Annotated in this window: 51 protein-coding genes, 1 tRNA gene and 1 pseudogene (1 of these 53 cut by a window edge); 29 read left to right on the forward strand and 24 right to left on the reverse strand. The window is 67.1% G+C overall.

Annotation, left to right across the window (positions count from 1 at the left end):
• Both HNQ67_RS11930 and HNQ67_RS11935 read right to left on the reverse strand, forming a co-directional pair.
• Positions 1–152, reverse strand: partial view of an SdpI family protein gene (locus HNQ67_RS11930; RefSeq protein WP_183255745.1) — the 5' portion only. 526 nt of this gene lie to the left of the window's left edge; the window shows 152 of its 678 coding nt (coding positions 1–152); it begins with the start codon at positions 150–152; the stop codon falls past the left edge of the window.
• Positions 149–433 carry a metalloregulator ArsR/SmtB family transcription factor gene (locus HNQ67_RS11935; RefSeq protein WP_183255747.1) on the reverse strand — a complete coding sequence of 95 codons (285 nt, stop codon included), beginning with the start codon at positions 431–433 and terminating at the stop codon, positions 149–151. The genes HNQ67_RS11930 and HNQ67_RS11935 overlap by 4 nt, the downstream gene beginning before the upstream one ends.
• A 644-nt stretch (positions 434–1,077) precedes the next feature.
• On the opposite strand from HNQ67_RS11935, the gene HNQ67_RS11940 reads away from it, so the two are divergent.
• Entirely contained in the window at positions 1,078–1,419 is a 342-nt protein-coding gene (locus HNQ67_RS11940) for a hypothetical protein (protein ID WP_183255749.1), read from the forward strand.
• A gap of 20 nt (positions 1,420–1,439) precedes the next feature.
• On the opposite strand, the gene erpA is transcribed toward HNQ67_RS11940, so the two are convergent.
• Positions 1,440–1,817 carry an iron-sulfur cluster insertion protein ErpA gene (gene erpA / locus HNQ67_RS11945; RefSeq protein WP_183255751.1) on the reverse strand — a complete coding sequence of 126 codons (378 nt, stop codon included), beginning with the start codon at positions 1,815–1,817 and terminating at the stop codon, positions 1,440–1,442.
• Between the two features lie 60 nt (positions 1,818–1,877).
• Between erpA and HNQ67_RS11950 the strand changes: the two genes are divergently transcribed.
• The 13 genes from HNQ67_RS11950 (at position 1,878) to lpxC (ending at position 18,982) form a co-directional block, all read left to right on the forward strand.
• Positions 1,878–3,056 (forward strand): deoxyguanosinetriphosphate triphosphohydrolase, encoded by a 1,179-nt coding sequence (locus HNQ67_RS11950; RefSeq protein ID WP_343054911.1) that lies wholly within the window; start codon positions 1,878–1,880, stop codon positions 3,054–3,056.
• A 233-nt stretch (positions 3,057–3,289) separates the two neighbouring features.
• Positions 3,290–4,018 (forward strand): SPOR domain-containing protein, encoded by a 729-nt coding sequence (locus HNQ67_RS11955; RefSeq protein WP_183255752.1) that lies wholly within the window; start codon positions 3,290–3,292, stop codon positions 4,016–4,018.
• Entirely contained in the window at positions 4,015–5,067 is a 1,053-nt protein-coding gene (gene nagZ, locus HNQ67_RS11960) for a beta-N-acetylhexosaminidase (protein WP_183255754.1), read from the forward strand. Before HNQ67_RS11955 ends, nagZ begins: the two co-directional genes overlap by 4 nt.
• Positions 5,064–5,882, forward strand: coding sequence for a segregation/condensation protein A (locus HNQ67_RS11965; RefSeq protein WP_183255756.1), 819 nt, complete (start codon positions 5,064–5,066; stop codon positions 5,880–5,882). Before nagZ ends, HNQ67_RS11965 begins: the two co-directional genes overlap by 4 nt.
• Complete coding sequence (scpB, locus tag HNQ67_RS11970) at positions 5,879–6,541, forward strand: SMC-Scp complex subunit ScpB (RefSeq protein WP_425486348.1); 663 nt, start codon at positions 5,879–5,881, stop codon at positions 6,539–6,541. Before HNQ67_RS11965 ends, scpB begins: the two co-directional genes overlap by 4 nt.
• A 162-nt stretch (positions 6,542–6,703) precedes the next feature.
• A complete protein-coding gene (gene murC / locus HNQ67_RS11975; RefSeq protein ID WP_183255758.1) occupies positions 6,704–8,134 on the forward strand; it encodes a UDP-N-acetylmuramate--L-alanine ligase in 1,431 nt (476 codons plus the stop codon).
• Positions 8,131–9,033: a UDP-N-acetylmuramate dehydrogenase gene (murB, locus tag HNQ67_RS11980; RefSeq protein WP_183255759.1), complete on the forward strand. Its 903-nt coding sequence runs from the start codon at positions 8,131–8,133 to the stop codon at positions 9,031–9,033. The genes murC and murB overlap by 4 nt, the downstream gene beginning before the upstream one ends.
• A 215-nt stretch (positions 9,034–9,248) precedes the next feature.
• The gene (locus HNQ67_RS11985; protein ID WP_183255760.1) at positions 9,249–10,187 is read left to right on the forward strand and encodes a D-alanine--D-alanine ligase; all 939 of its coding nucleotides are present in this window, start codon (positions 9,249–9,251) and stop codon (positions 10,185–10,187) included.
• Positions 10,175–11,062 (forward strand): cell division protein FtsQ/DivIB, encoded by an 888-nt coding sequence (locus HNQ67_RS11990; RefSeq protein ID WP_183255761.1) that lies wholly within the window; start codon positions 10,175–10,177, stop codon positions 11,060–11,062. The genes HNQ67_RS11985 and HNQ67_RS11990 overlap by 13 nt, the downstream gene beginning before the upstream one ends.
• Before the next feature lie 11 nt (positions 11,063–11,073).
• Positions 11,074–12,402, forward strand: coding sequence for a cell division protein FtsA (gene ftsA / locus HNQ67_RS11995; RefSeq protein WP_183255762.1), 1,329 nt, complete (start codon positions 11,074–11,076; stop codon positions 12,400–12,402).
• A 219-nt stretch (positions 12,403–12,621) separates the two neighbouring features.
• Positions 12,622–16,008 carry a TonB-dependent receptor domain-containing protein gene (locus tag HNQ67_RS12000; RefSeq protein ID WP_183255763.1) on the forward strand — a complete coding sequence of 1,129 codons (3,387 nt, stop codon included), beginning with the start codon at positions 12,622–12,624 and terminating at the stop codon, positions 16,006–16,008.
• Between the two features lie 242 nt (positions 16,009–16,250).
• Positions 16,251–17,858, forward strand: a complete 1,608-nt coding sequence (ftsZ, locus tag HNQ67_RS12005; protein ID WP_183255764.1) for a cell division protein FtsZ — start codon at positions 16,251–16,253, stop codon at positions 17,856–17,858.
• A gap of 224 nt (positions 17,859–18,082) precedes the next feature.
• On the forward strand, positions 18,083–18,982 hold the full coding sequence (gene lpxC, locus HNQ67_RS12010) for a UDP-3-O-acyl-N-acetylglucosamine deacetylase (protein ID WP_183255766.1): 900 nt from the start codon (positions 18,083–18,085) through the stop codon (positions 18,980–18,982).
• A gap of 10 nt (positions 18,983–18,992) precedes the next feature.
• Here the strand turns inward: lpxC and pgeF are convergent, their stop codons facing one another.
• The 3 genes from pgeF to lgt are packed head-to-tail and all read right to left on the reverse strand — an operon-like array spanning position 18,993 to position 21,774.
• On the reverse strand, positions 18,993–19,766 hold the full coding sequence (gene pgeF / locus HNQ67_RS12015) for a peptidoglycan editing factor PgeF (RefSeq protein ID WP_183255768.1): 774 nt from the start codon (positions 19,764–19,766) through the stop codon (positions 18,993–18,995).
• A 50-nt stretch (positions 19,767–19,816) separates the two neighbouring features.
• Positions 19,817–20,890 carry a class I SAM-dependent methyltransferase gene (locus tag HNQ67_RS12020; RefSeq protein ID WP_183255769.1) on the reverse strand — a complete coding sequence of 358 codons (1,074 nt, stop codon included), beginning with the start codon at positions 20,888–20,890 and terminating at the stop codon, positions 19,817–19,819.
• Positions 20,890–21,774 (reverse strand): prolipoprotein diacylglyceryl transferase, encoded by an 885-nt coding sequence (gene lgt / locus HNQ67_RS12025; RefSeq protein WP_183255771.1) that lies wholly within the window; start codon positions 21,772–21,774, stop codon positions 20,890–20,892. Before lgt ends, HNQ67_RS12020 begins: the two co-directional genes overlap by 1 nt.
• Positions 21,775–21,955: 181 nt before the next feature.
• On the opposite strand from lgt, the gene HNQ67_RS12030 reads away from it, so the two are divergent.
• From HNQ67_RS12030 to HNQ67_RS12040, 3 genes are all read left to right on the forward strand, one after another.
• Positions 21,956–22,231: an accessory factor UbiK family protein gene (locus HNQ67_RS12030; protein ID WP_183255773.1), complete on the forward strand. Its 276-nt coding sequence runs from the start codon at positions 21,956–21,958 to the stop codon at positions 22,229–22,231.
• Between the two features lie 64 nt (positions 22,232–22,295).
• Complete coding sequence (locus HNQ67_RS12035) at positions 22,296–22,799, forward strand: type III secretion system chaperone family protein (protein ID WP_183255775.1); 504 nt, start codon at positions 22,296–22,298, stop codon at positions 22,797–22,799.
• Between the two features lie 4 nt (positions 22,800–22,803).
• Positions 22,804–23,610 carry a pyrroline-5-carboxylate reductase family protein gene (locus tag HNQ67_RS12040; RefSeq protein ID WP_183255777.1) on the forward strand — a complete coding sequence of 269 codons (807 nt, stop codon included), beginning with the start codon at positions 22,804–22,806 and terminating at the stop codon, positions 23,608–23,610.
• Here the strand turns inward: HNQ67_RS12040 and HNQ67_RS12045 are convergent.
• The 3 genes from HNQ67_RS12045 to HNQ67_RS12055 all read right to left on the reverse strand — a co-directional run bounded on the left by HNQ67_RS12045 (position 23,600) and on the right by HNQ67_RS12055 (position 26,368).
• Complete coding sequence (locus HNQ67_RS12045; protein ID WP_183255779.1) at positions 23,600–24,094, reverse strand: porin family protein; 495 nt, start codon at positions 24,092–24,094, stop codon at positions 23,600–23,602. The two genes, HNQ67_RS12040 and HNQ67_RS12045, sit on opposite strands and share 11 nt — an antisense overlap.
• Before the next feature lie 188 nt (positions 24,095–24,282).
• The gene (locus tag HNQ67_RS12050) at positions 24,283–25,626 is read right to left on the reverse strand and encodes an ATP-binding protein (protein WP_183255781.1); all 1,344 of its coding nucleotides are present in this window, start codon (positions 25,624–25,626) and stop codon (positions 24,283–24,285) included.
• A gap of 10 nt (positions 25,627–25,636) precedes the next feature.
• Positions 25,637–26,368, reverse strand: a complete 732-nt coding sequence (locus HNQ67_RS12055; protein ID WP_183255783.1) for a response regulator — start codon at positions 26,366–26,368, stop codon at positions 25,637–25,639.
• An 88-nt stretch (positions 26,369–26,456) separates the two neighbouring features.
• Here HNQ67_RS12055 and HNQ67_RS12060 point away from each other — a divergent pair, with 88 nt between their 5' ends.
• Positions 26,457–27,332 (forward strand): branched-chain amino acid aminotransferase, encoded by an 876-nt coding sequence (locus HNQ67_RS12060; protein ID WP_183255785.1) that lies wholly within the window; start codon positions 26,457–26,459, stop codon positions 27,330–27,332.
• Here the strand turns inward: HNQ67_RS12060 and HNQ67_RS12065 are convergent, their stop codons facing one another.
• Positions 27,333–29,390: a TonB-dependent receptor gene (locus tag HNQ67_RS12065; protein ID WP_183255787.1), complete on the reverse strand. Its 2,058-nt coding sequence runs from the start codon at positions 29,388–29,390 to the stop codon at positions 27,333–27,335.
• Between the two features lie 201 nt (positions 29,391–29,591).
• On the opposite strand from HNQ67_RS12065, the gene HNQ67_RS12070 reads away from it, so the two are divergent.
• The 3 genes from HNQ67_RS12070 to acs are packed head-to-tail and all read left to right on the forward strand — an operon-like array spanning position 29,592 to position 33,508.
• Entirely contained in the window at positions 29,592–30,860 is a 1,269-nt protein-coding gene (locus tag HNQ67_RS12070; RefSeq protein WP_183255789.1) for a NupC/NupG family nucleoside CNT transporter, read from the forward strand.
• Between the two features lie 27 nt (positions 30,861–30,887).
• Entirely contained in the window at positions 30,888–31,508 is a 621-nt protein-coding gene (locus HNQ67_RS12075; protein ID WP_183255791.1) for a glutathione S-transferase family protein, read from the forward strand.
• A gap of 41 nt (positions 31,509–31,549) precedes the next feature.
• On the forward strand, positions 31,550–33,508 hold the full coding sequence (gene acs, locus HNQ67_RS12080) for an acetate--CoA ligase (RefSeq protein ID WP_183255793.1): 1,959 nt from the start codon (positions 31,550–31,552) through the stop codon (positions 33,506–33,508).
• A gap of 250 nt (positions 33,509–33,758) precedes the next feature.
• On the opposite strand, the gene HNQ67_RS12085 is transcribed toward acs, so the two are convergent.
• The 4 genes from HNQ67_RS12085 to HNQ67_RS13840 all read right to left on the reverse strand — a co-directional run bounded on the left by HNQ67_RS12085 (position 33,759) and on the right by HNQ67_RS13840 (position 38,422).
• Positions 33,759–35,045, reverse strand: a complete 1,287-nt coding sequence (locus HNQ67_RS12085; RefSeq protein ID WP_183255795.1) for an OmpW/AlkL family protein — start codon at positions 35,043–35,045, stop codon at positions 33,759–33,761.
• 59 nt (positions 35,046–35,104) lie between these two features.
• On the reverse strand, positions 35,105–36,556 hold the full coding sequence (locus tag HNQ67_RS12090; protein ID WP_246347587.1) for an aminotransferase class I/II-fold pyridoxal phosphate-dependent enzyme: 1,452 nt from the start codon (positions 36,554–36,556) through the stop codon (positions 35,105–35,107).
• A gap of 63 nt (positions 36,557–36,619) precedes the next feature.
• Complete coding sequence (locus HNQ67_RS12095) at positions 36,620–36,994, reverse strand: response regulator (protein ID WP_183255796.1); 375 nt, start codon at positions 36,992–36,994, stop codon at positions 36,620–36,622.
• Positions 36,995–37,021: 27 nt separating this feature from the next.
• A complete protein-coding gene (locus HNQ67_RS13840) occupies positions 37,022–38,422 on the reverse strand; it encodes a histidine kinase dimerization/phospho-acceptor domain-containing protein (protein WP_183255798.1) in 1,401 nt (466 codons plus the stop codon).
• 219 nt (positions 38,423–38,641) lie between these two features.
• Here HNQ67_RS13840 and HNQ67_RS12105 point away from each other — a divergent pair, with 219 nt between their 5' ends.
• From HNQ67_RS12105 to HNQ67_RS12120, 4 genes are read left to right on the forward strand one after another with little or no spacing between them, the layout of a single operon-like run.
• Entirely contained in the window at positions 38,642–40,042 is a 1,401-nt protein-coding gene (locus HNQ67_RS12105; RefSeq protein WP_183255800.1) for a sensor histidine kinase, read from the forward strand.
• A gap of 2 nt (positions 40,043–40,044) precedes the next feature.
• A complete protein-coding gene (locus tag HNQ67_RS12110; protein WP_183255802.1) occupies positions 40,045–41,955 on the forward strand; it encodes a response regulator in 1,911 nt (636 codons plus the stop codon).
• Positions 41,952–42,449, forward strand: coding sequence for a response regulator transcription factor (locus HNQ67_RS12115; protein WP_183255803.1), 498 nt, complete (start codon positions 41,952–41,954; stop codon positions 42,447–42,449). Before HNQ67_RS12110 ends, HNQ67_RS12115 begins: the two co-directional genes overlap by 4 nt.
• A gap of 35 nt (positions 42,450–42,484) precedes the next feature.
• Complete coding sequence (locus tag HNQ67_RS12120; protein ID WP_183255805.1) at positions 42,485–44,047, forward strand: EAL domain-containing protein; 1,563 nt, start codon at positions 42,485–42,487, stop codon at positions 44,045–44,047.
• Between the two features lie 43 nt (positions 44,048–44,090).
• On the opposite strand, the gene HNQ67_RS12125 is transcribed toward HNQ67_RS12120, so the two are convergent.
• The 4 genes from HNQ67_RS12125 to HNQ67_RS12140 are packed head-to-tail and all read right to left on the reverse strand — an operon-like array spanning position 44,091 to position 48,250.
• Entirely contained in the window at positions 44,091–44,390 is a 300-nt protein-coding gene (locus tag HNQ67_RS12125) for a hypothetical protein (protein ID WP_183255807.1), read from the reverse strand.
• 1 nt (position 44,391) lies between these two features.
• Positions 44,392–46,929: a cbb3-type cytochrome c oxidase subunit I gene (locus HNQ67_RS12130; protein ID WP_183255809.1), complete on the reverse strand. Its 2,538-nt coding sequence runs from the start codon at positions 46,927–46,929 to the stop codon at positions 44,392–44,394.
• Positions 46,926–47,882, reverse strand: coding sequence for a cytochrome c oxidase subunit II (locus tag HNQ67_RS12135; protein ID WP_183255811.1), 957 nt, complete (start codon positions 47,880–47,882; stop codon positions 46,926–46,928). The genes HNQ67_RS12130 and HNQ67_RS12135 overlap by 4 nt, the downstream gene beginning before the upstream one ends.
• Positions 47,879–48,250 carry a c-type cytochrome gene (locus HNQ67_RS12140; RefSeq protein ID WP_246347588.1) on the reverse strand — a complete coding sequence of 124 codons (372 nt, stop codon included), beginning with the start codon at positions 48,248–48,250 and terminating at the stop codon, positions 47,879–47,881. Before HNQ67_RS12140 ends, HNQ67_RS12135 begins: the two co-directional genes overlap by 4 nt.
• Positions 48,251–48,397: 147 nt before the next feature.
• Between HNQ67_RS12140 and HNQ67_RS12145 the strand changes: the two are divergent.
• A pseudogene (locus HNQ67_RS12145) lies at positions 48,398–48,931 on the forward strand (c-type cytochrome); the annotation flags it as partial.
• A 16-nt stretch (positions 48,932–48,947) separates the two neighbouring features.
• On the opposite strand, the gene HNQ67_RS13680 reads toward HNQ67_RS12145, so the two are convergent.
• Positions 48,948–49,658: a cytochrome b gene (locus HNQ67_RS13680; RefSeq protein ID WP_246347589.1), complete on the reverse strand. Its 711-nt coding sequence runs from the start codon at positions 49,656–49,658 to the stop codon at positions 48,948–48,950.
• On the reverse strand, positions 49,655–50,374 hold the full coding sequence (locus HNQ67_RS12150; RefSeq protein ID WP_183255815.1) for a cytochrome c oxidase assembly protein: 720 nt from the start codon (positions 50,372–50,374) through the stop codon (positions 49,655–49,657). Before HNQ67_RS12150 ends, HNQ67_RS13680 begins: the two co-directional genes overlap by 4 nt.
• Positions 50,375–50,606: 232 nt before the next feature.
• Between HNQ67_RS12150 and HNQ67_RS12155 the strand changes: the two genes are divergently transcribed.
• From HNQ67_RS12155 to HNQ67_RS12165, 3 genes are all read left to right on the forward strand, one after another.
• The gene (locus HNQ67_RS12155; protein ID WP_183255817.1) at positions 50,607–51,044 is read left to right on the forward strand and encodes a DUF2231 domain-containing protein; all 438 of its coding nucleotides are present in this window, start codon (positions 50,607–50,609) and stop codon (positions 51,042–51,044) included.
• Entirely contained in the window at positions 51,041–52,333 is a 1,293-nt protein-coding gene (locus HNQ67_RS12160; protein WP_183255819.1) for a PQQ-dependent sugar dehydrogenase, read from the forward strand. Before HNQ67_RS12155 ends, HNQ67_RS12160 begins: the two co-directional genes overlap by 4 nt.
• Positions 52,334–52,544: 211 nt before the next feature.
• Positions 52,545–53,684 carry a zinc metalloprotease gene (locus HNQ67_RS12165; RefSeq protein ID WP_183255821.1) on the forward strand — a complete coding sequence of 380 codons (1,140 nt, stop codon included), beginning with the start codon at positions 52,545–52,547 and terminating at the stop codon, positions 53,682–53,684.
• A gap of 150 nt (positions 53,685–53,834) precedes the next feature.
• Here HNQ67_RS12165 and HNQ67_RS12170 read toward each other — a convergent pair.
• The 4 genes from HNQ67_RS12170 to HNQ67_RS12185 all read right to left on the reverse strand — a co-directional run bounded on the left by HNQ67_RS12170 (position 53,835) and on the right by HNQ67_RS12185 (position 56,506).
• Positions 53,835–53,924, reverse strand: a tRNA-Ser gene (locus HNQ67_RS12170).
• Between the two features lie 109 nt (positions 53,925–54,033).
• Positions 54,034–54,975, reverse strand: coding sequence for an NUDIX hydrolase (locus tag HNQ67_RS12175; RefSeq protein WP_221247885.1), 942 nt, complete (start codon positions 54,973–54,975; stop codon positions 54,034–54,036).
• 2 nt (positions 54,976–54,977) lie between these two features.
• Positions 54,978–55,571 carry a YfbR-like 5'-deoxynucleotidase gene (locus HNQ67_RS12180; RefSeq protein ID WP_183255932.1) on the reverse strand — a complete coding sequence of 198 codons (594 nt, stop codon included), beginning with the start codon at positions 55,569–55,571 and terminating at the stop codon, positions 54,978–54,980.
• A 119-nt stretch (positions 55,572–55,690) separates the two neighbouring features.
• Positions 55,691–56,506 carry a methyltransferase type 11 gene (locus HNQ67_RS12185; RefSeq protein WP_183255823.1) on the reverse strand — a complete coding sequence of 272 codons (816 nt, stop codon included), beginning with the start codon at positions 56,504–56,506 and terminating at the stop codon, positions 55,691–55,693.
• Between the last annotated feature and the right edge of the window lie 43 nt (positions 56,507–56,549).

The raw sequence follows: 56,549 nt of genomic DNA on the forward strand, positions 1-56,549 counted from the left end.
CAGCCGTCGACCTGGCCGGAAGCGCTGTAATGGACCGGCAGCAGTTCGGTCGGGCCGGCGAGGATGGTCCAGACGCCGAGACCGCCGACGATCAGGGCGAGGCCGACGGTGGCGGCGTCGAGCGCCGGGGTGGATTTGTTCGGGGCGGTCATGGTTCGTCTCCGGGGTCTTTGCGGCCCGCGCCGGTCATCTGCAGCAGAAAGGCGAGGGCCTCCTCGACGGCCGATATCTCCAGCCGGTAGCGGATCGAGGCCCCGTCGCGCTCGGGCGAGACCAGGCCGGCCTCCTTGAGGGCGTTGAGATGGCCGGTGATGGTCGGCCAGCTCATGTCGAAGGCGGCGGCGATGTCGCCGGACGCCATCGGGCCCTTGCGCAGCATGTCGATGATGCTGCGCCGGACGGGATGGGACAGGGCCTTGAACAGGGCGTTCATAGGGAAGAGTCTAATTAGGAAAAAGACTAATAGCAAGCGGATTCGGGCGGACGGTCGTTCCATCCGGGGGCGATCCGGAAAATTCGGTTTGGCGGAGTCGGCAGAGTCGACATCTCCGACGCAGGAAATCGCAGTGGCGGAGTCGACAGGGTCGACATCGCCGGCCTGGGAGATTCCTTTGGCGGCGGCTCGGGGTTCGATTGTCAGGGATCGCGTCACGGACATCCGGGCATTATCCGCCCGCCGGCTCCTCAGGCGGGTTCATGACGCTGACCCCGGGACGTTGTGTGGGAAATACAGGCGGTTGATCGTTGAAAGTGTGATGGCTGGCGGCGGATTTGCAGCGCAGCAATCCACTTTCGTCATCCTTCGGCGAGCGCAGCGAGACCGGGGGACCCAGCGGCGCGCGCGAGCGCGAAGCCGTCGGGAGCGCCGCTGCTCACGACAGCCTGCCTGAACAGATCGCCTTCGGCGCCGCTGGGTCCCCCGGTCTGCGCCGCCTGCGGCGGCTTGCCGGAGGATGACGAAAGGAGAGGGACCGCTCTTAGCGGGGGTTCAGGAACGTGGTTAGGTCGGTCATGGCATCCAGATGGGTCAGCTTGCTCGCGATCGCCTTGGCGCTCTCGTCATGTTCAGACGGGGGATTGACCGGCTCCACGCGGCAGTTTTCGGGCGTCTATCTGCACGAGTTCGAGGGGTCGACCTTTGTCGAGGGCGCGACCGCGATTCCGGCGGAGCGCCCGGGCTATAAGGAGACAGACTCGCTGGAGTGGATAGATCAGCCGCGTCTGGAAGACCTGCTGGAGGAGCGTCTGGGCGACGGGAATTGCTACACGGTCCAGCCGATCCTGATCACCTTTGTCGGTCGGCGGACCCACTACCCGATCGGCGGCGCGGGCCACATGGGATTGCACCCCGGCAAGGTGACGGTGCACAGAGTGATCTCGGCCAAACGGCTGGGCCCGGCGTTCTGCTACGACCGCTGAACACCCCCAGCGGCCGCCTCTCAGATCGAGAAACTGACCCCGCACCCGCAGCTCGACGCCGCGTTCGGGTTGCGCACCACGAATTGGGCGCCGGCGAGGTCGTCGACGAAGGCGATCTCGGAGTTCTTGAGGAAGGGCAGTGAGACCGGGTCCACCAGGGCGGCCTGACCGGCGGTCTCGATGCGCAGGTCGTCGGGTTCGGCGGTCTCGACCAGTTCGAAACGGTACTGGAAACCGGAGCAGCCGCCGCCGTCGACGGCGACGCGGAGCAGGACGGGATGGCCCTCGGCCTCGGCCAGTTTCGACAGACGGGCGGCGGCGCTGTCGGACAGGGTCAGGCCGTGGCCGCCGGCGTGGGGCGAAATCTCGAAGGCGGGGGCTGATTGGACGGTGCTCACAGGGGCCTATATGAGGCGCGAGCGGGCGTTCGCAAAGGCCCGGCCGGAGAATGAGCCGCCGTGTTGATCCCTGAACGCGCGCCCTACGCCGAATATCCCGAGCACAGCCGCGGCCGGCTGACGCCCGAGCCGATCAGCCGCACGCGCAACGCCTACGCCCGCGACCGCGACCGGATCATCCACGCCACCGCCTTCCGCCGGCTGAAGGAGAAGACCCAGGTGTTCGTGGCGCATGAGGGCGACCACTACCGCACCCGACTGACGCATTCTCTGGAGGTGGCGCAGATCGCGCGGTCGCTGGCCCATGCGCTGCGGCTGGACACCGATCTGGCCGAGACGGTGGCGCTGGCCCACGACCTGGGCCATCCGCCGTTCGGCCACGCCGGCGAGGACGAACTGCAGGCCCAGATGCAGCCGTGGGGCGGGTTCGACCACAACGTCCAGACCTTCCGCGTGGTGACCCGGCTGGAGGAACGCTATCCGCAGTTCGACGGCTTGAACCTGAGCTGGGAGACGGTCGAGGGGGTGGTCAAGCACAACGGGCCGGTGTCGCACCGTCTGGACGAGCCGGCGTGGCGGGCCATCGCCGACTATGCCCCCGGATGGGACCTGCGGCTGGACAGTTTCGCCTCGCTGGAGGCGCAGGCGGCCGCGATCGCGGACGACATCGCCTACAACAATCATGACGTCGAGGACGGGGTGCAGGCGGGATTGTTCACGCTGGACGATCTGGCCGACGTGCCGCTGATCGGGCCGGTGCTGCACGGGGTGCGCAAGGACTGGCCGGACATCGACGACCGGATGGTGCGGATCGAGGCGGTGCGGCGAATGATCGGGGTCATGGTCGAGGACGTCCTGGCCGAGACCGAGGCTCGGATCGAGGCGGCCGACGTCCGCTCGAGCGAGAATGTGCGCACGGCGGGGCGGACGCTGGTGGCGTTTTCGCACGGGATGCTGGCCGATCTGGGGGTGCTGAGGTCGTTCCTGTTCGAGCGGATGTACCGCCACTATCGCGTCAACCGCACCCGCAGCCAGGCGCGGCGTATCCTGGCCGAGATGTTCCAGCTGTTCATGGCCGACCCGGGGACGCTGCCGCCGGAATGGTCGGGCAAGGCGGGGACGGCGGACGAGGCGCGGCGGGCGCGGGCGGTGTGCGACTACATCGCCGGCATGACCGACCGCTACGCGATCGAGGAGCACAGGAAGCTGTTCAGCCTCGATCTGGCGCTGGATTTGTAGACCGTCATCCTCGGGCTTGCCCCGAAGTTCAGGGGCATGGCGGGGCTGCGCGGTGGAGACGGCCTCGATGACGGTGTCCACGCGACCTTCGACGGAGCACCGGACGGTGTGGCCCTCGGGTCAAGCCCGAGGGTGACGGCGAGAGAGGGAACACACGGCCTGAAAAAGGACTCCGACCGGGATAGAGTGCAGGTTCCGCGTCACGATTCGCGCGGCAGACGGAAGGCGCGGCCATGTCACACGAAGATCCCTATCGCCCCAATCCGGGCCGTGACCGCGGCGCCTATACGCCGCCCACCGACGACGACCTGCCGTTCAACCGCCAGGGCTATGACCCGCGCCGGGCCGGCGGGGGCGGCGGCGGAGGCGGCGGCAAGGCTCCGCCGATGACGCTGATCATATCGGCGGTGGTGCTGCTGGCGCTGATCATCGCCGTGGTGGTCTATTACCGGGCCGGGCCGCGCGCCTCGGGCGACGCCCCGCCCGCCGTGGGCACGCCGGTCGGCGAGATGAAGGGCGAGGTCCCGCTGGAGGCCCAGCCGGTCGACCCGACCGCCGGCATCGAGGTGTATGCGGAAACCGAGGCCCCCGGGACCGCCCCGACCTTCGTGCCGCCCCCCGAAGAGGCGCAGCCGCGGCCCGCGCCGGCGGCCGTCGAGACGCCCCCGGCCGCCGCGCCGCCGCCCGCCAGGAAGGCCGAGCCGGCGCCCGTCGCGACCGGTGGGACCTCGACAGTGCAGATCGGCGCCTTCTCGACCCCGAACATCGCCGAACGGGAATACAACGCCGTGGTCGGCCGCTATCCGCAGTTCACCGAGGGCGGCAGCCGCCGGGTGCAGGAGGTCACGGCCTCGAACGGCTCGACCGTCTATCGCACCACCGTCAACGGGCTGAGCCGCGAGCAGGCGACCGGTCTGTGCAACGCCATCAAGGGCGCGGGCGGGGACTGCATCGTCCGGTGACGCGCTCGGCGGCGATCTACGGCTGTAGCGGCCATCGGCTGACGGAGGACGAAAAGGCCTTCTTCGCCGAGGTTCGGCCGTGGGGCTTCATCCTCTTCCGCCGCAATGTCGACAGCCCCGACCAGATGCGGGCCCTGACCGACGAGATGCGCGACTGCGTCGGCGACGCTGATGCGCCCGTGCTGATCGACCAGGAGGGCGGCCGGGTGCAGCGGATGGGGCCGCCGCACTGGGCCAGATATCCGCCGGCGGCGGCCTATCTGGAGGCGGCCGAAGACCTGCTCCGGGCGCGGGAGCTGGTGCGGCTGGGCGCGCGGCTGATGGCCAACGACCTGAGGGCGGTGGGGATCACTGTCGACTGCGCTCCGGTGCTGGACACGCCCGTGCCCGGCTCTCATGAGATCGTCGGCGACCGGGCCTACGCGGGCGATCCGGCGATCGTCTCGCTGCTGGGCCGGGCGGCGGCGGAGGGTCTGTTGGCCGGCGGCGTCCTGCCGGTGATCAAGCACATGCCGGGGCATGGCCGGGCCTTCGCCGACAGCCACAAGGCCCTGCCGGTGGTGCACGCCGATCTGGCGACGCTGGGGGACTGGGATTTCGCGCCGTTCAGGGCGCTGTCGGACATGCCGCTGGCGATGACGGCGCATGTGGTGTTCGACGCCGTCGATCCGAAACAGCCGGCGACGACGTCGAAGAAGGTTCTGAAGCTGATGCGGGGCGAGCTGAGCTTTTCCGGATTGATCATGACCGACGACCTGTCGATGAAGGCGCTGTCGGGGTCGCTGCGCGAGCGGGCCGAGGCTGCGCTGAAGGCGGGCTGCGACGTGGTCCTGCACTGCAACGGCGAGCTGGACGAGATGCGGTCGGTCGCAGAGGGCGTGGGCAAGCTGAAGGGCAAGGCCGGGAAACGGGCGGCGGCGGCGCTGGCGCGGATCGTGCGCGAGCCGGAGCCGCTGGACGCCTTCGCCACGCGGGACCGGTTCGACGCCCTGATGGCCGGGCGGCTGGAGGCGGCGAAGGGGCCGGACGTGGGGGAGGCGCAGGCGTGACCGACGCCTTTCAACCCAATCTGAACTTCGCGGCCGTCGAACAGGCCGACGCGCACGAGGCCTTCGTCGTCGACCTGGAGGGGTATGAAGGGCCGCTGCATGTCCTGTTGGCCTTGGCGCGGACGCAGAAGGTCGATTTGCTGAAGCTGTCGATCACCCGGCTGGCGGAACAGTATCTGGCCTTCGTGCAGGAGGCGCGACGGCGCAATTTCTCGCTGGCGGCGGACTATCTGGTGATGGCCTCGTGGCTGGCCTATCTGAAGTCCCGCCTGCTGCTGCCGCGCACTGACAAGAAGGGCGAGGAGGCGCCGGCCGAGGAGTTGGCGGCGGCGCTGGCCTTCCGGCTGCAGAAGCTGGAGGCGATGCGGAAGGCGGTGGAGGCGATCACGGCCCGGCCGCGGCTGAAGCGCGACGTGTTCACCCGCGGCGATCCGGAGGCGACGGTGATCGTTCCGTCGGACCGGATCGACGCCAGTCTGTACGAGCTGATGGCCGCCTATGTGACGCAGCGGCGGCGCGAGGAGCAGCGCCACTACAATCCCGGCCAGCGGGTCGAGGCCTTCGCGCTGGAGGCGGCGCGGGACTGGCTGCGAGACGTGCTGCCGCGGCTGGAGGAATGGACGCCGCTGGAGCGGGTGGCGCCGGAGAAGCAGGGGGAGGCGGGGCCGTCGCAGGCCAGTTTCACCGCCTCGACCCTGTCGGCCAGCCTGGAGCTGGTCAAGGAGGGGGCCATGGACGTGAAACAGGCCGACGCCTTCGCCGACCTTTATCTGAAGCGGCGCGGGATCGGGCAGGCGCTGGAGCTGGTTCCGTGATCCAGTTCGCCCCGGATCATCTCGAAATCGAGCGCCGGGTCGAGGCCCTGCTGTTCGCGGCGGCGGGGCCGCTGTCCGCGGCGGAGATCGCGCGGCGGCTGCCCGAGGGGGCGGATGTGGGCGGGGCCATCTCGGCGCTGCGCGAGCGGTATCAGGGGCGGGGGGTGGAGCTGGAATGCGTCGCCGACCGCTGGCGGTTCCGCACCGCGCCGGACCTGAGCTTCATGATGACGGAGGAGCGCGAGGAACCGCGGCGGCTGTCGAAGGCGGCGCTGGAGACCCTGGCTATCATCGCCTACCACCAGCCCTGCACCCGCGCCGAGATCGAGAGCGTGCGCGGGGTGTCGCTGTCCAAGGGGACGCTGGACCTGCTGCTGGAGATGGGTTTCGTGCGGCTGAAGGGGCGCCGGCGGACGCCGGGACGGCCGGTGACCTATGCCACGGCGGACAAGTTCCTGGAGCATTTCAGCCTGTCGAGCCTGTACGACCTGCCGGGCGTGGCCGAGATGAAGGCGGCGGGGCTGCTGGACCTGTCGATCCCGGTCGGTTTCGAGGTGCCGGACCCGTCGCGGGCCGGCGACGACGAGGACGAGACGCCCCTGCTGCCGGGCGAGGAAGACGGGCCGGAGTTCGCGCAGGATTTCGTCAGCGAGGACTGAGCTTCCGGCCGGACCCCTCCACCCCTTTGGGGTCCCCCTCCCCATCGCTACGCGACGGGGAGGGGACGGTGGATGTGTCTCCTCCCCATCTTGATGGAGACGGGGACCGCGAAGCGGTGGAGGGGTGATGCAATCCCGCCAAACCCTCGCTATGACGCTGCGATGATCGCACGCCTCCGTCCCGTTCCCTTCGACCTCGGTCCCGTCCATTTTGTCGGCATAGGCGGCATCGGCATGAGCGGCATCGCCGAGATCATGCTCAAGATCGGCTATTCCGTGCAGGGCTCGGACGCCCGGGCCAGCGCCAATACCGAGCGGCTGGAGAAGCTGGGCGCGAAAATCTTCATCGGCCATGACGCGGGCCACATCGGCGACAGCGTGTCTGCGGTGGTCTATTCGACCGCGGTCAAGGCGACCAATCCCGAGATGACGGCGGCGCGCGAACGGCGCATCCCGCTGGTGCGCCGGGCCGAGATGCTGGCCGAGCTGATGCGGCTGCAGTTCTCGGTCGCGGTCGGCGGGACGCACGGCAAGACCACGACGACCTCGATGGTGGCGGCCATTCTGGACGCCGGCGGGCTGGACCCGACGGTGGTCAACGGCGGCATCATCAACGCCTACGGGACCAACGCCAAGGTCGGCGACGGCGACTGGATCGTGGTCGAGGCCGACGAAAGCGACGGCAGCTTCCTGCGCCTGAAGTCGACGGTGGCCATCGTGACCAACATCGACCCCGAGCATCTGGACCACTACGGCGACTTTGACGGGGTGCGAAAGGCGTTCGTGGACTTCGTCGAGAACATCCCCTTCTACGGTTTCGCCGCCGTCTGCCTCGATCATCCCGAGGTGCAGCGGCTGGTGGCCTCGATCGATAACCGGCGGCTGGTGACCTACGGGATCAATCCGCAGGCCATGGTGCGGGCCGAGGGTTGCGAGATGGGGGCCGACGGTTGCCGCTTCGACGTCGTCATCCAGGGGCGCGGACTGGCGGCGCTGGACGAGCCGGCGCGGATCAAGGGCCTGCACCTGCCGATGGCCGGCTGGCACAATGTCTCGAACGCGCTGGCGGCCATCGCCGTGGCGCGCGAGCTGGACGTGTCGGACGAGGACATTCGCGCGGGCCTGGCCGGGTTCGGCGGGGTGCGGCGGCGCTTCACCACCACCGGCGTGGTCGGCGGGGTGCGGATCGTCGACGACTATGGCCATCACCCGGTGGAGATCGCGGCGGTGCTGAAGGCGGCGCGGCAGGTGGCGGCGGGCCGGGTCGTCGCCGTGGTGCAGCCGCACCGCTACACCCGGCTGGAATCGCTGATGGAGGAGTTCTCGACCTGTTTCTCGGACGCCGACGTGGTGATCGTGACCGACGTCTATGCGGCCGGGGAACAGCCGATCGAGGGCGTCGACAAGGACGCGCTGGTCGAGGGCATCCGCCGCTTCGGCCACCGCTCGGTGCAGGCGCTGGAGGGGCGGGAGGCCCTGCCCGGCGTGATCGCGGCGGAGGCCAAGGACGGCGATCTGGTGGTGCTGCTGGGGGCGGGGGACATTACGCAGTGGGCGTATGCGCTGCCGGGTCAGCTGGAGGCGCTGGGTTGAAGCCGTTGCCTGAAGTCCGCGGCAAGCTGCTGCGGGACGAGCCCTTGGGGCCGTTCACCTGGTTCCGGGTGGGCGGCAACGCCGACGCCCTGTTCATCCCGGCCGACGCCGACGATCTCGCCGATTTCCTGAAGGCGCTGGACCCGGCCGTGCCGGTTTCGGTGCTGGGCGTCGGCTCCAACGTCATCGTCCGCGACGGCGGGGTCGAGGGTGTGGTGATCCGGCTGGCCGGGCGGCCGTTCGCCGGGATCACGACCGAGGGGGACACCATCACCGCAGGCGCGGGCGCGCTGGACTCGATGGTCGCCCGGGCTTCGGCGAAGGCCGGGTTGGCGGGACTGGAGTTCTATGCGGGGATTCCGGGCACCATCGGGGGCGCCCTGACCATGAATGCGGGGTGCTACGGGGCGGAGACGAAGGATATTCTGATGTCGGCCTGGGGGCTGAACCGGAAGGGCGAGCGGGTCGACTTTGCGCTGGCCGACTTCGGCTACACCTACCGCCACTCGGAAGCGCCGGCGGACATCATCTGGATCGAGGCGACCTATCGCGGGACGCCCGCCGATCCGGAGGCCGTGTCGGCGAAGATCGCCGAGATCACCTCGCGCCGCGAACAGACCCAGCCGATCCGCGAGAAGACCGGCGGCTCGACCTTCAAGAACCCGCCGGGGCATTCGTCGTGGAAGCTGGTCGACGAGGCGGGGTGGCGCGGGAAGCTGTTTCAGGCCACCGGCGGCGGGGCGATGTTCAGCGAGCTGCATTCCAACTTCGTGATCAACCCGGGCGAGGCAACCGCGGCCGACATCGAGGGGCTGGGCGAGGCGGTGCGGGCGGACGTGCGGGCGAAGACCGGGGTTCAGCTCGACTGGGAGATCAGGCGGATCGGACGGGCGGCCTAGCAGCTACCTTTCTTGATGCGTCATCCCGGGGCGTGTCCCGGGGATCCAAGAACACCGAATGCGCTGTCCGCGCGCGACCGTGCGGCCTCCGCGATCATGGATGGCCGGGACAAGCCCGGCCATGACGGAGAAGAGAGAAAAGCGGCTCCAACCCGATTGGTTGACGGGCTGTTAAGGACGGTTGCCGCATTGCGGTGATTGTTCCGGAGCTTCGCATGACCCGCCCCTTCGCAGACCTTCACGTCGCCGTCCTGATGGGCGGGTTGTCGTCGGAGCGCGAAGTGTCGCTGAGCTCGGGTAAGGGCTGCGCGGACGCGCTGGAAGGGCAGGTGGCGCGGGTCAGCCGGATCGACGCCGGGCGCGACCTGGCCCAGGTGCTGGCCGAGCTGAAGCCCGATGTCGTGCTGAACGCCCTGCATGGCGAATGGGGCGAGGATGGCTGCGTCCAGGGCATCCTCGAGACGCTGCAGATTCCCTACACCCACTCCGGCCTGCTCGCCTCGGCCATCACCATGGACAAGGACAAGTCCAAGGCGATCCTGCGCGCCGCCGGCGTCACCGTGCCCGGTGGAGGCCTGTATGACCGGCGCGAGGTGGCCCGGCGCCATGTGATGCCGCCGCCCTACATCATCAAGCCGAACGCCGAGGGTTCGTCGGTCGGCGTCTATCTGGTGCCCGAGGGCGCCAACGGACCGCAAGCCGAGGTCGGCGCGGACGACTGGACCTATGGCGAACAGGTGCTGGTCGAGCCCTTCATTCCGGGCAAGGAACTGGCGGTGGCGGTGATCGGGGAGACGACCGGGCCGCGCGCGCTGACGGTCACCGACATCACCCCGGTCAAGGGCTTCTACGACTACGAAGCCAAATATGCGCCGGGCGGCTCGATCCATAAACTGCCCGCCGATCTGCCGCCGGCCGTGTTCGAGGCGGCGCTGCGTCAATCGGAGCTGGCGCACGTTGCTCTTGGTTGCCGGGGGGTTTCACGATCGGACTTTCGTTATGACGATCTTAACGACGTTCTCGTTCTTCTGGAGGTCAACACCCAGCCGGGCATGACGCCGACCTCGCTCGTCCCCGAGCAGGCCGCCCATGTCGGGATGGGATACGAAGACCTGGTCCGGTGGATGGTGGAGGACGCCTCATGCCCGCGGTAGTTCGCGGCGGTCGGCGACAGAGTTCGAACCAGCCTGCAAAACGCGGCGCGGCTCCCAAATCCCAGGGGCGCGGCCGCGCCCCGCGCAACGCGCCCGCCGTACCGGGCAAGATGGCGGCGATCGGCAAGCTGGACCTGTCGCCTCGCGCCGTCGTCATTTCGATCGTCGCCGGCGTCGTGGTGCTGGCCGGCGTGCTGGCGACCGGCGCACGGGCCGAGCGGATCGGCGCTTCGATCGGGCAGGGTGTCGACGGCATGGTCGTCGGCATGGGCCTGAAGCTGGAGAAGGTGTTCATCGAGGGCGAGTCGGCCGAAGCCACCGCCGCCATCCAGCGCGCGGTGCAGCTGAGCGCCGACCAGGCCATGACCTCGATCGACCTCGACGCCGTGCGCGAACGGGTCGAGGGCGTCGGCTGGGTCAAGTCGGCCCGGGTCGTGCGCCTGCTGCCCAACACCCTGATCGTGCATGTGACCGAGCATGACCGGCTGGCCATCTGGCAGGCCGGCGGGCGCAACATGGTGATCGACAGCCATGGCCAGGTGATCCGGGGCGCCGACGCCGGCCGCTATCCGAACCTGCCGCTGGTCGTCGGCAAGGGCGCCGAACAGGCCGCCGCCGAGGTTCTGCCCATGATCGCGCAGAGGCCGCGGCTGATGGCCCGGCTGGAGGCGCTGGTGCGCGTCGACGAGCGGCGATGGGACCTGCGCCTGAAGGACGGCAGCCTGATCCAGCTGCCCGCCACCGATCAGGACGCGGCCCTGATCCAGCTGGACGCGCTGGATCAGCGTGAACGGCTTCTGGAGCTCGGGTTCGCCCGCATCGATCTGAGAACGCCCTCGGAGGTCGCCGTCCGGCCCTCCGCCGGCGACGCATAGGGTTTTGTAGAATGGCTGGGCGGTCTGTGGACAAGGTTGTGGATGGCGGAAAGTCCGCCGCGGGTCGCGCGCCGGTCGTGGCGGCGCTGGATCTGGGTCAGTCCAAGGTCGGCTGTTTCATCATGAAGCCCGACGGCGTGCGCCACGCCGACCGCACGATCCGTGTGGCGGGGGCGGGGCACGTCCAGTCGCGCGGCATCCGGGGCGGCGGCATCGTCAACATGGACGAGGCGGCGCAGGCCATCGGCCACGCCGTCGAACGGGCCGAGCGCGCCGCCGGCTCGCCGGTCTCGGGCGTGGTGGTGACCACCGCCATCGGCCAGATGGCCAGCCACCGGGTGCAGGCCCGAGTCTCGCTGGGCGCCAATCCGGTCGGCGATGCCGATCTGGCGCGCGCCATCGCCATGGCCCTGGCCCAGGTCCGCCTGCCGAACCGGCGGCCGATCCATGTGCTGCCGATCGCCTGGTCGGTGGATGGGGCGAGGGGCGTGCACGACCCGCGCTCGATGAAGGGCCATTCGCTGGGGCTGGACCTGTTGGTGGTGTCGATGGCCGAGAGCGCCTTCACCGCTCTGAGCCACTGCCTTGAGCTGGCCCACCTCGACCTGCAGGGCGTGGTGGCCGCGCCGGTGGCGTCGTCGCTGGCGGCGCTGGAGGACGACGAGATGGATCTCGGCTGCGTCTGCATCGACATGGGCGGCGGGGCGACCTCGGCCGCCGTCTGGGGCGGGCGCTCGCTGCTGCACATCGAGAGCCTCAATGTCGGCGGCGACCACGTCACGGCCGACATCGCCCGGGGCCTGTCGACCTCGCGCGCCGGCGCCGAACGACTCAAGACGCTGCACGGCTCCGCCATGGCCAGCGCCAACGAGGACCGCGAGATGCTCGAGGCCCCGCCGCGCGGCGAGGATCCGTCGGCCGGTCCGGTGGTGGTGCCCCGCGCCATGCTGAAGACCGTCATCGCCCCGCGGGTCGAGGAGACGCTCGAGCTGCTGCGCGACCGGCTGCGCAACGCCGGGGTCGGGCTGGAGCCGGGGGCCGGACTGGTGCTGACCGGCGGCGCCAGCCAGTTGAACGGCGTGCGCGAGCTGGCGGTGCGGGTGTTCGACCGGCCCGTGCGGCTCGGCAAACCCCAGCGCGCGCCGCACCTCGCCGACGCCGCCTCGGGGCCGGCGTTCTGCTCCGCCGCCGGCGTGCTGCTGCGCGCCGCCTACGGACCGCGCGAGGCCGTCTCGGCCCGCAAGCTGATGTCGCGACAGATCACCGCAGCCGATGCGCCCCGGATGCACAGGGGCGGGATTGTGGCGCGCGCGGCCGGCTGGTTGCGGGAAAATCTGTAACAAAGCCAACGCTCGCCAACGTCCATGGCCCGGCTCTGGGCGATTTCCCCAGCGTGGCGAGAGTGTGTCCAGATTGTTACAGAGCCGGCCCTGATTGGCCGTTTGAGCGCCACATTCCCTTGCCGCCCCGGCCTTTGCTGCTAGCGTGCCAATTCGAAGCGGAGTCTGTCGAGAGACGGCGAAGCATCTCGCATTCACCACTGGTTGGGGCCCAATCATATGCTTCTCAAGCGCAAGTTCCTTTTTGGCACGACGATCCTCGCGGGCGTCATGGCCGCAGCGGCTCCGGCCCTGGCACAGAGCACCCAGGTTCCCGGCGTCACCGTCACCGGCCAGCAAGGTCAGGAGGCGACCGAGATTGAAGAGGTCGTCGTCACCGGCTCGCGTATCCGCCGCGACCCGGTTAACTCGCCGACCCCGCTGATCCAGGTTGAGCGCGAAGACCTGCTGTCGACCGGTCAGGCGACTGTGATCGACTACCTCGCCACCATTCCCGCCCTGTCGAACTCGCTGGTTCCGTCGGACACCACCGGCTCCAACCTGAACGACGGCGGTCTTGAGTTCGCCAACCTGCGTTCGCTGGGTTCGGGTCGCACCCTGACCCTGATCGACGGCCGCCGCCACGTCGGCTCGCAGGCCGGCACGCTGCAGGTCGACGTCTCGACCATCCCGCGCCTGCTGATCCAGAACATCGAGATCATCACCGGCGGCGCCTCGTCGGTGTACGGCGCCGACGCCGTCTCGGGCGTGCTGAACTACATCCTGCGCAAGGATTTCGAGGGTCTCGAGATCGACGCCAACTGGGGCCAGCTGGTCCAGGGCGGCGAGGCTGATACGCGTCGTATTTCGGTTCTGGCGGGGGCGAACCTGCTGGACGACCGTCTGAACATCTACGCTCACGGCGAGTATGAGCGCGCAGAGGAAGTTTACAGCGAGCACATCGACTGGCTTCGTCGTGGCCGCGTCGCTCTCGGCATCGACGCCGATCCGACCCAGGCCTCGCTCGGACCGGTCAACGACGGCTTCATCGATGTGGCCGAATTCTACGGCGCCCGCCGCCTGGATCGCCCGCAGTGGGGTTCGACGACCCTGGCCAACATGCAGCGTCCGAGCCGGTTGAGCGATCCGGACGTGCCGTTCGCCAACTGCTCGGGCCTTTCGACGTCGTCGGCCTGCTTCAACGTCGACCCGGCCTACACCTACTGGTACGATGGCCCGACCGCTCGTCTGGCCAACTTCGGCCAGCGTATCGGCAACACCGGCACCAACCGTCCGTGGAACATCGGCGGCGACGGCGAGCCGGCGAACCTGACCGCCTTCAATAACCGTTCGCAGTTCCCGTTCCAGGAATCGGAGCGCTACCAGACCGGTCTGACGTTCCAGCTCACCGACAACATCGAGTTCTATGGCGAGGCCAAGTACACCACCGAAGACACCTTCGATGTGGGGCAGTTTTCATTCTGGGACATCTTCATCACCGACGCCGGTTTCGGCGGCGGCATCAACAGCGGCAGCTTCGTCGGACCGGGCCTGATCAACGGCACCTCGCAGTTCTCGACCCGCACCGACAACGCCTTCCTGCCGGCCAACGTCGCGACGGCGATCCAGAACAACACCTTCGTCCGTTACGGCCCGGCCACGGCCAACGCCGACGGCCCGGTGCTCAACCCGGCGCAGTCCGGCCCGATCGCCAACCACCGCGGTTTCGGCATCGAACGCAACCAGACCAACAATCGTGAGATCACCCGCTTCGTGGCCGGTCTTGAGGGCAACTGGGACCGTGTCGGCTTCATCGATAACGTGAACTGGACCCTGTCCTACGTTCACGGCGAGATGAACAACGTGAACCGCGAGCAAGGTCCGGACGCGATCCGCTTTGGTCACGCCATGGACTCCGTCGTCGACCTGGCGGGTGAAGTGAACGGCCGTCCGGGCGAGATCGTCTGCCGGGTGCAGCTTCTCAACGCCCGCGGCATCACTATCCGGGAGCAGAACCCGAACACGGCCACGACGGTCTACACCGACCCGAACACCAATCCGGAAATCGCCGGCTGCGTGCCGCTGAATGTGTTCGGCAAGGGCAACCAGAGCCCCGAAGCCATCGAATACATCACCGCTGCGATCCGGGTCCGTGAAACCAACGAGCAGGAGAGCGCCGTCGCGGCCATCTCCGGCCAGCTGTGGGACTTCTGGGGCGCCGGCCCGCTCGGCCTCGCGGTCGGCGCCGAATACCGTCGCGAGCACACGCAGGGCATCGGCCGCAGCGCCGACACCGCCGGCCGCGTGCTTCAGCTCAACACCGGCGCCGACTTCCTGCCGGCGGAGTATGAGTCCGAAGAGTGGTTCGCGGAAATGTCGCTGCCGCTGCTGCGGGACTCCTGGATGGGCGAGTACGCCGAACTCAGCGCCTCCTACCGCGCGTTCGACTACACGACCGCCGGCGAGGGTGACGTCTACGGGGTGAACCTGGTCTACCGTCCGATCCGGGACATCACCTTCAAGACCAGCTTCAACACATCGTTCCGCGCCCCGACCCTGCAAGAAGGCTTCCGTCCCTTCAGCCAGACGTTCGTCAACGGCTTCGTGGATCCCTGCCACACCGGCGTGATCGCGAACTTCCAGGGCGACGACGCCGCGCAGACCAAGGCCAACCGTATCGCCAACTGCACGCAGCTGGCCGCGGCCAAGGGCCTGGCGTTCGACTTCGGGTCGACGACTGTGACGCAAGCCGACGATTACCGGCCGGTCTATGGTTCGGGTATCGCCAGCGTTCTGGGCGGCAACACCAACCTGAACCCTGAGGAATCGGAGTCCTTCACGTTCTCGACCGCCATCGCGCCGCGGATGTTCCCGAACCTGTCGCTGGTGCTCGACTACTACGAGATCACCGTCAACAACGTGATCATCACGCCGGGCGGCCAGTTCCTCGCCGACGACTGCGTCAGCAACGCCCAGCTGAATACCCAGACCTGCGGCCTGGTGTTCCGGAACAACCCGACCACCGGTGATCCGTTCGATAACTTCAAGGTCGGCGCGCCGGCGGGCGACCCGATCGGCGGCTTCATCCTCGGCCCGATCAACCGGTCGAAGCTGGAAACCCGTGGTCTGGACTTCACGGTCAACTACTCGCTCGACACCGAAGAAGCTTTCGGACGCAACTGGGGCCGCTTCTCCTACAGCCTCGGCGGTCTGTGGCTGATCGATCAGAAGAACTTCACCAACCCGGCCGATCCGAACGCCTTCACGGACTCGACCAGTGGCGTGTTCTTCCCGCGGGTGGAGTTCGTCTCGCGTCTGACCTGGCGTCCGAACGACGTCCTGGCCATGACCTGGACCGCCGACTGGATGTCGTCGCAGGATCTGAACAAGAACCGTGACCTCGTCGCCACCGGCAACCTGGACAACCAGCCTTACGACTGGAACCGGACCGGCAACTTCACGCGCCACGACTTCGCGGTGCGCTACGACCTGCGTGACGACCTGACCCTCCGGGCCAACGTCACCAACGTGTTCGATACCGAAGCCCCGCCCTTCCTGGGCTTCGCCTCGACGTTCGACCCCTACGGCCGTCGCTTCAACGTTGGCCTGAACTACCGCCCGTTCTAGGAACAGGCGTCACGATCAAGACGGAAAGGGCGGCTCGCGAGAGTCGCCCTTTTTCGTTGTCTACAGAGCGAAATCTGCGGCGAAGGTTAACGATTTCCGTGGCCCAAAGGCCGACTCAGCCTATCCGGTAACACTCCCTTAAGCAGATGGGGTGTTTCCTTAACGCGCTCATAACCAATGCGAATCGGCGGGGTTTTCGCATCGGGACTGCAGGGCAGGGTCGGAATTCAAGGTCGGAACATATGTCTCTCTCGCTGGTGCGTCCGCAACACACGGAACTGAAGCCCCGGATCGTCGTGTTCGGCGTCGGCGGCGCGGGCGGAAACGCCGTCAACAACATGATCGACGCCGGCCTTGAAGGGGTCGAGTTCGTCGTCGCCAACACCGACGCGCAGCATCTGTCGTTCGCCAAGACCGACCGCCGCGTCCAACTGGGCGAGACGATCACGCAAGGGTTGGGCGCGGGCGCCCACCCCGAGGTCGGCATGAACGCCGCCGAGGAGTCGGCCGAGGAAATTTACGGGCACCTCGACGGGGCCCATATGGTGTTCATCACCGCCGGCATGGGCGGAGGCACCGGCACCGGCGCCGCCCCCGTCATCGCCAAATGCGCGCGCGACCGCGGCATCCTGACGGTCGGCGTGGTGACCAAGCCCTTCACCTTCGAGGGCCGCCACCGCATGCGGCTGGCCGAGGCCGGCATCGCCGAGCTGCAGCGCTATGTCGACACCCTGATCGTCATTCCGAACCAGAACCTGTTCCGCGTCGCCAACGAACGCACCACCTTCGCGGACGCCTTCGGCATGGCCGACCAGGTGCTGCATTCGGGCGTGCGCTCGATCACCGACCTGATGATCCTGCCGGGTCTGATCAACCTCGATTTCGCCGACGTCCGCGCCGTCATGTCCGAAATGGGCAAGGCGATGATGGGCACGGGCGAGGCCTCGGGCGACGACCGCGCCCTGATGGCGGCCCAGAACGCCATCGCAAACCCGCTGCTGGACGAGACCTCGCTGAAGGGCGCAAAGGCCGTGCTGGTCAACATCACCGGCGGCATGGACATGACCCTGCTGGAGGTCGACGAGGCCGCCAACGCCATCGCGGGCGAGGTGGACTCGGACGCCAACATCATCTTCGGCGCCGCCTTCGATCCGGCCCTGGACGGCAAGATCCGCGTCTCGGTCGTGGCCACGGGGATGGAAGACCTCGCTGCGGTCCAGGCCCCGACGAGCAGCGCCGCCCCGTCCTTCGACACCCGCCGCCCGGCGCCGTCCTACGCCGCCTCGCGCGCCGAGCCGGTCCGCCAGGAAGCGGTGCGCGAACCCGCCCGCGAGCCGGCCCGGGCCGAAGCCCCCCGCCAGGCCGAGCCGGCCCCGATCGTTCCCACCTTTCAGTCGGCCCAGCCGACCTACGGCGCCGCCGCCCGCGCGCCCGAGCCGCGTCCCGAGCCGGTGATCCACGTCGCCGAGGAACGCACGCTGGAGCCGATCGTCGATCCGTGGGTCGAGGAGTACGAATCCGCGCCGCGGACCGCCGCCGAAACCAGGGCTCCGGTCGCCCAGGGCGACCTGTATATGGACCGGATGGGCGACCGCCCGGCGCCGCAACCCGAGCCACGCCGCGAAGAGGCGGCCTATGACGACCACGACGACCGGGATCACCGCAAGTCGGGCTGGAGCCTGTTCGGTCGCGGCAAGCGCCAGCAGCCGGCGCAGCCGACCTATGCCCCGCAGACCCGGACCACGGAAATGCGCTCAACCAGCCAGGTCCAGCCGACGCCCGAATCCGACCTGGGTCAGGCTGAGGACGATCTGGAAATCCCGTCCTTCCTCCGGCGGTTGGCCAACTAGGGCTCAGGGCTTGGGGCTTAGGGAAGGGCGGCTCTCAGGGTCGCCCTTTCTGCTTGCGTGCGCGCGATAATTGGACGCGGCGTCTATCCTCCAAGACCTGGCCGTTTCAGACCGAAACAATTCGAAACCCGACTTTCATTTCAGCCTTGTTTACCAACCGCTAGACGGTTCGTGGGGCGAACTCCGCACAGAAGGGCGGAGCGCAAAGAGTGAGAGTCTGAGTTTTGCCGGTCCGCAACGACCATCACCAGAAGACGACCATCGCGCCCGCGATCATCGCGGGGGTCGGCGTGCACACGGGCGACCGGGTGCGTCTGGCCGTGCGCCCGGCGCCGGCCGGCACGGGCATCGTCTTCGTGCGTACGGACATCAAGGACCGCGACAACCGCATTCCGGTCTCGGGCGAAGCCGTGGTGGACGCGCGGCTGAACACCATGATCGAGAACGCCGCCGGCGTTCGCCTGTCGACCATCGAGCATCTGATGGCGGCCTTCGCGGCGCTGGGCGTGTCGAACGCCGTGGTCGAGGTGGACGGGCCCGAGTTGCCGATCCTGGACGGCTCCGCCCTGCAGTTTGTCCAGCTTCTGGACCGCGCCGGCTTCCGCCGTCAGGAGGCGCCGGTCCGCTATATCGAGATTCTCGAGCCGATCCGGGTGCAGGAGGGCGACAAGACCGCCGTCCTGCTGCCCTGCGACCGTTATGAGATGCGTTTCGAGATCGACTTCGACACTCCCGTCATCGGCAATCAGGTGGTGGACTTCGTCGTCGACGAGGAAACCTTCCGTACCGAGATCATGGCGGCCCGCACCTTCGGTTTCGCCCACGAGGTCGAGGCGCTGCGCAAGGCCGGTCTGGCCCGCGGCGGCAGCCTCGAGAACGCCGTGGTCATCGACGGCGACCAGATCCTCAACCCGGGCGGGCTGCGGATGGAGCGCGAGTTCGTCAAGCACAAGGCGCTGGACGCCATCGGCGACCTGTATGTGCTGGGGGCGCCCCTGCTGGGCCGCTACGAGGGCGTCAGGGCGGGTCACCACATCAACAACCTGCTGGTCCGCGAGCTGCTGGCCAATCCGCAGGCGTGGCGCGAGGTGACCCGCGTGCCGGAAATGGCGATGGCGGGCTGACCGGCCCCCATCAGCCGAGGCTGATCGCGCTCATCAATCGGCCGAAGTCCGGCTCTCCGTTCAGGAAGGCGCGGCGGTTCGAATAGAACCGCGCCGCGTCCGCGCGGGTGTCTTCGCCGGTCCAGGCCGCCTCGGCGACGCCGGCCTGCTCCAGCCGCCACAGCACGAAGCCGGGAAGGTCGAACAGGCGTTTGTCGGGGTCCGCACTCGGCGTGAAGAAGCGTCCGCTGCCCGGATCGTGGTGCTCGAATCGCTCTTCGAAGTCCGCGCCGACCTCGTAGCTGGCCTGCGAGATGCAGGGGCCGACGACGGCGACCATGCGCCCGGGCTCGGCGCCCAGGGCCTGCATGGCGGCGACGGTGGAATGGACGATGCCCTGCAGAGCCCCCTTCCAGCCCGCGTGGGCGGCGGCGACCACCCCGGCCTCCGGATCGGCCAGCAGCACCGGCGCGCAGTCGGCGGTCAGCACGGCGCACAGGACGTTCGGCGCGGCGGTGACGGCGGCGTCGCCCTCGGGCCGCTGGCCCTTCCAGCCGGTCTCGGCGACCCGGGCCACGGCGGAGTGAATCTGGTAGCAGGCGGCGAGATCGTCGAGCCCGAGATCGAAATGGGCGGCGACCCGGCGCCGGTTCTCGAGCACGGCGGCTGGGTCGTCTCCGGAGCCGACGCCGGTGTTCAGCCCCTCGTAGAGGCCCGTCGAAACGCCGCCGGCGCGGGTGAAGAAGCCGTGACGGATGCCGGCCCGGACCAGCAGCGGATGGGTGAGGGGAGTCGGTTCAGCCATGCCTCCCGTTCTAGCCCAGGATAGCGGTCGGCGTCAGCCACGGCGCGCTGTCAGTCCTCGAACCCGGGCACGACCAGGCTGTGTGGGGAGAAGATCGCGCAGGCCTTGAACAGGGTCCCCATCTGGTCGGCGGCGGTCAGGCGCGCCAACTGACGGTCGATGGTCGACGCCGCGTCGGGGCGCCCCGCCTTGAGCCGGTCGGCGCGGGCCCCGATGCCGAGGAGACCGAGAAACTCGCCCTGACCCAGGCAGCCCGTGACGTCGGCGCCGGCGTGGATGGCCGCCTCCAGCACGGTCGGGAAGTCGGCCCATTGGGTCAGGTCGGCCTCACCCGGGGTCGCCAGCGGATCTATCTTCTGGTGCCGCCGCAGGGCCTGGAGGGTGTCGCCGGCCTCCGGGCGAGCGCGACCATAGTCGATCAGCAGGGCGGCGCCGGAGGCCGCCTTGATCAGGGCCGCCGTCTCGCGTCCGAAGACCCCCTGCTGCTCCGATATTTCCACGGTCTGGCCCGGCTCGACGTCGAAGGCCGGACGTTTGAAGCCGGTGGTGATCTTTTTGAGCCCAAAGATGAGCTCGCCGGCGTCGGTGACGCCGACGCAGCGCTCGGCCCAGCCATCCTCCGTCTTGATGAACTGGCGGGCAGGCAGGCAGTCCAGCACCTCGTTGGCGATCAGGATCACGGGAGCGTCGATCTCGATCCGGTCGAGCGAGGCGACCCAGCGGGGATGCACGTCGCTGTCGGCCAGCATCCGGGCCTGGGCCTGGCGCAGCGGCGGGCTGGGCTCGATCAGGACAAGGTCGACGGCCTGGAGGAATTCCGGGGCCACCCGGGCGGCGCGCAGGGCGTCGGCCATCAGGGTGCCGTCGCCCGGCCCGACCTCGACCAGCCGCACCCGCTCGGGCGCGCCGAGCCGGTTCCAGAGTTCGACCGTCCACAGACCGATCAGTTCGCCGAACATCTGGCTGACCATCGGGGCGGTGATGAAGTCGCCTGTCGCGCCGATCGCGGGCCGCGTCGCATAGTAGCCGCCCTGCGGATCGTGCAGGCAGCGGGTGACATAGTCGGCGACCGACAACGGTCCGGTGAGGGCGATCTCGCGCGCCAGACGGTCCTTCAGCGACATCAGTCCTCCGCGGTGACAGGCGGCCGGCTCCACGCCCGCCAGATCAACCAGGCGCCGACGATCATCATCGGGATCGACAGCATCATGCCCATGGTCAGCCCCAGCGGCAGGTTCTCCATGCCGAAGTCGGGCTGGCGCACGGTTTCCAGCGAGGCGCGGGCGAGGCCGTAGCCGAACAGGAAGATGCCGGTGACATAGCCGGGTTTGGCCAGCAGCCGCCCCTTGAAGACGGCGAGCCAGAGGATCACCGCCAGGACGATGCCCTCGAGGGCCGCTTCATAGAGTTGGCTGGGGTGGCGGGGCACGTAGCCTGCCGGGCACTGGCCGTAGAGGTCGAGGATGGTGTCGTTGCAGAACACCATGCCCCACGGCGCGTCGGTTGGACGCCCCCACAGCTCGCCGTTGATGAAGTTGGCGATGCGGCCGAAGAACAGGCCAAGCGGCACCACGGGCGCGACGAGGTCGCCGAGGCTGAGCAGCCGGACCTTGTGCTTCCACGCGAACCAGACGATCGCCAGGGTGACGCCGATCAGGCCGCCGTGGAACGACATGCCGCCGTCCCAGAGACGGAACAGGGCCATGTTGTCCGGCCCGCCGACGAGCTGGGCGTAGAGCGAGGGCTTGTAGAACAGGGCGTAGCCGAAGCGACCGCCGAGGATGATGCCGAGGGTGATCCACAGCACCAGATCGTCGATCTGGAGAGTGGTCACCGGCGCCTTGCGCGGCTGCCAGATCGCGTTGTTGCGGGCGAGACGGTTGGCGTACCACCAGCCGAGGACGATCCCCGCCACATAGGCGAGGGCGTACCAGCGGATCTCAAGCGGGCCGAGGCCGAAGAAGGGGCCGATCTGAAACCAGACGGGGTCGATATCGGGAAATTGCACGGGTGCTCCTGCGGGGCCGGTTCCACGCCCGGTTTAGCAAGCGCCGCCGGCTCCGTCCCTGAATAATCCGCAAGACCCGCGCCCAATTACCGCCACGCCGATCCTCGACAGCAAGGTTTCGTTCACCATATGGGGCAACCATCCATTAACGACGCTCGCTTGCCCGAGTCGGAGAGTCCCGATGCAGACCCGCAATCCCATCCTCGACGAGTTCGCCAAGCTGACCACCGGGGCGATGGGGCTGGCGCAGGCCGCCGGAGAGGAGGCCAAGACCGCCTTTCGCGCCCAGGCCGACCGGTTCGCGGCCGACATGGATCTGGTTCGGCGCGACGAATTCGATGCGCTGAAGGCCGAGATCGCCGCCCTGCGGGCCGAAATCGCCGCGCTGAAGGGGGCGAAGAAGCCTCAAAAGGGAACGTCCACAGCGGCTTCTCCCTCACAGGACGCAGCCGGTTGAGCCGAATCTGCGAACCCGCATACCGTTCCCGCAGAGGGCGTGAGTCGCGCCCGGAGACCCCTTGATGGACACTGCCCGCCCGGAAGAAGTCGAGCTTCCCTACGACCCGCTGGATGTCGTGGAGCACGTCCTGGTGGCCGAGAACCTGCCGTTCGACCGCACCGACGAGGGCGATCTGGCCTTCGCCCTGGCCGGCGACTGGAAGGATTACGAGCTGTGGTTCGCGTGGCGGCCCGAGGGCGACTGCCTGCAACTGTGCTGCGCGCTGGACCTGCAGGCGTCGAAGTCCCGGCGGGCGGCGGCCTATGAGCTGGTCGGCCTGATCAACCAGCGCACCTGGATGGGTCATTTCGAGGTATGGGCCGAGGACGGCGAGATCGTCTTCCGGCATTCGCTGGCCCTGCCGATGGGCGAGCGCCCGACCCTGGGGCAGGCGGCGTCGATGATCGACGCGGCCGTCGAGGCGGCGGACCGCTATTATCCCGCCTTCGACTTCATGATCCGGGGCAACAAGAAGCCGCAGGAGGCGATCGACGCTTGCCTCTTCGAGACGGTCGGCTCAGCCTGAGGGCATGACGAACCAGAAATCGAACCGCCCCGTCGTTCTCGTGGGCTGCGGCCGCTTGGGATCGGCTATCCTCGAAGGCTGGCTGGCGACCTCGACCGTAGATCCCGGCGATCTGATCATCCTGACTCCGTCCGACAAGCCCGCGACCGAGGCGGCGCGGGCGCGGGGCGCACGCATCAACCCCCCGCTTGACTCGCTGGCGAACGCCCGCGCCCTGGTGCTGGCGGTCAAGCCGGCGAAGTGGCGGGAGGCGATCGTGCCGACGCTGGACCCCCTGCCGCAGGACGTCGCCGTGGTCTCGGTGATGGCCGGGGTCAAGGCCGCGGATATCGCGGGCATTGCGAACCGGCCGGTGGCCCGGGTCATGCCGACCACCGCCGTGGCCCAGGCCCGCGGGGTGGCCAGCGTCTGGTCGGAAGATCCGGAGGCGCGCGGACTGGCCCGATCGCTGTTCGAGGCCATCGCCGATGTGGTCGACCTGCCCGACGAAAGCGTGATGGACGCGGCCACGGCGACCGCGGGCTCGGCGCCGGCCTTCGTCTACGCCTTCGTTCAGGCCCTGGCGCGGGCAGGCGAGGCGCAGGGCCTGTCCCGGGACGCGGCCGAGCGGCTGGCGCGGGGCGCGCTGCGCTCAGCCGGCGCCGGCGCGGAGACGGGCGCACCGCTGGACGAACTGGTCGCCCGCATCGCCTCGCCCGGCGGCACGACGCGGGCGGGGCTCGACGCCATGGAGGCGGGCGGCGACGTTCAACGGGCGGCCGAAGCCGCCGTCAACGCCGCCGTTGCGCGGGCCAGCGAAATCAGCGGCTGACGTAGCGCCCCCGGACCAGATTGCCGGCCAGGCGCGCGTAGGCGCGGTCGGCGTCCTGCCAGGTGGTGTGGCCCCGGACGTCGGCGATGCTGGCGGAATACCAGTCGTAGCGGACCGGCAGCACCGCGCCGTCGGCGGTGGTGACGCTGCCCTCGATGGCGGCGCCGCCGATGGAAACGCTGCGGTGACGGTCCAGTCCCGGCTGCTGGGCCATTTGCTCGAAGGTCGGGCGATTGGGCTTCAGATCGGTCAGAACCAGATCGATCCGGGCGCCGTCGAGACGGCCCTCGCGGGCCAGGGCCCGGCGCACGACTTCGGCGAGACGGTCGGCCTGTTCGCGAACGTCCCGTTCGCCCAGTTCATCGGCCTTTTCCTGAAGGTCGGGACCGATCGTGACGGTGATCGAGGCCGGGTCGGCCAGGGCGGGGCCGGCGGCGACGGCGAGGACGGCGCCGAGGGGAGCCAGAAAGGCGAGTTTACGCATCGTATCCTCCATATCCCTGTCGGATCGAAGATGCGCCTTGCCGTCACGGTTCGCAATCCTCCCCCGGAGCGAAGCGTTGGGGGAGGGGGACCGCCCGAAGGGTGGTGGAGGGGGCATGCCCCATCCGCCTTTTTCGGCAGCAAACCTTCCACCGCTTCGCGGTCCCCCTCCCCCTGTGGGGAGGATTCTCAGCCAGGCAAGCGGATCGCCGCCCGCAAGCCGCCGAGATCGCTGCGACCCAGGGTGATGTCGCCGCCATGGCTGCGGGCCACGTCGCGGGCGATCGCCAGGCCCAGGCCGACGCCCTTGCGGTTCTGGTTGCGCGACTCGTCCAGCCGGGAGAACGGGCGGAAGGCTTCCTCGTGCATGTCGTCGGGGATGCCCGGACCGTCGTCCTCGACGGTGATCTCGATACCGCCCGACGGCAGGGCCCGCGCGGCGAGACGGACGCGTTCCCCGTGGGCGGCGGCATTGGCGGCGAGGTTGGCGAGCGCGCGCTTGATGGAAAGCGGGCGCAGGCTGGCGCTCAGATCCTCGGGAACCGAGATTTCCACCTCGGCGCCGGCCCGGCGGACATCCTCTCCGGCCACGGCCAGCAGATCGGCGATGGAGACTGTCTGCGCCGCCTCGCCGGCCTCGCCGCGTGCGAAGGCGAGGTATTCGTCGATCATGTGCTCCATCTCGTCGAGATCACCCTTCATCGCCGCGGCGCGCTTGAATGGCGGCGCCAGGGCCAATTCCAGTCGCAGGCGGGTCAGCGGGGTGCGCAGATCGTGGCTGACCGAGGCGAGCAGGGCGGTGCGCTGCTCGATATGGCGCTGGATGCGGTCGCGCATGTCCAGGAAGGCCTTGGCCGCCGCCCGGACCTCGCGGGCCCCGTGGGGCTTGAAGCGCTCGCGGGTCTCGCCGCGTCCGAAGGCCTCAGCCGCCTCGGCGAGGCGCTCGATGGCGCGGACCTGATTGCGGATGAACAGGATGGCGACGCCCATCAGCAGGATGGTGGCGATGAACAGCCAGACGACGAAGATGTGGGCCTGGGTGGCGACGGCCCGCTCGCGCGGGGCGATGACGCGCAGCACGCCCTCCGGATGCTGCACCCGGATGTCGACATAGGCGGGGTACTGGGTCGTCGAGAACCAGACCGGCCGGTCGACCCGGGATCTGAGGGCGTCCTCAAGCGTGCGGTCGACGACGCCGATGGGACCCCGATGCCGTTCGTCCGGCAGGACGTCGCCCTCGCGCAGGTCGACCGAGAGCGACATCGAGCGCTGCGCCCGGTCGGCGATGATCGCCAGATTCTCGCGCGTTGGATCGTCGGCGTAGCTCTCGGACGCCCAGGCGATATCCCCGGCCAATCCGTCGGACAGGCGAGCGGTCACCGTCTGCCAGTGCATGTCGAAGAAGGCCCAGGTCACCGCCACCTGCATGACCAGCACCGGCAGGACGATGATCAGCAGCGACCGGCCCCACAGCGAGGTCGGCAGGCGCCGCTTCAGCACCCGGGCCCAGACGCCAGCGGGGAGCAGCCTCATCGGGGGCTCATCAATCCGGGGCCAGCATGTAGCCGACGCCGCGCACGGTCTGGAGATAGCGCGGGTTCTTGGGGTCGGCTTCCAGCTTGCGGCGCAGTCGGGTGACCTGGACATCGACGGCGCGGCCGGTGATGTCGGCGGTGTCGGGCGACAGGCTCATCCGCTCGACCGGGGCGTGGGCGTGGATGGCAAGGGTCTTGAGCAACTGGGCCTCGGCCTCGGTCAGTCGCTGGGGTTTGCCGTCCTTCGAGAGCTCCAGCCGCTCCATGTCGAACACCGCGGGGCCGAGCTTGATCTCACGCGGCGTCAGCGGCTTGCCGCCGGTGCGGCGCAGGATGGCGTCGACCCGCAGGGCCAGTTCGCGAGGATCGAAGGGCTTGGACATATAGTCGTCGGCGCCGCGTGACAGGCCCTCGATGCGGTCTTCGGGATCGCCGCGAGCGGTCAGCAGCAGGACGGGGGTCTTCGAGGTCTCGGCCTTGGAGCGCACCCAGGTGGTCAGGTCGAAGCCGCTTTCGCCCGGCATCATGACGTCAAGCACGACAAGGTCGAACTCGATCAGCTCCATCAGCCGTTTCGCCGCCGCCGCGTGGGCGGCGCCGGTGACGCGATAGCCCTCGCGGGCGAGGAATTCCTTGAGCAATTCGCGGATGCGGTCGTCGTCGTCGACGACGAGCAGGTGTCGGCCCGCTCCCGGTCCGGCGATCGGGCCCGATCGCCCGTGGGAGCGCACATCGCTCATGCCGATGCGACCCCGGTAACCGCCGAAGCGTTGACCTGGGCGGTCCTGGCGGGTCTAACCCGGGGACTTACGCGGGAGACGTTCTTCAATGGCCTTCGTTCCTTTCGACGATCGTGACGGCTGGATCTGGATGGACGGCGATTTCGTGCCCTGGCGGGACGCGAAAACGCACGTTCTGACCCATGCCCTTCACTATGGTTCGTCGGTCTTCGAGGGTGAGCGTATGTACGGGGGCGAAATCTTCAAGCTGACCCCGCATAGCGAACGCCTGAAGCGTTCTGCAAACCTGCTGGATTTCGACCTTCCGTACAGCGTGGCCGAGATCGACGCGGCCTGCAAGGCGACCTGCGAGAAGATGGGGCTCTCGGACTGCTATGTGCGGCCGGTGGCTTTCCTGGGCGCGGAACAGGTCAGCGTCACGGCCAAGAACAGCAAGGCGCATGTGGCGATCGCCGCCTGGGAGTGGCCGTCCTATTTCGATCCCGAGACCAAGGCGAAGGGCATCCGTCTGGAGTGGGCCAAATGGCGACGTCCCGACCCGGCCACGGCGCCGTCGGCGGCCAAGGCCGCGGGGCTCTACATGATCTGCACCATGTCCAAGACCGCAGCCGAGCGGCGCGGCTATTCGGACGCCATGATGCTGGACTGGCGCGGCTATGTCGCCGAGGCGACGGGGGCCAACGTCTTCTTCGTGCAGGACGGCGTGCTGCATACGCCGCCGATCGACGCCATTCTGGACGGGATCACCCGCCAGACGGTGATCGAGATGGCCAAGGCCAAGGGGATCGAGGTCATCGTCCGTCACATCCGCCCGGAAGAGTTGTCGACCTTCAGCGAATGTTTCGTCACCGGCACGGCTGCCGAGGTGACGCCGGTGAGCGAGATCGGCGAATACCGCTTCACCCCCGGCGCCCTCAGCCTGGGTTTGATGGAAGATTACGGACGGCTGGTGCGCCGGCAGTAGTCAGAACCGGCTGCTCAGCGTCAGTCGCGCGTTCAGCGGCGCCCCCGTCGAAATGTTGTTATTGTTGTGCGCGTCCGGGAAATAGGTCGTGTCGAACAGGTTCTCTATGTTGAGCTGAAGTTCGACACCCTCGCTGACGCGGTAATAGGCGGCGGCGTCGACTCTCGTGAAGGCCGGCAGCCGGGTAGTGGCCGCAGAGGTCCGGATCGCGGCGTACTGGCCTGCCTGGTGAATGACGCCGAGACCGATGCCGAGCCGGGGGTTCACGTCGTAGCGATTCCACAGGCTGAACTGATGCTCCGGCGTCTGCGCAAGACGCACGGACTCGTTGCCTTGCAGGCGAGCGTCGAGCCAGGCGTAGCCGCCACTGACTTGCCAGTTGGGCCGCACGACGCCCGTCACCGCCAGTTCGAACCCTTCGGTCCGGGTTTCGCCGACATTGATGGTCGCCGTCGGGTTCTGCGGATCGGGCGTGGTGGCGTTGGTCCGGTCCAGCCGGAATACGGCCGCCGTCAGATTCAGGTTCGGCCGGACGTCCCATTTGACGCCGATCTCATGGTTGGTGAATTCCTCGGGTTCGAGGTTTTGATCCGTCGGCGACAACTTGAGGAACTGATCGCCTGACCGGGGCAGGAACGACTGGCTGTAGCTGCCGTAGATCGAAACCGCGGGCCGCGGCTTGTAGATCAGGCCAAGGCGGGGCGAGACCTTTTCGTCGGCCCGCGCAAATGGGCGGTCGGGATCCGGCTGAAGGTCGACGCCGGTGATTTCGAACCGGTCGTAACGCAGGCCGGCGACGACCTGGAACTGGTCACCGATGGCGATCTGGTCCTGGACGTAGGCCGAAAGGGACTCGACATTGGACGTCGTGTTCCGGCTTAGCGCAGGGAATGTCACGGTCGGGAAGACGGGGTTGGCCAGGTCGAGCGTGGAGCTGGACAACACGCCGTTGCGGCGTTGGTTGGCGGAGTCCTGATCGCCATACTCCAAGCCGAACAAGACCTTGTGACCCAGGCCGCCCGTGGTCACATCCCAGGTCAGATTGCTCTGGATCAGCAGGTTCTGTCGGTCGGTGGGGTCGGTATAGGCCGCCAGCGGAACCGTCCCGGTCTGCGACGTGGCCGGTCCGCTGGCGAAGGCGTTGGTGTAGACCTTGGCGTAGTCGCCATAGAGAATCGTAGTCGAGACGGAGACGTCATCCGCCAGATCGCCATCGATCCTGAGCTTGGCGATGTGTGCCTCCAAGGTCGTGCGGTTCGCGCCCGGGACGCCGAAGAACTGGTCCCGGAACCCCGTCAGCGGCGCGCCGTCGAGCGAGGGGACGCCGCGGTCGACGACGCGATCGTCGTTGACATATTCGTAGGACAGGCCCGCGCGCCAGTCGGCATTCAGATCGACCGCGACATAGGGATTCACGGCGTAGCGCTCGCCTTCGAAGATGTCCCGATGATTGTCGAGGTTTTCGTAGACGGCGTTGATCCGCACGGCGGCCGCCTCGCTGACCGGCGTGTTGGCGTCGACCGAGACGTCCCACGCGCCGAAGCTGTTGGCGCTGATCCGGCCCGAGGCCATGGCGCCGGTCAGGCTGGGCGTTTTCTGGACCCGGTTGACGATCCCCCCGCCGCCGCCGCGACCGAAAATCAGGGCGTAGGGCCCTTTGAGAACCTCGACCCGTTCCAGGTTGTAGAGTCCGCGGAAATACTGGGTGTCGTCTCGGACGCCATCGAGGAAGAAGTCCGCCGTGGTGTTCTGACCGCGCAGGGTGATCTGGTCACGGTTGCCCTCCCCTTGGCCGACAGTGGTTCCGGGCACATAGCGGAGCAGTTCGCCCAGGCTGCGCAACGCCTGGTCGTCCAGTTGTTCACGCGTCACCACGTTCACCGTCTGGGGCACGTTCAGCAACGCCGTGTCGGTTTTGGTCGCGGTCACCGAGTTCGTCGCCACGTATCCATGGCTCCGCCCGGTCACGAGAATGGGCGCCAGTTCTTCAGCCTCCTGGGCCGTGGCGAAGGCCGGGACAGCGAGAAGGATGGCCGTGGAGGTCAGCAGGACGCGCATAAGGGATCACTCGGTTCCGAAAACGAGAGCGGGCTATAATGCGAGGCAGTCGCATTATCAACATGTCTCGGCCACGAAATCGGTCGGCTGGTCCCTTTTTCGGCGTGACGTGGTCGAGGTCCGTCGTGCGGGCCAACGCCGCTTGCGCCCCGGCGTCGTCTCCGGCAGCAAAGAAGCGGAGTTCCGGGGGAAATCACCGCGATGTTCAGCGTCCTGAACCTGCAAAGCCTGATCGGGCTGGCCGCCGTCGTCGCCGCCTGCTGGGCGCTGTCCGAGAACCGGCGGGCCTTTCCGTGGAAGCTGGCGCTGGGAGCTATCGCCGTGCAGGCCGGGCTGGTGCTGGCGCTGTTCGCCATTCCCGGTTCGCAGAACGTGCTGGCGGCGATCACCGGTGCAGTCGACGGCCTGAACAGGGCCACCCAGACCGGGACCCAGTTCGTGTTCGGCTATCTGGCGGGTGGCGACCAGCCCTATGCCGTCAGCGACGCCGGCGCCCTGTTCACCTTCGCCTTCCAGGTGCTGCCGCTGATCCTGGTGATCTCGGCCCTGTCGGCGCTGCTGTGGCACTGGAAGGTGCTGAAATGGATCACCCACGGCTTCGGCATCCTGTTCCAGCGGACCATGGGGCTGGGCGGGGCCTCGGCCCTGGCGGTGGCGGCCAACATCTTTCTCGGCATGATCGAGAGCCCGATCGTGATCCGCGCTTATCTGGACAAGCTGACCCGCTCCGAACTGTTCCTGATGATGGTGGTCGGCCTGGCCACGGTGGCGGGTTCGACCATGGTCGCCTACGCCGCCATCCTCGGCCCGACGCTGCCTAACGCAGCGGGCCATGTGCTGGTCGCCTCGATCGTCTCCGCCCCGGCGGGCATATTGCTGGCGCGGATCATGATCCCCGAGACGCCGGGGGAGGGCGGAGCTCACGCTGACTACGATTCCGCCCTCAAATACGACAGCGCCGTCGACGCCATCGTCAAGGGCACCTCCGACGGCCTGATGGTGGTGCTGAACATCTCGGCCATCCTGATCGTGTTCGTGGCGCTGGTAGCGCTGGTCAATCTGATGATCGGGGCGGTGTTCGGGCCGGAGATCAGCGTCGAATCGCTGCTGAGCTGGGTGTTCGCGCCGGTGGCGTGGATGACAGGGGTGGCGTGGGCCGATGCGCGGGAGGCAGGCCTGCTGCTGGGGACCAAGCTGACCCAGACGGAGTTCAAGGCCTTCATCGAACTGGGCCGGGTCCCCGTCGACGAGATCAGCGAGCGGACGCGGATGCTGATGACCTATGCGCTGTGCGGCTTCGCCAACATCGGCTCGGTGGGGATCACGGTGACGGGGCTCAGCGTGCTGATGCCCGAGCGACGCGAGGAGGTTCTCGGCATGGTCTGGAAGGCGCTGTTCGCCGGCTTTCTGGCGACGCTGATGGCGGCGTCGGTGGTCGGGGTCTTGCCGGGACGCATCTTCGGCCTGTAGCGTTGCGATAAGAAACGGAGTCCGGGCATGAAGCTCTACACCTCCCACCGCGCCCCCAATCCCCGCCGGGTGCGCTGGGTGATGGCCGAGAAGGGCGTCGAGGACGTCGAGGTGATCGAGGTCGACATCCTCGCCGGGGAGCACAAGACGCCGGAGTACCGCGCCCGGGTCGGGGTGCCGCATCTGCCGTCGCTGACGCTCGACGACGGGACGACGATTTCGGAATCGATCGCCATCGGCCGCTATCTGGAGTCGCTGTACCCTGAGCCGAACCTGTTCGGCCATGACGCGCGCGAACAGGCCGTGGTCGAGATGTGGACCCGGCGGGCGGAGTTCTACCTGGCCAATCCGATCATGCTCAGCGTCCGCCATTCTCACCCGGCGCTGGCGGCGCTGGAGGCGACCCAACTGCCGCAGGTGGCGGAATATAATCGCGCCGCGGCCGAGCGTTTTATGAAGACCCTGGACCGCCATCTGGCCGACCGCGAGTTCATGGCGCTCGAACGGTTCACCATGGCCGACATCGTCGCCGTTGTCGGGCTCGATTTCGCGCGCCTGGTCCGCTACCGGCCGCCCGAGGAGTTGGTCAATCTGGCCCGATGGCTGGAAGGATGCCGGGCCCGACCGGCGGCGCAGGCCGGGGCGTAGGGCGCGTTGACCCCTGGCGGTCCCGGGGGCAGCATCCGGCCATGACCGATCAACCAGACCTCTATCCCGTTTCCTCCGAATGGGCGCAGCGGGCCCGCATGAACGCCGCCGGCTACGCGGCGGCCCGGACGGCGGCGCGCGAGACGGCGGAGGCCTTCTGGGGCGAACAGGCGCGCCGGCTGGACTGGTTCGAGACCCCGTCAAAGATCAAGGACGTCTCGTTCGACAAGGCCGATTTCCGCATCCGCTGGTTCGAGGACGGGGTGCTGAACGTCGCGCACAACTGCCTCGACCGGCATCTGGAGACGCGCGGCGAGGCCACCGCGATCCTCTGGGAGGGGGACGATCCGGCGCAGTCCGGCGAGTTGAGTTATGCCGAACTGCACCGCGAAGTCTGCCGGATGGCCAATGTGCTGAAGGGGCTTGGCGTCGGGAAGGGCGACAGGGTGACGATCTATCTGCCGATGATCCCGGCCGCGGCCGTCGCGATGCTGGCCTGCGCGCGGATCGGGGCGGTGCATTCGGTGGTGTTCGGCGGCTTCTCGCCCGACAGCCTGAGCGGGCGGATCGAGGACTGCGGCTCCAGGGTGGTGATCACCGCCGACGAAGGCCTGCGCGGCGGCAAGCGGGTGCCGCTGAAGGCCAACGTCGACGCGGCGCTGGAGAAGGCGGGCGGGGCGATCGTCGACAAGGTGCTGATCGTCTCGCACACCAATGCCGACATCCCGATCGTCGAGGGACGCGACGTGCGCTACGGCGAGGCCAAGCGCGGCGTGGCCGACGACTGCCCCTGCGAGCCGATGCAGGCCGAGGACCCGCTGTTCATCCTCTACACCTCCGGTTCGACGGGGAAGCCGAAAGGCGTGCTGCACACCACGGGGGGATACCTGTTCTGGGCTTCATGGACCCATGAGCTGGTTTTCGACTATCGGCCCGGAGAGGTGTTCTGGTGCACCGCCGACGTCGGTTGGGTCACCGGCCACAGCTATTGCGTCTACGGGCCGCTGGCCAACGGCGCGACGACCCTGATGTTCGAGGGCGTGCCCAACTACCCGGACAACAGCCGCTTCTGGCAGGTGGTCGACAAGCATCAGGTGGAGATATTCTACACCGCTCCCACCGCCCTGCGGGCGCTCATGCGCGAGGGCGACGGACCGGTGAAGGCAACGTCGCGTCAGAGCCTGCGCCTGCTCGGCACCGTCGGCGAGCCGATCAACCCGGAGGCCTGGCGCTGGTATCACGAGGTGGTGGGCGAGGGGCGCTGCCCGATCGTCGACACCTGGTGGCAGACCGAGACGGGCGGGATTCTGGTCTCGCCGCTGCCGGGGGCGACAGACCTGAAGCCGGGATCCGCGACGAAGCCGTTGCCGGGCGTGGAGCTGCAGCTGGTCGACGCCGAAGGCGCGGTGCTGGAGGGCGCGGCCAGCGGCAATCTGTGCATCGCCGACAGCTGGCCGGGCCAGATGCGCACCGTCTGGGGCGACCATCAACGTTTCTTCGACACCTATTTCAGCGCCTATCCCGGCAAGTATTTCACCGGTGACGGCTGCCGCCGCGACGCGGACGGCTATTACTGGATCACCGGGCGGGTGGACGACGTGATCAACGTCTCCGGCCACCGGATGGGCACGGCCGAGGTCGAGAGCGCCCTGGTGCTGCACGAAGCGGTGGCTGAGGCGGCGGTGGTCGGCTTCCCCCACGACATCAAGGGGCAGGGCATCTACGCCTATGTGACGCTGAACGCGGGCATCGAGCCCGACAAGGCGCTGCGCAAGGCGTTGATCGCCCAGGTCCGCGCTGAGATCGGGCCGATCGCCGCGCCCGACGTGATCCAGTGGGCCCCGGGTCTGCCCAAGACCCGGTCCGGCAAGATCATGCGGCGCATCCTGAGGAAGATCGCCGAAAACGACGTCGGGGCGCTGGGGGACACCTCGACCCTGGCCGATCCGACCGTGGTCGACGATCTGATCCGCAACCGGGCGAGCGCCGCCGCCGGTTAACGGAAGCGCGGATTGACCCGACTCGCGAGAGGGGCGGTATCGGCAATGCCATGGGCGCCGACGCTATCCGCCTGACGGGGCCTTATCAGGCTGGTTATGATGTCAGTCCAACCCCGCAAGGTCTCGGGCGATCCAGGCCCCGCGCCCAGGCCGGGATGACCATTCGTGAAGCCGGCGTCGCCCAAACTGCACCGATCGCCATTCTAGCCGTTTTCGAACGGGGCGGGCCTCGTCCGGGGCTGGCTCAAGATCAGAAGCGGAATGTGGCGCCAGCACTCCATACATTTGGGCCGATCTTGGCGTCGCCCGAGACCGGACTTCCACCGAAACCCGGAACGACCGCGCTGACATTGCCCGTTGCCGTCGTTTCCAGCCATCCGCGCTTGTATTCGATGAAGAAGCCGTAGCCGTCGGTGACCATGACGTCAGCGCCGACTTCTACGACCGGGGCGATGTCATCATCCATCTCCGCGTCGGTCAGGATCGAGTCCTTGGTCGAGAAGATGATCATGTAGGTCGCGCCGACCCCGACGTACGGCCTGAACCAGCCGTCGTTCCAGGGTTGATACTGTACGGTGAGCGCCGAGGGGCCGTACTGGACTTCCGCCAATTTGCCGAAGGCAGCCGCTGTGCCCCCGCCGCTCGCGTCGATTTCGGGGGGAAGGCCGACGGTCGCAACGACGGAGAACTCGTCGGTCAGCCGCCGACCGACCTGAACGACGGGCGTCCAGTGCGGATCGGTCGCAAGGGTCGCGCCGGGGAAGGGCGCGCCGGCGACGGTCAGATCGAGGCTGTCGGTCAACTCAATGCGCCCGATACCGGCGCGGACCAGCCATTTGCCATCGCCGTTCAGCGCCAGGGGCGTGACCGAGCGCTGCGGGCCGAATCTCACGGTGAGTCCCGCCTGGACGCTGACGGGGTCGAGCTTGGAATCGGCGTAGAGCGGCGCCCCGAGCAGGACGCCCGTGCCGTCAGCCCGTTGCCATGCCTTTTTAAAGTCGACGAAGACGCCGAACCTGTCAGTGAGTTCAACGTCGACCCCGCCTTGCAGCATCGGCCCCTTGCTGTCCTCGATGCGGAAGTCCTGACCGAAGCCGTCGGTGTTGCCGGTGGTGTTCTGGTAAACATATCCAGCGCCGACATAGGGCGAGAATCGCTGGCCACGCATCGGATGCCAGGTGACGGACGCCGAGGTGGTCTGAAAAGCGTCAACACCCAAATCCGGCAAGCCTGTCAGGCTTCCGCCGGGGTAGTTGTGGGTCTCGGCTTCCTCGGAAATGGACGCTTCGATGGCGATGTGATCGGTGACGAACCACCCGCCGGTCAGCGTCAGTGGTCGCACGACGTTGGTCGTGTAGTCCGAGCCGGGCGCAAACGCGCCGTTGGAGTACACGTCGCCTTGGTCGGCGAGGTGGGTCCAGGTCTGCCCCAGGCGCACATAGCCGGCGTGGTCAGTACGATCCTGGGCGTGGACGGGCGCCGACAGGACCAAGGCGGTCCCACCTGCGAGCACCAGCATTTCGCGAAAGCAGTTCATGAAAATAACCTTGTTGTCTTAACCTTGGCAGGAAGACAATGAATTCGACGTTAATCTTGTTAAGCGACTGAACTCAAAGGCGAAACCTGTTCGGCGGGAACCGGGGCGGCGGTCACCGCCGGCGCCGAGATGGGTGTCGCGGGCGTAAGGGGAGCGGCGGCGCATGCGGGCGTCAGCTGCACGAGATCCTCGAGCTTGACGGTCCCAGCCTGGATCGCGTCATCCTCGGCCTGGGCGCTGACAACCGAGGTCGTGAGGCGACGCACGGCGTCGGCCACTTCGGCATGGCTGTGACCCGCCATGACCTGGAGCCGAAACCGGGCCCGGCCCTTCGGCACCGCAGGAAACTCGACGAGGTTGGCGAGCAGGCCGTTGGTCGGCAAATGACGGCTGCTCAGCCGCGCGAGGCTCTCATGACCCATTTTCACGCAAACGATCGGTGAGGGATCGCCGTAGACCTCAAGGCCACTATTGGTCAGCAACTCGCGCAGCAAGGCGATGTTGCCCATCAGCTTCTGGCGCCGTTGCTTGCCTTCCTCGGACGCGACGATGTCGAAACATTTGCTGACGATCGCCGCCTGGGCCGGCGACAGGGCATTGGAGAAGGTGTTCGGCGAAGAATAGTAGCGGAGGTATTCCTTCACGGCCCGGCTACGGCAGGCGACGAAGCCGCCGTTCGAGGCGAAGGTCTTGGAGAAGGCGCCCATGACGACGTCGACCTTGCCGATCATGTTCTGGATGCCGATGTGCCCCTGTCCGGTCTCCCCGAGGGAGCCGAGGTCATGGGCGACGTCGACGACGAGGATGGCGTTGAACTCGTGGGCCAGTTCCTGAAGCGCCTCGATGTCGGGCGTGTCCGAGTCCATCGAGAACAGGCCCTCGGTCACCAGCAGGATACCGTTGACGGTGTCATTCGCGCGGATCTTGGCCAGCTTCTCCCTGGCCATGTCGACACTGTTGTGACGGAACAGGTGCACGTTCCTGGTCGCCGCGGCGGCGCCTTCCTGCAGACAGGCATGGGCGAGGACGTCCATCACGATATGGTCGCTCGAACGGACCAGGCCCTTGATGACGCCGTAGCCGGCCGCCCAGCCCGTCGGGAAAAGGGCGACGTGCTCGGTCTTCAGAAATTCGCCGATCTTGCGTTCCAGCGTGAGCGACAGAGACGTATTGCCGACGAGGGCGGGCGACCCCGCGCTGTGCACGCCGAACTGCATGATAGTGTCGATCGCGACATCTCGCACCTCGGGGTGCGACGAGAGACTCAAATAGTCCTGCGAGGCGAAGTTGACGCCCTCGAACAGTTCACCTTCGTCCGTACGCGCCTGGCATCGGGCGTGCGGCCCATGCTCGGTTGACCGGCCCAGCGGCCAGACGCCGGCTTTCCGGCGTGCCTGCTGCCAATCATAGAAGCCATCGACCCGGGCCAGAAGGTTCGAACCTGCCGGGTAGCGGAAGTCCCGCATGCTGCCTTCGAGTGCGCCGAACGGCGCTGCGGTTACTTCAGTCATATTACTAGCCCTGCCCATAACTATTCTTGGGAGCAAGGCTACAAGTTTGGTTATAAAAACCGATTAAGCAGCAGAGTTTACAACATGTTTCTCGATCTTCTCAAGCAGTTCGCTGAGAGAGACGGGTTTGGTTTCAAAATCGACACAACCCACCTCGATGCTGCGGCGCCGATCACTTTCGAGCGCATGCGCCGTCAGGGCGATCACCGGGATTGAACGGGTCGCGGGATCCGCCTGGAGAATGGTGGTGGCTTCCCATCCGTCCATGGCTCCCAAGGCGACGTCCATGAGAATGATATCGGGCGATTCCGAGCGGGCCATAGCGATACCTGCCGGTCCGTCGATCGCTGAAATGACGACATAACCCAGGCGCTCGAGGCGCCGGGTGAGCATGTCGCGGTTCATTTCGTTGTCTTCGACAATAAGAATTTTCGTCATCTTGATTTCTCCGGGTCTCGTGTCCGCTCAGGCGGCGACGGGCAGGTCTGAGACAAGCCCTTGATTTGTGGGGATCGACAAGACGAAGGCGCGACGGAGCCCTGTGCGGCTTTCGACGGTGATGTCGCCCCCTAGAAGCCGGGCGAACTTCATGCCGAGGGCCAGGCTCATGTCGGCGCCCCCGTACTTGGTGGAACTCGCGTCGGACGCGTGCGCGAATACATCGAACAGATTGGCTTCGTTCAGGTCGGCCCTCACGAACGGTGTGAGCACCTCGACCGTCAGCGAGGCCGGCGAGTGTGAAACCGTCAGTGAGACGTCCCGGGACTCCCCGGCGGCGGAGACGCCGGCGACGAGATGGGACAGGGCTCTGGTGAGCAACTGCCAGTCCAGATGCAGCGTGGGATCGTCATCCGGCATTTCGTAGGCGACGCTGTGCCCGCGGGACTGGGCGCGAGATTGCAGATCGCAGAGGGTGGCGGTGATGCCGCGCGAGAGGCTGTCGGAATACGCATGCACGGGCATTTTGCCCGCTTCGATCTTGGAGAAGTCGAGGATGTCGTCGACCAGTCCCAGCAGTTGACTGCCCGCCGCATGAATCTTCGCGACATCGCGGGAGATTTCCTCTTCCCCGTCATCCTCCGCGTCATCGAGCAGCAACTGGCTATAGCCGATGACGGCGTTCAGCGGCGTGCGCAGTTCATGGCTCATGGAGGCGACGAAGTCTGCCTTGGCGGCCGTGGCCTGCTGGGCTGACTGCGTCAGGTTGCGGATATTGTCGGCAGCGACGACCAGATCCCGCAACTCACGTTCGAAATCAGCCTGCTCGCGGAAAACGTTGGCGAAATAGATCGCCATCATCGCCACATAGATGGAGGCGGAAACCTGCGAGATGATGCCGATAATCTGGAAATCTTCCAGATCGACCACCGGGAACGGATAGTCCGACACCACCAGCCAGGCGAAGATGGCGAAGCTGGTGACGATCTGCGCCAGAACCACCGCGCGGGTCAGCCCGGTCGCGGGAAGGTACAGGAAGGACAGAACCGGAATAACCAGAACCCACGGCAGGAAGGGAGAGTAGATTCCGCCGTAGGAGAAGCAGGCCCAGAGGATGCAAAAGTTGAGATTGGCGATCGAGATGAAAGCCAGCGGCCGGTATGCCTTGGTGTAGCGAAGGGCGAACGGATAGACCCAGAACGCCGTGACCGATATCAGGAAGGTCCAGAAGCGAAAGTCCGCCGGGATTCCGTTGATGAAATAAAGGTATAGCGGGATCACGCTGCCCAGGAACGGACCGCACACATGGGACAGCATGAACATCCGCGCGCGGCGGTGAGTCTCAGGCTCGACCTGGATCTTCATCGGAATGAAGTAGTCCAGGAAGACTCCGAGGCCGAACTTTGTGTTGCTGTCGGTGGCCTGCACGTTCGGCTCCGCCTGTAGGACGCGCGTTTTGCGCGCCGTGAGATGCGTGCTTCAAGGCATAAAGGCAGCAAGTTAAGGTTAGATAAAATCAGGCGCCAGACATCGCGCAGCGGCGTCTTTGCGACCAGGCGGCATAGTCAATGATGGTTGCGGAGTGCGTCCGTTAACTTCGGTTTATGTCTTGGGCGCTACATTTCCCCGGAAATCGGGGGGCGCTAAATGTTGGCGGTGATCGGACGGGGGATAGACTACTTCATTCCCGAGCATGTCCGCACGGACGAGGCGGGCCTGATGAAGATCCGCACCTTCATCTTCCTGCACCTCATGGGCCCGGCGATGGGCCAGTCGGTCATGGTCTTCCTGTGGAAGGCGTCCGCCGGCGTCGGCTGGCAGTTCTGGCTGCTGGAAGCGGCTGTGGCCTCGTTCTGGCTCGTGCCCTTCCTGACCAAATACTCCCGTACGCTCGTGGCGCCGGCTTTCGCGTCCGTCCAGGTTCTGGTGTTCATCAGTCTGTTCGGGTCGTTCTGCTATGGCGGCATCAGCTCCCCGTTCCTGCCGTGGTCCCTGATCGCGCTGCAGCTCGGGTTCTTTTACCTGGCGGAGCGGCCGAAGCTCGTCCTCGGCGGGGTGGCGGTTCAGTTGACGTGTTTCCTGGTCATGCGCCTGGTGATGGGCGGCTTCCCTACGCTCGTCGCGCTGTCCAGCCTCAAGAATGTGAACCTGATCTCGATCGTGGCTGCGCTGGTCTATATCTCGCTGCTCTGCATCTACTACGAGGCCGTGATGCGTCAGAGCGCCGGGCTTGAGCGGGCGACCCTCGAGCATAAGGCCCAGGGCGACGTCCTGCGCGAGGCGATGATAAAGGCCGAACAGGCCAGCCAACAGAAGTCGACCTTTCTCGCCAAGATGAGCCACGAGCTCCGGACCCCCCTGAACGCGGTCATCGGCTACAGCGAGATGCTCCGCGACGATCTGGAGGACACCCCGGCCAACAGCCAGCGGGTCGATGATCTGGACCGGATCAACGCGGCAGGGCGTCACCTGCTCGCCTTGGTGAACGACGTGCTGGACCTGTCCAGAATCGAGTCAAACCGTCTGGAGGTGACCGTGGAGCCCGTGGGAATCGGGGCATTGGTCCGCGATGTCATGGCCACTGCGGAGCCGCTTATCGCCAAGAAGGACAACCGATTGATCCTCCAGATGCCCGTCGACCCGGGCGTGATGGAGATCGACGGCCTGAAGCTGCGACAGTCACTGCTGAACCTGCTGAGCAACGCCGCGAAATTCACTTCGCGGGGCCGCATTACCCTGTCCGTCACGCGCTGCCAGCGCGGGGGCGAGGACCGTCTGATCTTTCAAGTCCAGGATACCGGGATCGGCATAAGCGAAACCGGATTGAAGAAGTTGTTTGAGGAGTTCTCCCAGGCAGAAGTCGATACCTCGCAGAAGTATGGCGGTACCGGTCTGGGCCTCGCCCTCACCAAGCGATTTTGTATTCTCATGGGGGGATCAATCGGCGTTGAATCCCGCCTCGGACAAGGCTCCACCTTCACCATCAACGTACCGGCTCGGTCGAGTGCGGCGACTGCAGGCCCTGTTGTGGAAGCGGAGGCAGCCTGACTTTGCCTGGTTCCCGCGCAGCAGACATCCCGGCCGATCTTCAGACGTTTCGCGCGCCGGTCGCTATTTTCGTCGGCCTCTGGTCGGCCGGCATCCTCACGGTTCTGGGCACGGCGGCCATTGCGGTCTTCGCGGCGTTCAATCGTGACGGGCTCGGCGGCGCCGATATCCTCTTGGCGATTGGGGCTTGGGTTCTCCTGACCATCATCGCCTCCGGCAGCCTCGCGTGGGTGCTTTCGGCCGGGCTGGCGGCGCCGGCGAATACCCTGTTGGCGCTCCGGCGGATAGATGGGGAGATTGCGCCGGTGAGGCGTCACACCCTGTTGCAGTCCTGCCGCGACCTGCACGAACAGCTGATCCGGGCGGCGCATGAAAAAAATGGACAGATCAGCGAGCTCGCGCGGGCTCGTGACAACGCCCGTGTTGATGGGGAAGCCCTGAACGCCTTCTTCGCCGGTATGAGCCACGAGCTCCGCACGCCGCTGAACGCCATCATGGGCTATGCAACGCTTCTGTCCGAGGATGCCGGAGACGCCGGCCGCGACGACCAGGTAAAAGATCTCGACCGCATCCTCCAGTCGAGCAGACATCTGCTTCGGCTTATCAATGACATCCTTGACCTTACACGCCTCGACGCGGGCGAGGTCACCGTTGATCGCTCGGTCGTCGACGTCTGTGCGACCGTTAATCTGGTCGTGGCCGGCATGACCGAAAAGGCGGACCGATCCGGCATCCAGATCACGTCGGATATCGCCCCGAACGCCAAGGTGATGCTGGGAGACGCCGCGCGCCTGCGCCAGTGTTTGACGACGATCATCAGCAACCTGCTCGAAGTCCACTCCGATCGGACGCTGCGCCTTGAAGTGCGGCTTGTTGGGCAGGCGGAATCCCGGATTGAGTTTCGTCTACCAGACGTGACCGGCAAGCTCTCGGAGGCGGTCGCAAGCGCCGCAGCGGTGGACCAGGAGTATGCGCACGGCACGCCGCCGGCTCCGCTCGGGGCCGCTCTGGCCATGACGGTGGTTCGGAGAAAAGCCGTCCTGATGGGGGGGGCGCTTCATACCGAACGGACCGCGGAAGGCGATGCTATCGTCCTTGCCATTCCGATGAATGCGGTCGGGGGCGAGGTCGAGCCCATCCCGACGGCTGCGCCTCCTGTCGCCGCGCCGGCCGACCCTGACCGAAGGGGAAAAACCGTCCTCGTCATTGACGATGATGAGTCTACAATCGATCTGCTGGATCGGTGGCTGACGAGGCAGGGTTACCGGGTGATCGCGGCGCCAAACGGTCCGGCCGGGCTGGAGTTGGCCCGGACGCATGGTCCGGACTTCATCGTGCTCGACATCATCATGCCCGGTCAGTCGGGCTACGAGGTGCTGGCGGAGATCAAGGCTGACGCGACTCTGCGCAACAGCGCCGTGATCCTTGTCTCAAGTGACGACAACCGACGTCTGGGGCTCGAAGCCGGGGCCGCGGAAGTGCTGGTCAAACCGCTTTCGCGGAAGGGACTCAACCGCGTGCTCGACGCCCTCGGCCAGCAGGCTCGCGGGGATATCCTGGTTGTCGACGATGATGAGGATGTCCGGGAGATCGTCGAACGCTACGCAAGGCAGGCAGGCTTCAGCGTCCGTCTGGCCTCCAACGGCGAGGAGGGCATGGCGCTGGCGCGAGACTTGACGCCGGGCGCCATCATCCTGGACCTGTGCATGCCGGAGAGTGATGGCTTTGGCATGATCGACGACCTGGCGAAGGACCCGTCACTTCGCGATGTCCCGGTGATGGTTTTGTCCCAAATGGACATCAGCGTCGCGGAACATGCGCGCATCCGCCATGCCGGCCACGTCTTCCATCCCAAGTGGAACTCCTCGCCGAGCCAGATAGTAGAGAATATCAAGAGTATGGTAGCCCGATGACAGACGCCGCCGCCCAGCGCACGATCCTGATCGTCGACGACATCGAACAAAATCGCGACATACTGGATCGCCACCTCAGACGCGCCGGCTTTGCGACCAGGACCTGCGAAGACGGTGCGGAGACGATCCGGTTGCTTTCGTCCGATTTCCTGCCGGACCTGATTTTGCTGGACTGGATGATGCCGGGCCTTTCAGGCCTTGAGACGCTTCAGGCCATTCGCGAACGCTACACCCCGGATGCGCTTCCGGTGATCATGTGCACCGCCGTGGGCGAGGAGAGTTCCGTCGTGACGGCCATCAAGGCCGGCGCCAACGACTTCGTCCTGAAGCCGATTAATCTCCCGATCCTTATGGCGCGGCTCAAATCGCAAATTCTGCGGAAGGAGGCGATGGCGACGCTTCAACGGGAAAACAGCAATCTCGAGGACACCCTCGTCCGCAGAACCCGGGATCTCATGGACTCCAGAAGGCCTGGCGTGGGCGAAGGCGGCTAAACCTTTCTAAACAACTGTTTGTTACGGCTCATGTCGTGGAAAAGGTGCTGCTGAAATTTGGCCTGCGTAACGACCGGAGCTTGCGGATTCTCTTCGCCGGCTACCTTGCCGTTCTGGCCGCCGTCGTCGTTCCCGCCTTTGGAGGCGCGACCAACGGCTTCACTCTCTGGCTGGGGTTATCGAGCGCCTGCGTCGCGACCGCGCTCGTGCTGTTCGCAACTCACCACCTGAGAGTTACGCGGGAGAACCAGCGGCTGGCGGTAGTCGGCGAGCGGCTTGAACACCAGGCCCACAGCGATCCGCTCACGGGTCTGATGAACCGGATCGCCTTCAACAAGGTGCTGGCCGAGCGCAGCCAGGCTCAAGTCCACGGCGAGCTGGCCGTTCTGTTCCTGGACGTCAACCGGTTCAAGGAAATCAACGATAGCCTCGGACACAAGGCCGGCGATGTCCTTTTGGCCCAGGTTGCCCGGCTGCTGACGGACAATCTCCCCGACGCGGTCGCCGTGGCCCGAATGGGAGGAGACGAGTTCGCCGCCATACTGACCGTCACGAAAACCACCACGCCGGAAGCCTGCGCCAGCGCCATAGCGGAAGGGCTGCAACAGCCGCTTCTCATTGAGGGGCGGTTGGTTCAGAGCGGCGCGGCGATCGGTATTGCCTATGGCAACCTGGCGTACGACGACGGCGACGATCTGCTGAAGCATGCCGACATAGCGATGTATGAAGCCAAGGCTGCGGGCGTGAACGGCTACCGCGTGTTCGACGATCTGATGGAAGAGCGGATGTCGTCGCGCGTGAGCATTCGGTCCGAGTTGGCCCGCGCCCTCGACACCGACGAACTGACGCTGAACTATCAGCCGCTCGTCTGCGCCAAGACCGGCGAACTCATCAGTGTGGAGGCGCTGCTTCGCTGGAATTCCCCGCGACTGGGGCAGGTTTCACCGGCTGTCCTGATCCCTATCGCAGAGGAAAGCGGACAGATCATTCATCTGTCGAACTGGGTCCTGGACACGGGACTGGCCGCCATAAAAACCTTGGGCGACGTCCCTGTCGGGATCAATATCTCACCGGTACATTTCCGTCACAGCCAGTTCGCCACCATCCTCGCCGAAAAACTGATCGCCGCAAACGTGCGACCCGAGCTGCTTCATCTCGAGATCACGGAAGGGGTGCTCATTTCGCACATGGAGGGGGCCAAGAAGACGATCGCCCAGGTCCGCAAGCTGGGCTGCAAGGTTTACCTCGACGACTTCGGCACCGGCTACTCCAGCCTGTCATACCTCCAGGATTTCGAACTCGACGGGATGAAGATCGACAAGTCCTTCCTGCGTGATCTCGGCGAACGGTCGCAAGCGACCCAGATCATGCGATCGGTCGTCGACCTGGGCCATAGCCTCGGCTTGAAGGTGGTCGTGGAGGGAGTTGAAAGCGAATGGCAGGCCCGCCTGCTTCAGCTTCTGAACTGCGATATCCTGCAAGGCTTCCATTTCGCGACCCCGATGGTGCTGGCCGATATTGCGGCGTTCCGGAAACTTCACACCGCCAAAGCCGAGACCTCGGCGGATCTCGGCTCGGCAGAGCGGCTTAGCGCCTGACCAGCTTGTCTCCGCTGAACGGGACCTGGCGATCCAGAGGTCTTTAGTGCCCCACCAAGGTCGGCAACGTCTGCCAAACGACCGCAATCCCGCCCATCCCGGCGGTGAGAGCGGCGATGTCCGACGAAAAGCTGGGCCCTCCAGCTCGCCTGCGACGCATCGCCAGGACCAATAGGGCGGCGCAGGCGATGGCGCAGGCGATGCTGAACGCCAGTCCGGCAATCCGCCAGCCGAAGTCGTCGGCCCGGGTCACGACGTCGGCCAGACTGGAGAGGGCGTAAAGCCCGGAAAAATGCGTTGCCCAGACTACCAGGCCGCCCGTCATCCAAAGCCAGTTGACCATGTCATCCTCCGGGGAAGAGGTGGACAAGCAGGGCGGCGAAGGCGCCCTGGCCGGCGGTGTAGACGACGAACAGCGCGATCAGATCATAGGTCGTGGGTCGGTCTGGCGCGATGAGACCCGCGACCCACCGCAGCGAGGCGTACAGGCCCATGACTGTGGCGATGAAGGCGAAGAAGCCCTGCCAGGCGAGGAAGGCGTAGACCATGGCGCCCTGGGCATGAGCCGTCGGGTCCGTGCCGATTCCCCGCCACGCTTCCCATTCCAGAACCCAACCGAGGCCGACAAGGCCAGACGCGCCCACCAAGAGGACGGTCGCGATCAAGCCGCTCCGTGGTCGCGCGAGCCTTAGAATGCGGCACGCGCCCCAGGACAGCAGGGCGGCTGCGGCATAGGGGGCGAGGATCCACGGAAGGCTCGCCAGCGGCGGCGGCGGCGTCCACTCGCCGGGATTGCGGCTCCACAGGAAAACGTAGCTGAAGGCGGCGAGGCTCAGGACCATGCCGCCGACGACGAGGGTCAGCACCATGGCCCACCAGCCGTGGCTGCTGGGTCCGGCGCGGTAGGTGGGCACGCGGATGCCCGCGCCGATGTCCGCGGTCAGTTGATCAACCGGCCTGTCGAGCGTCCAGCACCAGTTGAAGACGCAGTAGATGCCCAGAACGCCGGCGATCAGGCTGGGCCAGTAGGCCTGGATGGTGAGCAGGAGGAAGGCCGCCGCCGTGAACACGGCCGCCCAGATCGGCCAGGGCGACGGCACGGGCATGCGCTGCAGGTATTGCGGCTCCGCGTTGAGGGTCGAGGTTACGATGGTCTCGCGCCGGCCGGTGGCGCTGTTGGGCAGGAAATATCGTCCCGCCTCGACATCTCGCGAAAGCCCCTTCTGCTCCCAGAGCGGATAAAGGCTGGTGATCACCGGCACGGAGCGGACTGAATAGAGACCGGTAGGAAGCCATTCGAGACCGGGGCCGTCGAAAACGTTGCCGGCTTCGCGGTTTCCGAAAGGCCGGAAGTTCCGGGCCATGTCGATGATCCACAGCAACACCGCGATCGCCGTCAGGACCGCTCCGGCCGTCGAGATCAGGTTGGGCAGCTCCCAGCCCCGGTCCGGGAGATAAGTATAGACCCTTCGCGGCATCCCCATCAGGCCGGTGAGGTGCATCGGCAGGAAGGTGATGTGAACCCCCGTGAACATGAGCCAGAACACCCATTTTCCCATCCGCTCGCTGAGCGGACGGCTGGAGGTCATGGGCAGCCAGTAGTAGATCGCGGCGAAGAAGGGGAAGACCATGCCGCCGATCAGCACATAGTGCAGGTGCGCGACGATGAAGTAGCTGTCGTGGGCCTGCCAGTCGAATGGCACCATGGCGACCATGACGCCGGTCAGCCCGCCCATGACGAAGGTGACCAGGCCGCCGACCGCGAACAGTCCCGGCGTGTTGAACCGCATCTTGCCGGCGGCGAGGGTCGCGATCCAGGCGAAGACCTGAACCCCCGCCGGGACGCTGACCGCCATCGAGGCGGCCGAGAAATAGCTGGTCGAGATGGTCGGCATGCCGGTCGCGAACATATGGTGCGCCCACACTCCGAAGCTGATGAAGCCGGTCGCCATCATGGCCATCACCACCAGCCGGTAGCCCACCAACGGGGTTCGGGCGATGGCCGGGATGATGGTCGACGTCGCTCCGGCCGCCGGCAGGAAGATGATGTAGACCTCCGGATGGCCGAAGAACCAGAACAGGTGCTGCCACAGCATCGGGTCGCCGCCCCGCACGGGGTCGAAGAACGGCCAGTCCAGCGCCCGCTCAAGCTCCATCAGGGTTGTAGCCAAGATCACCGAGGGGAAGGCGATGATGATCATCACCGCGAAGATCAGCATGGCCCAGGCGAACATCGGCATCTTGTCCAGGCTCATGCCTGGCGCCCGGTTGCGCAGCACCCCGACGATGATTTCGATCGCCCCGGCGATGGCCGAGATCTCGATGAACCCGATGCCGACCAGCCAGAAATCGGCGTTGATGCCGGGCGAGTAGGTCATCGAGGTCAGCGGCGGATACATGAACCATCCGCCGTTCGGAGCCAGGCCGAAGAACAGCGAGCAGAAAAAGGCCAATCCGCCGATCAGATAGGCCCAGAAGGCGTAGGCGCTGAGACGGGGAAAGGGCAGGTCGCGCGCCCCCAGCATCTGGGGCAGCAGCAGGACGCCGAGGGCTTCGACCGCGGGCACCGCGAACAGGAACATCATCATGGTCCCGTGCACGGTGAAGAACTGGTTGTAGGTCTCCTGCGCCAGAATCCCCTGCATGGGCAGGGCCAGCTGGGTGCGCATCAACACCGCCAGCAAACCCGCCAGCACGAAGAACAGCATCGCCGCGCCGACGTAATAGACGCCGACGTAGTTGTTGTTGATGGCGCTGATCCACTGCCAGCCTTTCGGCTTGCACCAGATGCGTTCGAGCTCCTCCAGTTCTCCGTCCGGCCGCGGCCCCCTGGTGGGGAAACGCTTGTAGCGATCGGCGTCGAAACCGGTTTCGGACGTCATTCGAGGCTGTCCAGCCAGGCGGACACGGCGCGCAGATCTTCGCCGGTGAGGACGGGATAGGCCGGCATGCGGTTGCCGGGCTTGATCGCCTGGCTGTCAGAAATCCAGCCCCCCAGCGTGCCCTGGTTGTTGGGCAGGATGCCTGCGCCCAGGGTCCGGCGCGATCCGACGTGGCTGAGATCCGGGCCGGCCAGACCGTTGAAGTCCGTCCCTCGCACCGTGTGGCAGGCGCCGCAGCCGGATCTGCGGAAAACCTCGGAGCCTCGCGTAATCAGGGCGGCGGTCGGCGCAGGCGCAGCCTGTCGGGCCCGCCAGGCGTCGAACTCCCCCGGCGCGTGGGCGACGACGACGAGGCCCATCAGGGCGTGCGGACCACCGCAATACTCGGCGCACTGGCCGCCGTATGAACCGGGTAGATCGGCCTGCAGCCGCAGATAGTTCCGCCGCCCGGGGATCATGTCCTTCTTGCCGCCGAGGCGGGGAACCCAGAAGCTGTGGATCACGTCGGCGGCGTCGAGCTCAAACACCACCGGACGGCCGACCGGAATGTGAACCTCATTGGCGTCCTGCAACACCTCCCGACCCCGATCGTCGAGATAGGCGACGCGCCACCACCACATCTCGCCCGTCACGCGCACGCGCATCTCTCCGGGCTGCGGGTCGTCGGCCAGGTGGCTGGTCAGACCGAGGCCGTAGACCAGCAGGGCGCTCAGCACCAGGACCGGGAAGGCGAGCCCGCCGATCCAGATCAACCGCGCGCCGCCCAGTCGCTTCCGCCAGCGGCGCGGTCCGAACAGGGCCACGCCGAGGGCGACCAGAACGAGCGTCAGGACCGCTCCGGCCATGGCGAACAGAACCCAGGACACCGTGGTCACCGGTTCGGCGAACGGCCCGGCCGGGTCCAGAACGGGTGGGGGCCAGCCGGCCGTACCCTCAGGCGAGCCGGTGCTCATCGCAACGTGTACAAATAGGCCGCGACATGGCGGGCTTCGGCTTCGGTCACCGGCATGGGCGGCATGGCGGTTTGCGGGTCGAGGGACGGTGCGTCCCGAATGAACCGGACCAGGGTGTCCGGCTGGTTGGGTAGGCGGCCCGAGATCAGCGGGCGGTCGCCAAATCCATCCAGCGACGCCGCCGTCGCGCCGGCCGGCCAGCGTACGCCCGGCACGGCATGGCAGGATGCGCAGCCGGCCCGTTTGATGACGACCAGACCGCGCGCCGGGTCGGCGCCGGCCAAAGACCGCGGCTGGTCGGCCTTGTCGGCGCATCCGGCCAGTCCGATGACGGCGCACGCCAGTCCCATGGCCGGAACGGCGCTCAAGCTCGCTCTGGTGTCCAATCGGTTCGCCATCCGCCCCCTCGCCGGTCGATGGGCTAACCCACGGCCAGGCCGCAGGTTCCTTGCGGAACCGCCAAGCTGGGGCGGTGTTGCGCAGACGTGCGCGCGCTTCCTTCCATCTTCGCCCTGATGCTCACCGCCGGGTGTCACCCCGCGACCAATCAAACTGACGCCGCCCTGACGGCGACCGGCGAACTTGTGGCCCTCAGCGGTGGCGGGGCGGGCGCGCGCAACGCGTGCTTTTCCTGTCACGGGCTGGACGGGCAGGGCGATGGCGACAGCGTGCCGCGCCTGGCGGGAATGGATGTCGGCTATCTGCAGAAGCAGATGCAGGACTACGCCGACGACCTTCGCCCCGATCCGGTGATGACACCCATCGCCAAGCGGTTGACCGAGGATGAGCGCCGCGCCGTCGTCGCCTGGTACGCGGCCATGCCGGCGCCGGTGAACGAGGCGAGGCGCGAAGTGCGCGTCCCGGCCGTCTACCTTGAAGGCGACGCCGCGCGCGGGATCATCCCCTGCGCCTCCTGCCACGGGGACAATGGCCAGGGCGCGGGACCGGGCAATCCCGCCCTCGCCGGACAGCCCGCCGCCTACACGCTTGAGCAGTTCCGCCGCTGGAAGCGGACCGACCGCCGCAATGATCCCCGCGGCGTCATGACCGCCGCCGTCGCGCCGCTTACGAGCGGCGAGATGGTCGCCATAGCCGCCTGGCTTGAGACACGATCGCCTTCTCGATCGCCTGATAGCGGCGGGCCCACCGCGTCCGTTTCGGCTTCGGCTGCGGCAGAACCGGCAGCATCCCGTGGAATACGTCGTCCCGATCGATGATCTGGTGCTTCAGGGCTGCGCCGACGTGGATGGGGATGAGGAGTAGAAGGGTGACGATGAGGCCCCAGTGAACCCACTCGGCGATCGCCTCCACCCGCCAGGCCGTGACAGGGTTCAGGTCCTGCAATGGGATCAGCGGCCATGGGATGACGCCCGCGACCGCCAGTTGCTGGTCACGGGCGGTGGCCGAGACCATCAGCCAGCCGCTCAGGGGCAGGCCGAAAAGGCCGATATAGAACAGCCAGTGGGTGATGGCGCCGGCGGTGCTTTCCCAGCCCGGCTTGTCGGCGTCGTTGATCGGGCCGGGCGCCAGCAGCCGCCAGGTGAACCGGCCTACGACGAGCACCAGCATCAGAAGGCCGACGCCGTAGTGGACGTCATGCGCCAGAACCTTGTCTCCCCCCGCGGGGATCCGCCCCATCCACCAGCCCCAGCCCAGTTGGAAAAACACCAGCGCCGCCATGGTCCAGTGAAACACAATGGCCACCGGCGAGTAGCGGCCTTCATCGTGGTGCCCGGCCGCCCACTCCAGCGCGGTGATGAACAGGCGGTCGATCATGCCGCTCGCGCCGTCGGTCGCTCAGGGCCGATCCAGCGGCCCAGGACCAGAAGCGCGGCCGCCAGATAGATGGCGGCCGCCGGAGCCCACATGATCAGGCCAGCCGCCTGCTGGTCTTCCAGCGGCGACAGCCCCCAGGCCCGGGTCGTGAACAGGTGGGGGGCATAGAGCGCGTCCGGGGCGAAGGTGATCAGCGCGCCCAGCAGTCCCATGGCCACCATGCTGGCCAGAAGGGCGATGATGGCCGCGGGCATCGCTGCGCTGCGCACCGCCGCCCAGAACCAGACGGCCGGAGCGAGGATGGACGCCTGCATGGCCCAGTAGGCGAGGTCGCTCGAAAGAGCCGCGGCATAGGCCCCGGGCGCGTGCCAGGCCCAAAAGGCGGCGACCTGGGCGGCGGTGGCCAGCGCCAGGGCGCGGGCGCCGCGGCGCGGGAGCGACCAGGCGATCAATGGCGCGGCGACCGCCACCAGCAGCACGTGATGGATGGTTCGCGCCGTGAACAAGGCGGAAGACAGGGCGCAGAGGGGGGAAACAAAGGCGACGGCCAGAACGGCGATGGCGGCCAGGCCGCTTTGGCGGACGCCGGCGCCGCGAACGAGGATGACCAGCGCAAGCCCGGCGAGGCCGGCGATCAGCCATGGATCCGCGTTCCACCGAACGGCCCAGTCGGCCGGTGTCGATCCGGGCCCGCAATAGGGCAGCCAGGGGATCATGGGGCGGCGCGAAACGTCATGGGGTGCGAGCCGGCGTCGGCCATGGGCTTCCCTCCCTCCGCCTCATGAGCATCGCCAGCAGAACCCGCGGCTTCCGGCGCGGTTCCGCACAGGGAGCGGGTCCGTCGCAACAGAAACAGGCAAGCCGGGCGGACCGCGACGATCCGGCAGGTGAAACCAATCGGCGAACCGAACATTGGTCAGGTGGATCGATCGGACGGGGAGGCGTTGGATGCAGACCGAAACCAGGACGCAACCGGCAACGCCGCACCCGATCCACGCCATTCTTCTCGGCTTTCCGATCTCCCTGTTTACGGCGGCGATGGTCACTGACATCGTCTATCTGAGAACCGCCGAAATCCAGTGGACCAACTTTTCGGCCTGGCTGATCACCGGCGGGCTGTTCTTCGGCGGGCTGGTCCTGGCGTGGGCCCTGATCGCGTTGGTGCTCCGCCTCCGCTCATCGTTCCACCTCCCCGGTTTGATCTACCCTGCGCTTCTGGCGGTGATGTGGGTCCTCGGATTGATCAACATCTTCAAGCACAGTCAGGACGGCTGGAGTTCCGTCGGTGCTTTCGGACTTACCCTGTCGGTCCTGTGCGCCCTTCTGGCCCTGGCGGCGGGGTTCGTCGCCTATTCAGGCATTACTGAGCGGGAGGTCGCCCGATGATCCGCACCCTGCTGGGCACGGCGGCCCTCCTCGTGGCGTTGAGCGGCTGCGGGCGAACCAACCCGGAACTGGATCAGACCGGACCTTCGCCGGAGGTGCCCGAGATCCGGGAAACGCTCCTGCCGTCGATGAAGATCGCCAAGCCCGTCGGCTGGGGCGATCAGACGCCGGCCGTCCCCGCCGGCTTCACGGTCTCGGCTCTCGCGACCGAACTGCAGATTCCGCGTCAGATTCTGGTCCTTCCCAATGGCGACATCCTGGTGGCGGAAGGCCGCGGCGGCAATGCGCCGGCCCTGCGACCCAAGGACGTGATCGCAGGCAAGATCAAGAAGCAAGGCAATACACAGGTCGACAGCGGCGACCGCATCACCCTGCTCCGCGATGCCGACAACGACGGCCGACCGGAGGTGCGCAGCGTCTTCATCGACAATCTCAACGCCCCGTACGGCCTCGCGTTCGTGGACGGCTATGTCTATGTCGCCAATCAGGATGCGGTGGTCCGCTTTCCCTATCAGACCGGTCAGACCCGCATCACCGCACCGGGCCAGGAACTGACCCGGCTTCCTGCGGCCATCAATCACCACTGGACCAAGGCGATGACGGCCAGCGCGGACGGGATGACGCTCTACGTCGGCATCGGCTCGAACAGCAATGTCGGCGAGCGTGGCATGGCGGTCGAGGAGGAGCGAGCGGTCATCTGGGCGATCGACACCCGGACCGGCGCCCATCGAACGGTCGCCAGAGGGCTCCGCAACCCCACCGCCCTGGCGATCGAGCCCGGGACCAATGCCCTCTGGACCGTAGTCAACGAACGGGACGAGATCGGCCCCCAGGCCTCTCCCGACTACCTGACCTCGGTGCGCGAGGGGGCCTTCTATGGCTGGCCGTGGAGCTATTGGGGCAAAGTCGATCCGAGGGTGCGCCCGGAAAATCCCGATATGGTCGCCAGGACCATCCTGCCGGACTACGCCCTGGGGTCCCACGTCGCGGCGCTCGGTCTGTCCTTTGCACAGGACGGCGGGTTCGGCGGGGCCTTCTCCCAGGGCGCCTTCGTCGGCGAGCATGGCAGCTGGAACCGTCAGGATCTCGCCGGGTACAAGGTCGTCTGGATACCCTTCGCCAATGGCCGTCCGAGCGGCCAGCCGGTCGATTTTGTGACCGGCTTTCTGACAGGTGACGGCAAGGCGCGGGGACGCCCCGTCGGCGTCACCTTCGACCCGGCCCGCCGAATTCTTCTCGTCGCCGACGACCTGTCCAACACAGTCTGGCGCGTGGCCCCGCGCCGCTGATGGGCCCTCTGCAGCGCGTCAGGCGAGGTCGGCTCCCCGCCGACGAACTCAGCCGGTCGATCCTGAGCCGCACACGAGTGCGGGCTGGCTGAGGTCATCCCCACTGCCCGGCGATTGTCGCCGCAGCGCCCGCGCGGGAGGTCTGGAGATGCAGTTCGACGAGGCTAGAGCGCCGCGGACGGAAGCACCCTCATCATACGTTGTGGGGGTCATGACGATGGAAGTCGAGGGGCGGGACTCCGGGCAGTTCAATCGCACCGTGGCCTGCGCTGTGGCTACTCTCGGAGAGATGTTCGCGGACGCGCCACGCCTGCGCACGCAGGCCTTTGCGTTTTCCGGCCCCCATCTGACTCCAGGGGCTGGCAACTATCAGCCGCTGGATTTCCTGGAGATCGGGCTCGCCGAGAAGCTGGAGCGTGATCTGCCGTTCCTGCTGATCGTCACCGAGGTCGACCTCGCCTCATCCTCGCTCGCCTACACCCTGGCGCTGCCGAGCCAGTTGACGAACGTCGCCATCATCTCGACGCGTCGCCTCGCTCCTGAGTTCTGGGGAGATGCGGCCGACGCCCGGAAGACCGCGGATCGTCTGGCGACGCTGATGCTCCATTGTTTTGGTCATCTCGTCGCCTTGCGCCACGATCACGACCCCGCCAACGTGATGTATCCGCTGGAGCGGGTCGAGGATCTCGACCGCATGGGACGCCTGACCCCGGCGCAGCTGGAGCGGGTCGTCCGGGTCCTGCCGCATGAGGCCAACGAGCGCTCGACGCGGGACGGCAAGGCGGGTTTTGTCTTCAGTACACTCGCGCGCGACGCCGGCGCCATTACCCGCGCCGTCGGCAGAGCCAATCCATTCCGGCTCATCACCCGCATGCCCACCATGCTGGCGGCCGCCCTCTCCGTCATGATCGTGTTGCTGTTCAGCGCCGAGACATGGGACGTCGCCTATGCCGTGACGGTCACCCAGATCGCTCTGTTCTCGATCGGCTGCCTGGCGGCGGCGACCTTCGTCCTGTACCGCGCCTTTGCGTTCAAGACCCTGATGAGCCGCGACCGGCGGATCACGGAATCGGGCGTCGTCACGATAGCGGCGACCTTCCTGTCGCTTCTGCTCACCCTGATCGTCATGTTCTCCTTCTTCGGCGCGCTCAGCTACATGGCCGTCATCACGGTGTTCCCGGTCGGGCTTATGGAAACCTGGCCGGGAACAGGGGAGGCCACGGCGGTGCTCGATCACCTCAAGCTCAGCCTGTTCCTCGCAGGCATGGGGGTGCTTGCTGGGTCGCTGGGCGGACGGTCCGACAGCCGGGATATGGTGCGAGGCGTCCTGTTCGTCTTTGAGGAGACCTGATCGGGGGACCTGCGACGCCCTGCAAGATCGGCGTTGCCGATCCTGCCCCGCTATCAGGGACAGGCTGGTCGTCTCCTAGCTTGGGGACGGTGCGATAATGTCGGGGTGTTTCCCGGGTTACAGCGACCCGGCAGTTATCCAGGAAGAAAATGGCGGAGAGGGTGGGATTCGAACCCACGGTACCCGTGAAGGCACGCCGCATTTCGAGTGCGGTACATTCGACCACTCTGCCACCTCTCCGCGGGGCCGTAGGACGCTTGGTCGAGCGAGCGGCTTCTCTAATGGGGCGCGGGCCGGGCCGCAAGCCCTCGCCTGGCCTTCTTTCGGCCCTCGTCCGGGGACGGGTCGCTCAGCGCTGGGCGGGCAGGGGGAGGCCGAGCGTGTCGGCGCCGGAGATGTCAGTGTCGGCGGTGCGGAACAGTTCGGCCGGGCGCCCTCCGGTGGCGGCGGACAGTCGGCCGGTCGGCTCGACCAGGCCGGTGCGTTCGACGCCGCGGCGGAAATTCTGTTTGTGCAGCGACAGGCCGGCGACGGCCTCGGCCGCGGCCTGTAGCTCGGACAGGGTGAAGGTCGCGGGCATCAGGTCGAACAGCACCGGCCGGTATTTCAGCTTGCTGCGCAGCCGGCCGAGGCCGGTGGCCAGGATGCGGCGGTGGTCCGAGGCCATGGCCCGACCCGGCGCGCCCGACGGGATCGCCCGGTCGCGGTCGCGGGCCGCCTCGGCGACCAGTCCGGCCTCGTAGAGCAGCTCGTACCGCTCCAGCACCCGGCCCTCATTCCAGCGGTGGGAGGGCGAGGGGGCGAACAGGGTGTCGACCCGACTCCGGCGGCGAAGGTCGGCTCCGGCCCAGGCCGTCAAACCTTCGAGCAGGGGCGCCAGACAGGCCGGGGCCCCGTCGCGGCGATCCTCCCACGGGAAGATGTCCAGCACCGGCGTCCAGCGCGCTTCCGCCAGCGGCGCGTCGGCGGCGTCGGCGGTCAGGGCCAGATAGCCGACCGAGACCTCGCGTCGCCGCTCCGGCCCGGGGGTGGCGCGCGGACTGGCCCGGCCGAGGTCGCCGAAGGTGTAGAGTTGTTCGACGAAGCCGAGTCGAAAGCCGGTCTGGGCGGTCACGAAGGCGCGGAGGGCCAGTTCGAAGGTGCGGTCGCGGGCCGGATCGAAGGGCCCGAACGGGAGGGCCAGGGCCCTATCATCCCCAGGGGTGGTCAGGACGCAGGCCATGCGGTCGCGGAGCGCGATGACTACGGCCGAGAGACCGATGCGCACGCCCTGTTCCGCCGGCCCAGCCATGCCTACTCCGTATGCCACGCGTCGGGCGCGGGGACGAGGCCGACCGCCTCGGCCAACACCCTGTACCGTTCCAGATAGCGTTGCTGGGCGACCGGGGCGGGCAGGGGGTCGATGACGAGGTCGTACCCGGCCGGCGGCTTGCCGAAGAAGCCGAGGGCCTCGGTCCGGGTGAAGCCCGCCAACTGGGTCGCCTCGAAGAATGCGCAGGCCTTGTCGGCCTCCTTGATCAGCTTCTTTATCTCCACGGGCGTCTTGGCGGGCAGGCCGAAGCGGATATGGATGGCGTGCTCCAGACGCGCTTCGAAATCCTTGTAGCTGACGCCGAGCGCCGCCTTGAACGGTGAGATCATGTCGCCAATGACGTATTCAGACGCGTCGTGAAGCAGGGCCGCGAGCCGCCATTTCGGCTCCAGTCCCGGCCGGATGTGGGCGGCGATCTCCTCGACCACGCAGCTGTGCTGGGCCACCGAGAAGGCATGTCCGCCGATGGTCTGGCCGTTCCAGCGCGCGACGCGGGCGAGCCCGTGCGCGATGTCCTCGACCTCGATGTCGAACGGGGACGGGTCGAGCAGGTCGAGCCGGCGGCCCGACAGCATCCGTTGCCAGGCGCGAGGCGCTTTCTTCGACGTCGATCGGGCGGTGGCGGCCAAGGCGTTATCCTGCGAGTGGCAGGTCAGGTGACGCATCCCGGCGCGGCGATCAACCCTGTGGGTCGTTATTCGCCGACGTTGAGGGCCACGAGGTCCTTGGCATCCTCGAACACCCGGCCACGATCCCGGTCCCGCGCCCGCACCGTGGCCACGACGATCGGCCCGCCCGCGGGCCCGCGGGCTTCGTAACCGACCAGCCGCCAGCCCGCCTCGGACGGCCGGTTGTCGGTCAGGACCCAGCTTGCCCGCGTCGCGCCGCCGCCGGCCCAGGTTCGCACTTCGGCGGCGTCCTGGTTGGCCTGGACGCTGACGCTGTCGCCGCCGTCGGCGCTTTGGATGTCGACGCGGCCGTCACCGTCAGTGGCGTCGATATGGAAACCGCCGATGCGCACGCTGGCCTCGTCGCCTTTCGACTCGATGTGCAGGCCGGGAAGCCGGACCGTGGCGTCGTCGCCATCGGCCTGTATATCGACTCCGGGCGCCCTCACCGAGGCCCGGTCGCCGGAAGGCGGACCGGCCTCGGTCAAAGCGCCCCCGGTCTTCAGCTGCGCAACCGCCTGGGGCATGGCCGCGGACAACCGGTCCTCAAAGGCCTTCAGGACTTCGCCGGGTTCGGCCCCGTGCAGCTTGACCAGGTGGAGGTTGACTTCGGCCCCGCGCGGCCCGGCGTATGTGCAGACGGCGCCGCCTTCGACCGCGGTCCCCTTACGGGTCAGCGAACCCATGGTCTGCGGACAGAGCAGGGTCTCTACGACCTTCAGCGCACCCTTGGCGTCCGGCTTTTCCGTATCCGTCGCCGAGATGCGCACGGTGTCGCCGTCGCACGCCGCGGTCAGCGCCGCGAGGCACAGGGCAGGAACCAGAAGGAAACGCGTGGGCATGGTGTCGGTCCTTGTGGCCCTCATCCTGCGCTCCAACCCTCGG

The organism is Brevundimonas basaltis, from assembly GCF_014202075.1.
In the GTDB taxonomy this organism is placed as follows: Bacteria; Pseudomonadota; Alphaproteobacteria; order Caulobacterales; family Caulobacteraceae; genus Brevundimonas; species Brevundimonas basaltis.

Excerpts from the sequence above, each read along its gene's own strand:
- HNQ67_RS11935 (WP_183255747.1), bottom strand. The coding sequence starts at position 433 with ATGAACGCCCTGTTCAAGGCCCTGTCCCATCCCGTCCGGCGCAGCATC.
- HNQ67_RS11955 (WP_183255752.1), top strand. The coding sequence starts at position 3,290 with ATGTCACACGAAGATCCCTATCGCCCCAATCCGGGCCGTGACCGCGGC.
- murC (WP_183255758.1), top strand. The coding sequence starts at position 6,704 with ATGATCGCACGCCTCCGTCCCGTTCCCTTCGACCTCGGTCCCGTCCAT.
- HNQ67_RS11985 (WP_183255760.1), top strand. The coding sequence starts at position 9,249 with ATGACCCGCCCCTTCGCAGACCTTCACGTCGCCGTCCTGATGGGCGGG.
- HNQ67_RS11990 (WP_183255761.1), top strand. The coding sequence starts at position 10,175 with ATGCCCGCGGTAGTTCGCGGCGGTCGGCGACAGAGTTCGAACCAGCCT.
- ftsA (WP_183255762.1), top strand. The coding sequence starts at position 11,074 with ATGGCTGGGCGGTCTGTGGACAAGGTTGTGGATGGCGGAAAGTCCGCC.
- HNQ67_RS12000 (WP_183255763.1), top strand. The coding sequence starts at position 12,622 with ATGCTTCTCAAGCGCAAGTTCCTTTTTGGCACGACGATCCTCGCGGGC.
- ftsZ (WP_183255764.1), top strand. The coding sequence starts at position 16,251 with ATGTCTCTCTCGCTGGTGCGTCCGCAACACACGGAACTGAAGCCCCGG.
- pgeF (WP_183255768.1), bottom strand. The coding sequence starts at position 19,766 with ATGGCTGAACCGACTCCCCTCACCCATCCGCTGCTGGTCCGGGCCGGC.
- HNQ67_RS12020 (WP_183255769.1), bottom strand. The coding sequence starts at position 20,890 with ATGTCGCTGAAGGACCGTCTGGCGCGCGAGATCGCCCTCACCGGACCG.
- HNQ67_RS12030 (WP_183255773.1), top strand. The coding sequence starts at position 21,956 with ATGCAGACCCGCAATCCCATCCTCGACGAGTTCGCCAAGCTGACCACC.
- HNQ67_RS12035 (WP_183255775.1), top strand. The coding sequence starts at position 22,296 with ATGGACACTGCCCGCCCGGAAGAAGTCGAGCTTCCCTACGACCCGCTG.
- HNQ67_RS12040 (WP_183255777.1), top strand. The coding sequence starts at position 22,804 with ATGACGAACCAGAAATCGAACCGCCCCGTCGTTCTCGTGGGCTGCGGC.
- HNQ67_RS12045 (WP_183255779.1), bottom strand. The coding sequence starts at position 24,094 with ATGCGTAAACTCGCCTTTCTGGCTCCCCTCGGCGCCGTCCTCGCCGTC.
- HNQ67_RS12050 (WP_183255781.1), bottom strand. The coding sequence starts at position 25,626 with ATGAGGCTGCTCCCCGCTGGCGTCTGGGCCCGGGTGCTGAAGCGGCGC.
- HNQ67_RS12055 (WP_183255783.1), bottom strand. The coding sequence starts at position 26,368 with ATGAGCGATGTGCGCTCCCACGGGCGATCGGGCCCGATCGCCGGACCG.
- HNQ67_RS12060 (WP_183255785.1), top strand. The coding sequence starts at position 26,457 with ATGGCCTTCGTTCCTTTCGACGATCGTGACGGCTGGATCTGGATGGAC.
- HNQ67_RS12065 (WP_183255787.1), bottom strand. The coding sequence starts at position 29,390 with ATGCGCGTCCTGCTGACCTCCACGGCCATCCTTCTCGCTGTCCCGGCC.
- HNQ67_RS12070 (WP_183255789.1), top strand. The coding sequence starts at position 29,592 with ATGTTCAGCGTCCTGAACCTGCAAAGCCTGATCGGGCTGGCCGCCGTC.
- HNQ67_RS12075 (WP_183255791.1), top strand. The coding sequence starts at position 30,888 with ATGAAGCTCTACACCTCCCACCGCGCCCCCAATCCCCGCCGGGTGCGC.
- acs (WP_183255793.1), top strand. The coding sequence starts at position 31,550 with ATGACCGATCAACCAGACCTCTATCCCGTTTCCTCCGAATGGGCGCAG.
- HNQ67_RS12085 (WP_183255795.1), bottom strand. The coding sequence starts at position 35,045 with ATGAACTGCTTTCGCGAAATGCTGGTGCTCGCAGGTGGGACCGCCTTG.
- HNQ67_RS12090 (WP_246347587.1), bottom strand. The coding sequence starts at position 36,556 with ATGACTGAAGTAACCGCAGCGCCGTTCGGCGCACTCGAAGGCAGCATG.
- HNQ67_RS12095 (WP_183255796.1), bottom strand. The coding sequence starts at position 36,994 with ATGACGAAAATTCTTATTGTCGAAGACAACGAAATGAACCGCGACATG.
- HNQ67_RS12105 (WP_183255800.1), top strand. The coding sequence starts at position 38,642 with ATGTTGGCGGTGATCGGACGGGGGATAGACTACTTCATTCCCGAGCAT.
- HNQ67_RS12115 (WP_183255803.1), top strand. The coding sequence starts at position 41,952 with ATGACAGACGCCGCCGCCCAGCGCACGATCCTGATCGTCGACGACATC.
- HNQ67_RS12125 (WP_183255807.1), bottom strand. The coding sequence starts at position 44,390 with ATGGTCAACTGGCTTTGGATGACGGGCGGCCTGGTAGTCTGGGCAACG.
- HNQ67_RS12130 (WP_183255809.1), bottom strand. The coding sequence starts at position 46,929 with ATGACGTCCGAAACCGGTTTCGACGCCGATCGCTACAAGCGTTTCCCC.
- HNQ67_RS12135 (WP_183255811.1), bottom strand. The coding sequence starts at position 47,882 with ATGAGCACCGGCTCGCCTGAGGGTACGGCCGGCTGGCCCCCACCCGTT.
- HNQ67_RS13680 (WP_246347589.1), bottom strand. The coding sequence starts at position 49,658 with ATGATCGACCGCCTGTTCATCACCGCGCTGGAGTGGGCGGCCGGGCAC.
- HNQ67_RS12150 (WP_183255815.1), bottom strand. The coding sequence starts at position 50,374 with ATGATCCCCTGGCTGCCCTATTGCGGGCCCGGATCGACACCGGCCGAC.
- HNQ67_RS12155 (WP_183255817.1), top strand. The coding sequence starts at position 50,607 with ATGCAGACCGAAACCAGGACGCAACCGGCAACGCCGCACCCGATCCAC.
- HNQ67_RS12160 (WP_183255819.1), top strand. The coding sequence starts at position 51,041 with ATGATCCGCACCCTGCTGGGCACGGCGGCCCTCCTCGTGGCGTTGAGC.
- HNQ67_RS12165 (WP_183255821.1), top strand. The coding sequence starts at position 52,545 with ATGACGATGGAAGTCGAGGGGCGGGACTCCGGGCAGTTCAATCGCACC.
- HNQ67_RS12175 (WP_221247885.1), bottom strand. The coding sequence starts at position 54,975 with ATGGCTGGGCCGGCGGAACAGGGCGTGCGCATCGGTCTCTCGGCCGTA.
- HNQ67_RS12180 (WP_183255932.1), bottom strand. The coding sequence starts at position 55,571 with ATGCTGTCGGGCCGCCGGCTCGACCTGCTCGACCCGTCCCCGTTCGAC.
- HNQ67_RS12185 (WP_183255823.1), bottom strand. The coding sequence starts at position 56,506 with ATGCCCACGCGTTTCCTTCTGGTTCCTGCCCTGTGCCTCGCGGCGCTG.